Annotated in this window: 57 protein-coding genes, 5 pseudogenes and 1 other annotated feature (2 of these 63 running past the window's edge); of the genes and pseudogenes, 19 read left to right on the forward strand and 43 right to left on the reverse strand. The window is 39.1% G+C overall.

The window, feature by feature from the left end; translation table 11 throughout:
* Positions 1 to 49 carry the start of a GNAT family N-acetyltransferase gene (locus tag UP17_RS19270; protein ID WP_061464550.1) on the reverse strand. The gene continues 464 nt to the left of window position 1, outside the view, so the window shows 49 of its 513 coding nt (coding positions 1-49); it begins with the start codon at positions 47 to 49; its stop codon lies beyond the left edge, outside the window.
* Between the two features lie 340 nt (positions 50 to 389).
* Here UP17_RS19270 and UP17_RS19275 point away from each other — a divergent pair, with 340 nt between their 5' ends.
* The 3 genes from UP17_RS19275 to UP17_RS19285 all read left to right on the forward strand — a co-directional run bounded on the left by UP17_RS19275 (position 390) and on the right by UP17_RS19285 (position 3716).
* Positions 390 to 956, forward strand: coding sequence for a sigma-70 family RNA polymerase sigma factor (locus tag UP17_RS19275; protein WP_061464551.1), 567 nt, complete (start codon positions 390 to 392; stop codon positions 954 to 956).
* Positions 953 to 2092: a DUF4179 domain-containing protein gene (locus tag UP17_RS19280; RefSeq protein WP_061464552.1), complete on the forward strand. Its 1140-nt coding sequence runs from the start codon at positions 953 to 955 to the stop codon at positions 2090 to 2092. The genes UP17_RS19275 and UP17_RS19280 overlap by 4 nt, the downstream gene beginning before the upstream one ends.
* Positions 2093 to 2327: 235 nt before the next feature.
* Positions 2328 to 3716: an L-cystine transporter gene (locus tag UP17_RS19285; protein WP_061464553.1), complete on the forward strand. Its 1389-nt coding sequence runs from the start codon at positions 2328 to 2330 to the stop codon at positions 3714 to 3716.
* Positions 3717 to 3797: 81 nt separating this feature from the next.
* Here the strand turns inward: UP17_RS19285 and UP17_RS19290 are convergent, their stop codons facing one another.
* The 5 genes from UP17_RS19290 to UP17_RS19310 form a co-directional block, all read right to left on the reverse strand.
* A complete protein-coding gene (locus UP17_RS19290; RefSeq protein WP_061464554.1) occupies positions 3798 to 4559 on the reverse strand; it encodes an HAAS domain-containing protein in 762 nt (253 codons plus the stop codon).
* Positions 4560 to 4561: 2 nt separating this feature from the next.
* On the reverse strand, positions 4562 to 4891 hold the full coding sequence (locus UP17_RS19295) for a PadR family transcriptional regulator (protein WP_061464555.1): 330 nt from the start codon (positions 4889 to 4891) through the stop codon (positions 4562 to 4564).
* Positions 4892 to 5141: 250 nt separating this feature from the next.
* Complete coding sequence (locus tag UP17_RS19300; RefSeq protein WP_061464556.1) at positions 5142 to 6347, reverse strand: hypothetical protein; 1206 nt, start codon at positions 6345 to 6347, stop codon at positions 5142 to 5144.
* 247 nt (positions 6348 to 6594) lie between these two features.
* Positions 6595 to 7251, reverse strand: a complete 657-nt coding sequence (locus tag UP17_RS19305) for a phosphatase PAP2 family protein (protein WP_061466176.1) — start codon at positions 7249 to 7251, stop codon at positions 6595 to 6597.
* 229 nt (positions 7252 to 7480) lie between these two features.
* Positions 7481 to 8830: an amino acid permease gene (locus tag UP17_RS19310; protein WP_061464557.1), complete on the reverse strand. Its 1350-nt coding sequence runs from the start codon at positions 8828 to 8830 to the stop codon at positions 7481 to 7483.
* A gap of 59 nt (positions 8831 to 8889) precedes the next feature.
* Positions 8890 to 9127 (reverse strand) — a binding site (T-box leader).
* Positions 9128 to 9935: 808 nt separating this feature from the next.
* On the opposite strand from UP17_RS19310, the gene UP17_RS19315 reads away from it, so the two are divergent.
* Entirely contained in the window at positions 9936 to 10343 is a 408-nt protein-coding gene (locus tag UP17_RS19315) for an HTH domain-containing protein (protein WP_061464558.1), read from the forward strand.
* Between the two features lie 303 nt (positions 10344 to 10646).
* On the opposite strand, the gene UP17_RS19320 is transcribed toward UP17_RS19315, so the two are convergent.
* The 13 genes from UP17_RS19320 to UP17_RS27865 all read right to left on the reverse strand — a co-directional run bounded on the left by UP17_RS19320 (position 10647) and on the right by UP17_RS27865 (position 19957).
* Positions 10647 to 11342: a cupin-like domain-containing protein gene (locus tag UP17_RS19320; protein ID WP_061464559.1), complete on the reverse strand. Its 696-nt coding sequence runs from the start codon at positions 11340 to 11342 to the stop codon at positions 10647 to 10649.
* A 13-nt stretch (positions 11343 to 11355) separates the two neighbouring features.
* The gene (locus UP17_RS19325; RefSeq protein ID WP_061464560.1) at positions 11356 to 12429 is read right to left on the reverse strand and encodes a TldD/PmbA family protein; all 1074 of its coding nucleotides are present in this window, start codon (positions 12427 to 12429) and stop codon (positions 11356 to 11358) included.
* The gene (locus UP17_RS19330; protein ID WP_061464561.1) at positions 12426 to 13664 is read right to left on the reverse strand and encodes a peptide arginase family protein; all 1239 of its coding nucleotides are present in this window, start codon (positions 13662 to 13664) and stop codon (positions 12426 to 12428) included. Before UP17_RS19330 ends, UP17_RS19325 begins: the two co-directional genes overlap by 4 nt.
* Complete coding sequence (locus UP17_RS19335) at positions 13654 to 14448, reverse strand: hypothetical protein (protein WP_061464562.1); 795 nt, start codon at positions 14446 to 14448, stop codon at positions 13654 to 13656. The genes UP17_RS19330 and UP17_RS19335 overlap by 11 nt, the downstream gene beginning before the upstream one ends.
* Positions 14433 to 15398, reverse strand: coding sequence for a multinuclear nonheme iron-dependent oxidase (locus tag UP17_RS19340; protein WP_061464563.1), 966 nt, complete (start codon positions 15396 to 15398; stop codon positions 14433 to 14435). The genes UP17_RS19335 and UP17_RS19340 overlap by 16 nt, the downstream gene beginning before the upstream one ends.
* Positions 15399 to 15423: 25 nt before the next feature.
* Positions 15424 to 17310, reverse strand: coding sequence for a B12-binding domain-containing radical SAM protein (locus UP17_RS19345; RefSeq protein WP_061464564.1), 1887 nt, complete (start codon positions 17308 to 17310; stop codon positions 15424 to 15426).
* Between the two features lie 94 nt (positions 17311 to 17404).
* Positions 17405 to 17539, reverse strand: coding sequence for a hypothetical protein (locus tag UP17_RS29330; protein WP_284149541.1), 135 nt, complete (start codon positions 17537 to 17539; stop codon positions 17405 to 17407).
* A 55-nt stretch (positions 17540 to 17594) separates the two neighbouring features.
* Positions 17595 to 17726, reverse strand: a complete 132-nt coding sequence (locus UP17_RS29335; RefSeq protein WP_284149542.1) for a hypothetical protein — start codon at positions 17724 to 17726, stop codon at positions 17595 to 17597.
* 55 nt (positions 17727 to 17781) lie between these two features.
* Positions 17782 to 17913 carry a hypothetical protein gene (locus tag UP17_RS29340; protein WP_284149542.1) on the reverse strand — a complete coding sequence of 44 codons (132 nt, stop codon included), beginning with the start codon at positions 17911 to 17913 and terminating at the stop codon, positions 17782 to 17784.
* Between the two features lie 54 nt (positions 17914 to 17967).
* Positions 17968 to 18099 carry a hypothetical protein gene (locus UP17_RS29345; protein WP_284149542.1) on the reverse strand — a complete coding sequence of 44 codons (132 nt, stop codon included), beginning with the start codon at positions 18097 to 18099 and terminating at the stop codon, positions 17968 to 17970.
* A 54-nt stretch (positions 18100 to 18153) separates the two neighbouring features.
* Positions 18154 to 18285, reverse strand: coding sequence for a hypothetical protein (locus UP17_RS29350; RefSeq protein WP_284149542.1), 132 nt, complete (start codon positions 18283 to 18285; stop codon positions 18154 to 18156).
* 72 nt (positions 18286 to 18357) lie between these two features.
* Positions 18358 to 19749 carry an MFS transporter gene (locus UP17_RS19350; RefSeq protein WP_061464565.1) on the reverse strand — a complete coding sequence of 464 codons (1392 nt, stop codon included), beginning with the start codon at positions 19747 to 19749 and terminating at the stop codon, positions 18358 to 18360.
* A 70-nt stretch (positions 19750 to 19819) separates the two neighbouring features.
* Positions 19820 to 19957, reverse strand: a complete 138-nt coding sequence (locus tag UP17_RS27865) for a hypothetical protein (RefSeq protein ID WP_155727390.1) — start codon at positions 19955 to 19957, stop codon at positions 19820 to 19822.
* Positions 19958 to 20125: 168 nt separating this feature from the next.
* Between UP17_RS27865 and UP17_RS19355 the strand changes: the two genes are divergently transcribed.
* Positions 20126 to 21016 carry a helix-turn-helix domain-containing protein gene (locus UP17_RS19355; protein ID WP_061464566.1) on the forward strand — a complete coding sequence of 297 codons (891 nt, stop codon included), beginning with the start codon at positions 20126 to 20128 and terminating at the stop codon, positions 21014 to 21016.
* Positions 21017 to 21537: 521 nt separating this feature from the next.
* Positions 21538 to 22701 carry an MFS transporter gene (locus UP17_RS19360; RefSeq protein ID WP_061464567.1) on the forward strand — a complete coding sequence of 388 codons (1164 nt, stop codon included), beginning with the start codon at positions 21538 to 21540 and terminating at the stop codon, positions 22699 to 22701.
* A 63-nt stretch (positions 22702 to 22764) separates the two neighbouring features.
* Here the strand turns inward: UP17_RS19360 and UP17_RS19365 are convergent, their stop codons facing one another.
* The 7 genes from UP17_RS19365 to UP17_RS19395 form a co-directional block, all read right to left on the reverse strand.
* A complete protein-coding gene (locus tag UP17_RS19365; RefSeq protein WP_250211697.1) occupies positions 22765 to 23082 on the reverse strand; it encodes a hypothetical protein in 318 nt (105 codons plus the stop codon).
* 118 nt (positions 23083 to 23200) lie between these two features.
* On the reverse strand, positions 23201 to 23842 hold the full coding sequence (locus UP17_RS19370) for a response regulator transcription factor (RefSeq protein ID WP_061464568.1): 642 nt from the start codon (positions 23840 to 23842) through the stop codon (positions 23201 to 23203).
* Positions 23835 to 24881 (reverse strand): sensor histidine kinase, encoded by a 1047-nt coding sequence (locus UP17_RS19375; RefSeq protein ID WP_061464569.1) that lies wholly within the window; start codon positions 24879 to 24881, stop codon positions 23835 to 23837. Before UP17_RS19375 ends, UP17_RS19370 begins: the two co-directional genes overlap by 8 nt.
* Entirely contained in the window at positions 24878 to 25624 is a 747-nt protein-coding gene (gene liaF, locus UP17_RS19380) for a cell wall-active antibiotics response protein LiaF (RefSeq protein WP_061464570.1), read from the reverse strand. Before liaF ends, UP17_RS19375 begins: the two co-directional genes overlap by 4 nt.
* Before the next feature lie 157 nt (positions 25625 to 25781).
* On the reverse strand, positions 25782 to 26417 hold the full coding sequence (locus UP17_RS19385; protein ID WP_061464571.1) for a PspA/IM30 family protein: 636 nt from the start codon (positions 26415 to 26417) through the stop codon (positions 25782 to 25784).
* Positions 26418 to 26436: 19 nt separating this feature from the next.
* Positions 26437 to 26781, reverse strand: a complete 345-nt coding sequence (locus tag UP17_RS19390; protein ID WP_061464572.1) for a lmo0954 family membrane protein — start codon at positions 26779 to 26781, stop codon at positions 26437 to 26439.
* Positions 26782 to 27187: 406 nt separating this feature from the next.
* Positions 27188 to 27802 carry a TetR/AcrR family transcriptional regulator gene (locus UP17_RS19395; protein ID WP_061464573.1) on the reverse strand — a complete coding sequence of 205 codons (615 nt, stop codon included), beginning with the start codon at positions 27800 to 27802 and terminating at the stop codon, positions 27188 to 27190.
* A 177-nt stretch (positions 27803 to 27979) separates the two neighbouring features.
* Here UP17_RS19395 and kynU point away from each other — a divergent pair, with 177 nt between their 5' ends.
* From kynU to UP17_RS19425, 8 genes and pseudogenes are all read left to right on the forward strand, one after another.
* On the forward strand, positions 27980 to 29257 hold the full coding sequence (gene kynU, locus UP17_RS19400; protein WP_412547170.1) for a kynureninase: 1278 nt from the start codon (positions 27980 to 27982) through the stop codon (positions 29255 to 29257).
* A gap of 206 nt (positions 29258 to 29463) precedes the next feature.
* Positions 29464 to 29961, forward strand: a pseudogene (locus tag UP17_RS29355) (hypothetical protein).
* Positions 29962 to 30008: 47 nt separating this feature from the next.
* Positions 30009 to 30362, forward strand: a pseudogene (locus UP17_RS29360) (amino acid permease); the annotation flags it as partial.
* Complete coding sequence (locus UP17_RS29365; RefSeq protein WP_284149590.1) at positions 30358 to 30804, forward strand: amino acid permease; 447 nt, start codon at positions 30358 to 30360, stop codon at positions 30802 to 30804. The pseudogene UP17_RS29360 and the gene UP17_RS29365, both read left to right, overlap by 5 nt.
* A 49-nt stretch (positions 30805 to 30853) precedes the next feature.
* Positions 30854 to 31708 (forward strand): tryptophan 2,3-dioxygenase, encoded by an 855-nt coding sequence (gene kynA, locus UP17_RS19410; RefSeq protein ID WP_061464575.1) that lies wholly within the window; start codon positions 30854 to 30856, stop codon positions 31706 to 31708.
* A gap of 17 nt (positions 31709 to 31725) precedes the next feature.
* A complete protein-coding gene (kynB, locus tag UP17_RS19415; RefSeq protein ID WP_061464576.1) occupies positions 31726 to 32352 on the forward strand; it encodes an arylformamidase in 627 nt (208 codons plus the stop codon).
* 201 nt (positions 32353 to 32553) lie between these two features.
* Positions 32554 to 33186, forward strand: coding sequence for a LysE family translocator (locus tag UP17_RS19420; protein WP_061464577.1), 633 nt, complete (start codon positions 32554 to 32556; stop codon positions 33184 to 33186).
* A 436-nt stretch (positions 33187 to 33622) separates the two neighbouring features.
* The gene (locus tag UP17_RS19425; protein ID WP_061464578.1) at positions 33623 to 33958 is read left to right on the forward strand and encodes a hypothetical protein; all 336 of its coding nucleotides are present in this window, start codon (positions 33623 to 33625) and stop codon (positions 33956 to 33958) included.
* Between the two features lie 137 nt (positions 33959 to 34095).
* Here the strand turns inward: UP17_RS19425 and UP17_RS19430 are convergent, their stop codons facing one another.
* Both UP17_RS19430 and UP17_RS19435 read right to left on the reverse strand, forming a co-directional pair.
* The gene (locus UP17_RS19430; protein ID WP_061464579.1) at positions 34096 to 34947 is read right to left on the reverse strand and encodes an MBL fold metallo-hydrolase; all 852 of its coding nucleotides are present in this window, start codon (positions 34945 to 34947) and stop codon (positions 34096 to 34098) included.
* Positions 34948 to 35109: 162 nt separating this feature from the next.
* A complete protein-coding gene (locus UP17_RS19435; RefSeq protein WP_061464580.1) occupies positions 35110 to 36540 on the reverse strand; it encodes a phospholipase D-like domain-containing protein in 1431 nt (476 codons plus the stop codon).
* Between the two features lie 264 nt (positions 36541 to 36804).
* Between UP17_RS19435 and UP17_RS19440 the strand changes: the two genes are divergently transcribed.
* Positions 36805 to 37251 carry a hypothetical protein gene (locus UP17_RS19440; protein WP_061464581.1) on the forward strand — a complete coding sequence of 149 codons (447 nt, stop codon included), beginning with the start codon at positions 36805 to 36807 and terminating at the stop codon, positions 37249 to 37251.
* A 613-nt stretch (positions 37252 to 37864) separates the two neighbouring features.
* Here the strand turns inward: UP17_RS19440 and UP17_RS19445 are convergent.
* Positions 37865 to 38428: a peptidoglycan-binding domain-containing protein gene (locus UP17_RS19445; RefSeq protein ID WP_061466178.1), complete on the reverse strand. Its 564-nt coding sequence runs from the start codon at positions 38426 to 38428 to the stop codon at positions 37865 to 37867.
* Between the two features lie 363 nt (positions 38429 to 38791).
* Here UP17_RS19445 and UP17_RS29770 point away from each other — a divergent pair.
* Positions 38792 to 38878: pseudogene (locus UP17_RS29770) on the forward strand (transposase); the annotation flags it as partial.
* Positions 38879 to 39001: 123 nt separating this feature from the next.
* Here UP17_RS29770 and UP17_RS27875 read toward each other — a convergent pair.
* The 5 genes from UP17_RS27875 to UP17_RS19460 form a co-directional block, all read right to left on the reverse strand.
* A complete protein-coding gene (locus UP17_RS27875) occupies positions 39002 to 39151 on the reverse strand; it encodes an FbpB family small basic protein (protein ID WP_155727392.1) in 150 nt (49 codons plus the stop codon).
* Positions 39144 to 39311 (reverse strand): Fur-regulated basic protein FbpA, encoded by a 168-nt coding sequence (locus tag UP17_RS26910; protein WP_081108896.1) that lies wholly within the window; start codon positions 39309 to 39311, stop codon positions 39144 to 39146. Before UP17_RS26910 ends, UP17_RS27875 begins: the two co-directional genes overlap by 8 nt.
* A 477-nt stretch (positions 39312 to 39788) precedes the next feature.
* The gene (locus UP17_RS19450) at positions 39789 to 40391 is read right to left on the reverse strand and encodes a nitroreductase family protein (protein ID WP_061464582.1); all 603 of its coding nucleotides are present in this window, start codon (positions 40389 to 40391) and stop codon (positions 39789 to 39791) included.
* 69 nt (positions 40392 to 40460) lie between these two features.
* On the reverse strand, positions 40461 to 41111 hold the full coding sequence (locus tag UP17_RS19455; protein WP_061464583.1) for a DsbA family oxidoreductase: 651 nt from the start codon (positions 41109 to 41111) through the stop codon (positions 40461 to 40463).
* 275 nt (positions 41112 to 41386) lie between these two features.
* A complete protein-coding gene (locus UP17_RS19460) occupies positions 41387 to 44422 on the reverse strand; it encodes an efflux RND transporter permease subunit (RefSeq protein WP_061464584.1) in 3036 nt (1011 codons plus the stop codon).
* An 808-nt stretch (positions 44423 to 45230) separates the two neighbouring features.
* On the opposite strand from UP17_RS19460, the pseudogene UP17_RS27880 reads away from it, so the two are divergent.
* A pseudogene (locus tag UP17_RS27880) lies at positions 45231 to 45617 on the forward strand (IS5/IS1182 family transposase); the annotation flags it as partial.
* 148 nt (positions 45618 to 45765) lie between these two features.
* Here the strand turns inward: UP17_RS27880 and UP17_RS19475 are convergent.
* Both UP17_RS19475 and UP17_RS19480 read right to left on the reverse strand, forming a co-directional pair.
* Positions 45766 to 46464: a polysaccharide deacetylase family protein gene (locus UP17_RS19475; protein WP_061464587.1), complete on the reverse strand. Its 699-nt coding sequence runs from the start codon at positions 46462 to 46464 to the stop codon at positions 45766 to 45768.
* Between the two features lie 68 nt (positions 46465 to 46532).
* Positions 46533 to 47015 carry an ASCH domain-containing protein gene (locus UP17_RS19480; protein ID WP_061464588.1) on the reverse strand — a complete coding sequence of 161 codons (483 nt, stop codon included), beginning with the start codon at positions 47013 to 47015 and terminating at the stop codon, positions 46533 to 46535.
* A 399-nt stretch (positions 47016 to 47414) separates the two neighbouring features.
* Here UP17_RS19480 and UP17_RS19485 point away from each other — a divergent pair.
* A pseudogene (locus tag UP17_RS19485) lies at positions 47415 to 49007 on the forward strand (serine hydrolase).
* Between the two features lie 155 nt (positions 49008 to 49162).
* On the opposite strand, the gene UP17_RS19490 reads toward UP17_RS19485, so the two are convergent.
* From UP17_RS19490 to kdgD, 7 genes are all read right to left on the reverse strand, one after another.
* A complete protein-coding gene (locus UP17_RS19490; protein WP_061464589.1) occupies positions 49163 to 49642 on the reverse strand; it encodes a VOC family protein in 480 nt (159 codons plus the stop codon).
* A 63-nt stretch (positions 49643 to 49705) separates the two neighbouring features.
* Positions 49706 to 50017, reverse strand: coding sequence for a hypothetical protein (locus UP17_RS19495; RefSeq protein ID WP_061464590.1), 312 nt, complete (start codon positions 50015 to 50017; stop codon positions 49706 to 49708).
* A gap of 149 nt (positions 50018 to 50166) precedes the next feature.
* Positions 50167 to 50619, reverse strand: coding sequence for a GNAT family N-acetyltransferase (locus UP17_RS19500; protein ID WP_061464591.1), 453 nt, complete (start codon positions 50617 to 50619; stop codon positions 50167 to 50169).
* Positions 50620 to 50815: 196 nt separating this feature from the next.
* Positions 50816 to 52149 (reverse strand): IS3 family transposase gene (locus UP17_RS26915; RefSeq protein ID WP_155727271.1). Its coding sequence is split into 2 segments (ribosomal slippage): positions 50816 to 51777 and positions 51777 to 52149, totalling 1335 coding nucleotides; the frame shifts between segments, so codons are not numbered across the junction.
* A 129-nt stretch (positions 52150 to 52278) separates the two neighbouring features.
* Positions 52279 to 53814, reverse strand: a complete 1536-nt coding sequence (gene garD / locus UP17_RS19515; protein WP_208857029.1) for a galactarate dehydratase — start codon at positions 53812 to 53814, stop codon at positions 52279 to 52281.
* Positions 53815 to 53901: 87 nt separating this feature from the next.
* A complete protein-coding gene (gene gucD, locus UP17_RS19520) occupies positions 53902 to 55365 on the reverse strand; it encodes an alpha-ketoglutaric semialdehyde dehydrogenase GucD (protein WP_061464592.1) in 1464 nt (487 codons plus the stop codon).
* Positions 55366 to 55382: 17 nt separating this feature from the next.
* Positions 55383 to 56315: a 5-dehydro-4-deoxyglucarate dehydratase gene (kdgD, locus tag UP17_RS19525; protein WP_061464593.1), complete on the reverse strand. Its 933-nt coding sequence runs from the start codon at positions 56313 to 56315 to the stop codon at positions 55383 to 55385.
* A 314-nt stretch (positions 56316 to 56629) separates the two neighbouring features.
* On the opposite strand from kdgD, the gene UP17_RS19530 reads away from it, so the two are divergent.
* Positions 56630 to 57671, forward strand: partial view of an MFS transporter gene (locus tag UP17_RS19530; protein ID WP_061464594.1) — the 5' portion only. It continues 320 nt past the right edge of the window; the window shows 1042 of its 1362 coding nt (coding positions 1-1042); it begins with the start codon at positions 56630 to 56632; its stop codon lies beyond the right edge, outside the window.

Genomic DNA, 57671 nt, shown 5'->3' on the forward strand with positions numbered 1-57671 from the left:
ACTCTTGTGCATCCTGTTCATTAAGCCTATCAATGTATATATCCTTCATTCCTTCATCCCTTTCCAAAAACGCTAAGCATTACCTATCATTCAAGAAAACCAAGGGCTTATCCTTCCTGTAAATGGATAAAGTTCATTCAATAGTTTTTAGCAGGAAGCATGTGCCTTTAGTAAAGAATCTATTTTTGATCGTTTAATGCTGTCATTTGGATAACACTGTCACATACTGACAAATCGTGATACCCTCAATACCATATCATTCCAAATACTATGAACCCATCATACCAACTAATTTCTATAAAATTCCACAAATAGTTGAGAATAAATCTTTTTACATACGTTGTATTAGGTGTAAAAGCTTTTACAAAAAAACGAGGGGAATCATGATCATGAAGTCTACTGAAGGAAATTTTATCGAGCGGCTGCAACGCCAAGAAGAGGATGCATTGGAATTTGTAGTGGATACCTATTTGCCACTAATCAAGGGGGTCACATATAAGGTTCTCTCACCACTCAAGAACGACGGTGTTCTTGAGGAATGCATCAATGATATTTTTCTCTCAATCTGGAACAATTCGAAAAAGTTCCATGGGGATAAAACAGATTTCAGAAAATGGATTTGTGCGATCGCTAAGTTTAAAGCGATTGATTACTACAGAAAAGCCATGAAGAAAATGGAGCTTACGTCAGGTTACACAGAAGTAGATTCAGAAAAATCTGTAGAAGATGAACTGATTATATTGGAAGACAGAAAAGAACTGCTTCAGTTAATCAATCTCTTAGAACCTGTTGATCGGGATATTTTTATCATGAAGTACTTTCTAGGTTTGAAAAATGAGGATATATCGATAAAACTCGGGTTGACCAAAGCATCAATAGACAATCGTATTTATAGAGGGAAAAAGAAGCTAAGTCAAAAAGCTACGAATCTTAAGTTAGGAGGCAGCGTCGTATGAAGGATATTTATGAATTATTAAATGATATGGACATAGACGAAACTGAATTTAAGGAAATGGAAGTCACCGAACTAGAAAAAGCCAAAATCAAAAGATCACTCAAAAAATCAATAAGCAAGAAGAAAAAAATGAAGCGTTGGCAGAAGAATATGCTGGCTGCTTCCATTATATTCGGATTATCCACCGCAACGATAGGATTCTCGTTTACCGCTTCTGCTAAAAGCATTCCTTTAATAGGAGATATTTTCAGCTTTTTAGGTAATGGAAAAACGGGTCTCTATGATGATATCAAGAATACTGGAAAGGGTCTTTACGGTGATTATAAGGCCTACTCCAACGAAATTGGCCTTACCGAAGAAAGCAATGGCCTTACTTTCACGATAAATGACGCCATTTATGACGGTAAAACGGTAACCATCACTTATACTATTGAAAGCGAAGAAGATTTGGGGGATGGATCATTCTATATTCCCGGCCCGAATATAAAAGAAATGAAAGCCCAAGCAGGATCGGATGGAGTTACAAAAGTAGCTGATAAAAAATATGTAGGCTTATTAACGGCTAGTAATTTAGAAGATCTTAAAGAAGATAAGGTAAATATAGACTGGGATATAAACAGCATTAGTATTACTGACGAGCATAAAGAGATAAAAGGAAATTGGAACTTTGCCTTCTCTTTAGAGGCAACCGAAAGCAACGAGAAGGTCATCAATAAAAGTGTAGATCAATATGGAGTAAAGGTTTCCGTTGAAAAAATCGCGATATCACCGATGTCATTTGTCGTTCACTACAATCAAGAAGTTTCCGACTTGGTTAAAAACAAGTGGGATGACGTCTATGTTGAATTGACCATTAAAGATGACTTAGGAAATGTTTACTCTGGTCAAGGCAACGGAGGAATGGGTTTGGGTTCTTATAATATGAGCTGGAGTAAAACCTTCCAAAAAATTGATCAGAATGCTACGAAACTCATTGCAACTCCTCATTTGTCGTTACGGAATTTCACCTCAGAGAATCATGGGGAAGTAACCATAACGGAAGATGGTAAAGAAAAGGTGTCATCCTTCCCATCAAAACCAAAAAATGCTCCCAAAGAGTTGGTATTGGACGATATCATGATTGATTTGAAGAAATAACCGTTCTATTCACGAGAGGTATACAGAAATCCTGATCCGAGAGCGGAAAGGGTTCATGTATGCCTCCTTTTTATTGTTCCTTCTAATCCAGTTCGTGAATATGGATATATACATGAATCCCTTCAAAAGTCAAAAATAAATTATTTTCTTCTGGTAAAAAATCAACGGATGATGTATCATTGTCTTCAGATATTCATTATTCTTATTTGATTAATCGGAATTAGGAGGAATAGATATGCTTGGATATGTGTTTTTAAATCTTGCCATAATGCTCGTTCTTTTAGGCGTTTTATTTTACATGAATAAGAAACATATTTCTTTTACAAAAAGGGTCTTTACTGGACTTGGTTTTGGGATCGTATTCGGACTTCTTTTGCAGTATTTCTATGAACCTCAGTCAGAAGCGATCATTAAATCGGTCGATTGGTTTAACATTGTAGGTTCCGGCTATGTCAAGTTCCTGCAAATGATCGTCATGCCGCTTGTCTTCATTTCGATCTTATCAGCATTTACAAGATTGAAACTAACTAGTAATATCGGAAAAATCAGTGTCCTGATCATCGGAATCCTGCTTGGAACGACTGCGATTGCAGCAGCCGTGGGAATCACCTCTGCAACTGTATTCAATTTGGAAGCCGTTCAAATTGAGCAGGGGGAAGCAGAGTTAAGCCGTGGTGATCAAATATCGGAAACATACGGTACGATTCAGGATAAAACGATGCCGCAGCAAATCCTTGAATTGATTCCGTCTAATCCGTTCCTTGATTTAACGGGAGCACGTCCGACTTCAACCATTTCCGTTGTAATTTTTGCTGCATTTCTCGGAATTGCCTATTTAGGAGTCAAAAGGAAGCAGCCTGATCAAGCTGAATTTTTTGCTAAAATAGTAGATACATTGCACAGCATCATCATGCGCGTAGTCACATTGATCCTGCGTTTAACACCATACGGAATCTTGGCGATCATGACGAAGACGGTAGCTACGAGTGATCTGGATGCCATCCTGAAGTTGGGGAAATTCGTGGGGGCCTCTTATGTCGCCCTGATTGTCATGTTCCTCATCCATTTGTTATTGCTGACGCTTGCAGGATTGAATCCAATGGTATACTTGAGAAAAGCTTTCCCGGTATTATCGTTTGCCTTCACGTCAAGAACAAGTGCAGGAGCACTCCCATTGAACATCCAAACACAGAAACAACTAGGGGTTTCCGAAGGAATTGCCAACTTTGCCGGATCCTTCGGCTTATCGATCGGTCAAAATGGCTGTGCCGGCATCTATCCGGCCATGTTAGCGGTCATGATCGCTCCAACGGTGGGAATCGACCCACTAACGCCTTCCTTTATAGCCATGTTGATTGCCATCGTGGCCATTAGCTCTTTCGGGGTTGCAGGTGTAGGCGGAGGAGCAACCTTCGCTGCCATTCTAGTATTATCTGCAATGAACTTGCCAATCGCCTTGGCTGGACTTTTGATTTCCGTCGAGCCATTGATCGATATGGGAAGAACGGCTGTGAATGTCAGCGGAAGCATGACTTCCGGTATTCTGACTAGTAAAATAACAGGCGACCTGGATAAGGAACAGTTCAGCGAAGAATCATCTTTGAAAATAGAAGCTGAAATGTAAAAGAAAAAAGCATCGGACTGCCTGTCATAGGAAGTCTGGTGCTTTTTTTGTATAGGCTAATGAACCTGTATAAAAATCACTTCAACTGCTTTTGGTTTTCCTGATCGTATATCCACAATAAAGAAGGATACCCAGCATCGTTATCAAACTGCTCAGTATCAAATTAACGTTCCCTTGGTAATGGGTCTGTTTCAAAAAAACCTCAGGTGCATAAAGGAGTATCGGAATGATGATGGAAACCCAGGATTTGCTCCATAAGGATATGAGGATGAATATTGAAATGGCTAGTATAACAGCAATAATATTACCTGTGTTATCAAGTTTTATAAAAGTTGTACTATAAATGCCACTAAAAATAATTAAACCTGCAAATAACGCAATCGAGATTATGCCTAGTCCATATAGGAGTACACCTTGCTTTACCTTGGATAATTTATGACTAGCCATATACCTAAAACACATCATATAAATGAATACCGAAAGTATGCCAGCAAAAGGATAACCAATGATTTCCCATATTGAAAATTCAATACCACCATTTATAGCTTTTGCAATAATCCAATAGGAAAATGCCCCGATTAAAATCATCACTATATATTTCAGCCATCCCATAAAATCAACAGACATTTCATCAGAAAGTTGCTCCATATATTCTTTTGGACTTCTGCCTACGATATGTTCCACGCTTTTTTTATTCCTTTCAGCTTCAAGAAGATGGACCTCTAACTCTTCGATGACATCCTCGATTTCAGCCGTTTTCTTTCCACTTGAAAAAAGGTATAATCTGAGGTTTTCTAAAAAGTTTTGACTTTCCTTGGATAACGCTTTGTTAACATCCAGCACCTTTACATTCCCCCTTTGTTTTTCACTATTTTATTTACATTTGAACTTAGCTTATTCCAGCGGTCAATGAAGACTTCCAGTTCGCTTTCGCCTTTTTCAGATAAAGAGTAATACTTCCGACTAGGACCTGCTGTAGATTTCTTTAAAGTCGTAATTACTAGTTTTTCCTTCTGCATGCGTATTAATAATGGATAAATGGTACCTTCACTTAAAGAATCAAATCCATATCCCCCAAGCTTTTCGGCTAATTCATACCCGTAAACCTCCCCCTCTTTAATGATTGCTAACAGACAACCTTCCAATATCCCTTTAAGCATTTGAGTTGATGTCATGGATATTAAATCACCTCCCCCTTTGTCTTGTATAACAAGGTATTAGTTTAAAAAATATTACTTAAAAAAGGAAGATATACTTTATTTTACATTTAACTACCTTGTATTGCAAGTGTTTAACCCCTTATTATTCCTTTAGTGGGATTTCTTCTTTTTTCGGCTATGTTAAAATTTTTGGCGATTTATTAGAGCCACTTTTTTTTAATGTCCATTTTATTGTTAAACTACCTGATAAAATAGAGGATACATTTTAATTAATAAGTAAATGCAAGGTATTTTCTTGTTTCTTATATCTTCCCTTTATTTCACCAAAACCATCAATTGTAAGCGAATCAATATTTTCAATGGGTTTATTCTCTAAAATCAGATGTAATCTATTTATGCTTTGAATTCCATTTCCAAAATAGGCAATAACGGGTTGTTGAATATGATAATCTTCATTGTTGATTCTTACTTCTAAAAAGCTCTTATGTAAAAGTTTATCTTCTAAAGGGATGATATTCATCGGATCATAGGTTTTGGCAGTTATTTCCCCTTCAATATATAGATGAATTCCTGCTTGTTGATAAAATTCTTCAAATTCATTTTTTCTCTTTTCTAAAGCAAAATTAACTGCTTTCTCTGTTTCAGAACTTATTTTCACATCAGCTATCGGATATTTTATATCGTCACCGGAATGCTTTTTAACTAGGTCATATAATGTTTCTTCTATACCAAAAAAACTTTCCATCCAACCTGGTGAAAGCTCCTCCAGTAATAAACACATAAACAAACCGGAACTATAACAACTCCTTCTTATACTAGAAGTAGATTCATATTTGTTTAGTAGCTGTTGACCATACTTTTTTAAAACTGAATGGTAATCATCTCGGCTTTTTTCCGAATAAGCCTTTAATTCTACATACCACGCAGGTCCCTCAACGGTTTCAATTAATTTTTCATATGTTAAATACTCTTTAATCTTGGCTGTTCTTTTTTCTCTTAAGGCTATGAAATTATTAAGATATTGTTTCTTCTTAATAATGTTGTTTTCCAACAACGCACTATAAAGATTTGTTCTTTCCTGATTTCGTAATTCCACATTATCTTTTGACAACGGATATGTGATTCCCATCATTTCATCAGGAAACCGTTTTTCACCTTTAATATACTGATAGCCGTGAAATAATTCGTGAACAAGTATTGAATACAAACCTTCATATTCCTCATAAGATTCCATATTAACAATTGCAGTGGGATATTCTTCATACAGAATGATTGTGTCTCCAGTAAACTGCACATCCCAACTTAAAATATGATATGTAGATTGTTGATTGTTACTAAATTTAGGATGATTGAATAGATAAACATTTTTCTTATCATATAATGCATATGCAACAAGTTCAAAACCCGGCCAATAATTTTCCAATTTCGCTTTAAACAAGTATTCTGCAATTCGATTAAGATAATGAGTCATTCTGTTCCTCCTCTAATTTAAATGTCCACTCTTTCAATTCTCTTTATACATTTTAACATAAATATCCAAATCCCACCTTCATCTTTCGAGTTATCTTGTCTACTTGATCAACCTTCATTATTAACATAGTCAATTTTCAATACTCTTGTTGTTTTTAAATGAACTTCACATAAAATGCCACTGTAAAATATCAGCCCATGGGAGCGAATATCTTACAGTGGCATTTTCCTTCTTTTATGGCCTGTAATCACTTTTTCATTTGCCTCGCTGCGTAATGATTGGTCTGAAAAGCCGATAACGATTGGAACATATACTGGACAGCAGCATATACCCCACATGCAAGAAGTATTCCTGCGAGTGCATCCAATACAGCATGCTGTTTCGTGAATAGCGTGGAAAGGATAATCAGTGTTCCCAATGTAGTGACACTGATGTACTCCCATTTATGCTGCTCTTTCCGCTTATGGACGACGATCATCATGATGAATGTAGTCAGTACATGAATGCTGGGAAGACAGTTAACAGGTTGATCATGACTATAAACAATTCGCATTAAATGGGCAAAGATATCGTTCCCCACCACTTCTGGACGCGGGACTGTCGATTGCCACAGGCAATATACAAGAAAACAGATAAGTTTCCCTGATACCAAACTGCCTAATGCTACAAAATAGTGCTTTCGGTCAACGAAACAGTAGTAAATCAGCAATCCATAAATATACGGGTACCAAAGTAAATAAGGAACGACAAATTCTTTAATAAAGGGAATCTCCCCATCTATTATAGTCGTAACATCGACAGCGTGACCTGTGGATTGATTGATTACCGAGTAGATGGAACTAGTAATCACTAAAAGTAATAAATAACATAATGGGTGAAAGGATAAGATAGAATTGTTTTTCATGCTCGCTCCAGCTTTCAATATATTGGTTATTTTCCAAAGATTATTATACAACATTTTTCACTAGATTAACTCTTTAATTGCTTAAGTTAATGATTCCCATGAACTAGTAAAATGGATATCTCTTACTTTTCACCAGACCCAAAATACATAACGAAAGCCATGGTATGTTACCACGGCTTGGAACTTAAAATGAACATGCGAGAAGGTAAAGGTTATAACACTGATTACTCTAGATTTTGTTATGGCGTCTTTTCCATACATACGTTAAGGTAATGAAAATGTAGATGCAAAGTGTCATGATCGTTACGACTATGGATGTCGTGAAAATGATTCCGATCAGGATCGTTATTAAAGCGATGATCGCAGCCCATGTCGTATACGGGAACCATTTAACCGAATAGGCACTGGTTTTTCCGGACTGTTGTTTACGTGATTTCAAATGGGCGAATGCAATGATCAACCAGATGAATAATACGGTATATCCCAGCGATCCCATTAGGAAATCGAAGGTCTTGCTTCCAGCAAATAAGGAAATCAGTACACCGCCGTATAAAGCGGACGTACACATTAATATTGCGAAAACAGGAACTTTTTTCTTGGATAACCGTGAAAAGATTTTCGGAATGCGACCGTCCACCGCTTGTGTATATAGAACGCGGGATGAACCATACAATCCAGAGTTCATCGATGAAATGATCGCCAGCAGAACGACGGCGTTCATAATATGGTCTGCACCTGGAATCCCGATCATTTGAAAGACCATCACAAACGGACTTTCCGGCACACCATTTACTTCATTCCAAGGGATTAAGCTAACGATGATGAAAAATGGAATGATATAGAAGGAAATGATCCTTACCAATGTACTGCGAACGGCTTTTGGAACCACTTTTTCAGGATCTTTCGTTTCAGCCAATGTGACCCCGATAATTTCCGTTCCGCCATATGAATAGATTACCACCAGCATCGCGGTTATTAAACCTTTTGATCCATTTGGAAAGAAACCGCCATGCTCAGTCAAGTTAGAGAAACCGACGGCTGTATGATCACCAAAAGTCACAAGCAATAACAATAATCCAGCCATGATGAACACAATGATGACGGTAATTTTAATTAAAGCAAGCCAGTACTCCGTTTCAGCAAAAACCTTTACCGACAGCAAATTAACCGCAGTAACTAAAACCGAAACAGCTAATGCCAGTATCCAGATTGGATATCCAGGCAGCCAATATTGAATGAAAATCGCCGCAACCACTGATTCGGCCGCGATATTCAATACCCACATTTTCCAATAGATCCAATCCAGGAAATAGGCAGGATACTTTCCTAAAATTGATTGGACCAAATCCCTGAATGTACGTGCACCGCTATTGCGGACCGCCATTTCAGCTAAACCTTGCATGATGAATAAAAGGATGATGCCTCCTATCAAGTACGCAATGATTACGGAAGGTCCTGCCATATCAATGGCTGAACTGCTTCCTTTAAATAAACCTGCCCCGATGGCACCGCCTAATGCCATCATCGTAATATGCCTTGAAGTCATTGTCCTCTGTAAATTCCGTTTGTCCGTCTCCATATCCTTACCTCCCAAAAATCAAAAAAAGCATATCGTCTCTTCCTTCATAATCAAATGAAGAAAGAGACGATATGCCTTAAGCTTACCGCGGTACCACTCTTATTGGTTCTTTTTTAGAACCCTGCTTTAAAAACCTTGTAACGAAGGTCAATCGTTAAAACAAAAGAATAGAATAATTCCTATCTTTCACTTTACCACTCCCAGGCAAGTTCAAAGTATCATTGGACTGCGTTGCACCAACCCGCAGCTCTCTTTACCGAATAATGTGCTTTTACTACTCCTGATCATTGTGTTTCAAAAATTAAATTATATCTGAATATTTTTAATAATATCCCATACTATACGGACTCGAAGTAAATTTGTCAATAATTTTCTTAGGATAATATTTTCAAAGGAACAAATCATATGAAATCGTGATGGGCCAGCTATATGAAATCAGTAAAATACTATTTATGATAAAGTATGATTGGTTATCACTGAAACCTTTATAGATTTTGTTTGCCCAAAGGATAGTATAAAAGAAGCCTACCAACCTTCTGGGGAAAACGGGATATTATTGATTTGCTCATTTGATCACTCTTTTACATATTTGCTAATTTAGTATTCTGCCTTGTAGCTTTTAGGCGTTAGACGTAACACGTTAGCAGATTTACAGATCATCAATTCCCCTAGAAACTTGAGCATTTCCACCTAAATAATAGGTAATATATCTGCAGTTGGATTGTCTCCTAGCTTAGTGTTATCCCAATGTTACTCACTTCTCATTTCTTTTTATGAACTTTCTACTAGCAAATCATCGATAAATCCTTAGGTTTCTAAAAAAGGGTATTTTTCAAAAAATAAGTAGGCAATATATAATTATATTGTCTAAGACTGTAGGCAAAAGAGATTTTAATTTTATAACAAAGTTGATTGGAGCGGGTGTGCGAGACTCCTGCGGGAAAAGCGCGTCTAGGGGAGGCCCCGCAGGCGCAATCCGAGGGCGGACTGCCCGCCCCGCGGAAAGCGAGTGCCCTACGTTCCAATCAACGTTCAAATTATACAAGCCATAAAAAAACTGTAGACAATATATAATAGAGTTAAAAGTGAAAGAGGGTTATTAAAGATGATTGGCCATGAACCTAAAGAGTTATTAAAAACTCTTCTAAATGATTATAAAATGCCTGCAGCATCATTAAGTAAAATTACCGGAATATCTGAACAAGTCATTTTAGATTTTGCGAACGGTCGAAATATTCAATCTTCTATAACTCAAACAGAAATGATGGACTTAATAGATTTGGTGGGCCTTTTAGTCATAGGTGTACCTTCAACCGATGCAGATGAAAGTGTCTCCGCTATAACTCAAGCACTGAACAATGAATTTGGTATACCAGTAGAGACGATCTCCTTATTCTCTAATCTTGAATGTGAAGATATCGAAAAATTCATGAAAGAAAAAGATTCTCTTTCAATCGAGAAAAGGTACAAGCTTGCAGTAACAGTCCTTTTTTTGCATTATATATTTAAATGATTTGTTTATAGCATTATCCGAAAAGAGGATATACCGTCGAATAAACTGTACCCTTAGAGTAGAATGGCTAAAAAGCTCTTTACGACACCCCCTGACCAAGAATTTGATAAACTTCTAAAATACTTATATTAGAACAGATTTTTCGCCAGAATGCAGGTTCCAATGGGATGTAATGGTTGTATTCTGCAACTTTGCCAAGAAGGTTCCATGCCTATACCAAGGAAAAGTGATTTTTTCCCAACTATCACAGGTCTGTCCATCGGCTCGGAACCAGCCGAGGATGCTCTGCCCTATAAAAAAGGATTATTCCTTTTCATCTTTATACCAGAAATTCTCACTAACAGAGAAAGAAGTTTTGATATTTCGAACGGTATGCCACCAATTTTTAGGTGTGTACATTAATTCTCCAGAAAACTGGTCCACAATGTAGGGCTTGGTATATTTGAAAGTTGAATCCTCCTTTAAATCCAAATCGAATAAATCATGCTTCAAATCTTTCACATACTCAGTATCATCAGGACTGAAGAAAATCCACTTTTTTTGGCCAAATACTACTGCATTCCAATTATGTGATTTCTCAAAATCCTGGTGTATTGGGGTTCCTGTTCCAACCGAACCAAGGAAAATCCATTTTAATTTCTTGTCGTTTTTTGTCTTGATTGTATTATGGTTGAATAGAGATGGACTTTCAAAATAACTCTCTAAATCCTCATTGCCCATTATGGAAAAAGGCCAGTCACAATACAATTTTTCGGGGTTATCATTTAAAATACCAATGAATTTACCAAGTTTTGATTTGTAAAATTTTTTTTCTTGATCGTATCCAGACTTCCTAATGATTATTTCCCTTTCTCCATAATTAGACTGTAGATAGTCTGTATCCCAATCCCTAGAAGGCCATGAATCTACTAATCCAGTTATTATCAGTGGCTTTTTACCCGCATAATTTTCTTCAAAGTCCATTAGTGATAATTCTTTATAGTGTATCTTTTCTATCAATTCGCTCATCCTTTCAGAGTACGGGATACAATGTTAGATTTTCAAAATGAATATGAGGTGAACCTTGGGTGACGCTAAGGTTATTTTCACCATTTTTATTACAGCCGAAAACCGGATTAAAAAAAAGCAATTCATTGCTAAGGGACTTTATAGCTTTAGCTGAATCAAGTTTGTTTCCTTTAATATCAAACCTTCTAAGTATTTCGTTGGTTAATTTCCCATTTTTAATGACCAAACCATATGCTGGCCGGATTACAAAATTCAAACCAAGTGATCCCCCACCCCAGGCACCTCTGCAATAGATCCCATTGTCAATTCCTGAAATGATCTCCTGTACTTCCATATTTCCAGAATCCAAATAGGTTGTTGACATTCTTGGCATCGAAAGTGAAGATGAGTCAACGCTTCTTGCATTACAGGAAGATTGTAAGCCTAGGAGCTTACAGGTTTTTGCATTATGCATCAAACCTACGTTTACCCCGTCCTTTATTAGGTTCGTCCTAAATGCTTCATTCTGTTCCGCATCCAATAAATAACTGCCATTTTGCCCAGGAATGGTCGGATCATCGAATACGTTAATTTTGTATTCTGACCATTTGTATCCCATCGTTATTCCATTTGGCTTTAAATACTCTAGATAATTATCTGCTTCTAACGTATGGCCAAAACATTCGTGTACATAATGGGATCCAGTCCATGGCTCAAGCACAATTTGTGTTTCAATCATGCGTTCAAGTTGCTGACCATATAAAGCTGCCTCTATTTCCGCTAAAATCACTTCAAAATGATCGATTAATTCAATACATGGTGACTTATTAGTTCTTGTTTGCCATATTACTGGAATAATAGATGTTGAAGTCTCTATTAAAATCATTATAAAGATGGAATACTTTAATTCATAACTGCTCAAACCGATACGAAGTTTAAAAGACTTCCAATGTCTTAAGTGATCATAGCTATCCCGTTCAATAAATGTTAAACATTGATTTAATTCTTCCTGAAGAAACTTATTCTTTTCATTCTCGCACTCTGGTGAAACAACCCCTTCAACAGCTGAATCATATGATATTAAATATTCATTGTTCATGGTTTCGTATCAGCTCGACTAATCATTAATTGCGAAGGATCGTTATGGATCTTTCCGTCAAAATCCGGTAATTCCATTCCAAGTTTTGATGCGAATACTTCACCCAATTTATAACCCTCTATTCTCATAGGCAATAATTCGATGCACTCTTTTGATAAATCATATCCTTTTTGATACAGCTCCAAGCGAAGGCAACAAATTAAACGTAATATTAAGCCATGTGCCTCGATGGAATCCACTATATTTCCAGTTTTGCTAAACCAATTTAGAGCCTCTTCATAATGACTATCCTTGAAAAAGTGAATGCCTAAAACATAGGCAGCCCAATATGAATCATCACCTGTTTTAATTGCTTTTTGATAGCAATTCATAGCACGTTCAATTTCACCAGATTGGGTATAGAGAATGGATTTCAATTTCCATCCTATTGCGCCTAATGGTTTCAGTTCAAAGGTTAAATCATCTATTTCAGCTAGACTCAACTTTTTATTAGATGAAATTTTCTCCATCGTTACCTTCGGGGAAATCTTATCTTCCTTGGAATATACAATTTCCCTCCCCATTTGCCCGGCTATATATTCCCCTAACCACCTGAAACTTTCAGGTAGAAAACCACTTTTAATTGAATAGGTCATTGTTTTCACTTGATTAATGATGCCTAGACTCCCCAATACATGTAAGGTTTCGTCTATATCATTGGATAAATCATTAGTCTTGGGATCATAAAAATAATCCAAATCAATATCTACAATAACCTGTTCATTAATTATGAATTCTCCCAGATAATCAATACTTGTGACATGTAACTCAATATTATTTAATTGTACAGAAGCAGAATTTTTCCCGTTTCTAAAGCTTGATATGAATTCTTTTCCATGATTCGGTATAAGGGACAAAAGTCCCCAGAGCAATTCACTAAAACCCTTTTCTCCTAACATATGAGGGTATACCCATATAATTTTCCGAAAAAGACCCTCTTGTATTGCGGCGTACAAAAAGTCATCAATCCCATAGCAATATCTTCCATCTTCCCTGCAAGGTATATCTTTTTTCAATTCATCTATACACAGACCCTCTTTAATGAACTGACTAATTCTTTTCATTTTTGAATTTTCTATCAACTTTAAATCTAAGTGCTGATCAAAATAGACCAAGGTACTTTTCCTAGGAATTTCATTGACCCAATATGAAAATACTTCACTATGTTCCTCATATACATATATTTTATCCATCATTCTTGATTAATCCTAAGTTCAGAATCCAATCTATCTGGTCTTGATTGAACTTTTGTTGGTGGCTTATTTCCCTTGAACTTCCTATTTCCACCATTTCTAATATACTTGGGTGAATGGGACCCCTGACTAAGTTTTTTTCGGTCGCTGCATATAGCCATATGACCATTTCGGAATCACCAGCTACTTTTTTTCCACTTAGTGCCTCGGATATTTCTTTAGAGTATGTTTGGTACGCGTAGTAAACATGACCATTATTTTTAACCAGGTCACTATCTATTCTGAAAAATGGGTGTTTATTGACTGTTAGTATAGATAAAATGGCATTTAAAAATTCGTGTTTTAATAATAAATGATTATTTTCAGCCGCAAGGATAAACTCCTCGTTTTCAGACAAATAATTATAAAACGCTTCCTCGATACATGTCCCTTCCCCAGCATAGGGCAATTCCATGTAACCCTCGAAATGTTTGGACGCCAGGAACTTATGCATAAGCAGCGTTATATCGGTTTTACGGAATTCCAAAGCCTGAAAAACACCGGGAAAAGAAGTTCTTAAACCACCATTATGTTCAATGTTTCCACTCATTAAATTTCTGACAATCGTTGTTGCCGTTGCTACAAGCTCTTCTTTATCTATTGTTTTTATGTGATTTAAATGATCAGCTGATAAATTCAATTCATTCAATTCATCATTTAAAAAGTTGTTTCTATATTGGTAATCATATAATAAATTGTAAAGTAACTCGTCCAGTGAATAATTCTTTGGCTTTAAATCATTTGCCATTTTTCAACTGCCTCCTTCATTCTTTGATAATTTTTCTGTGACTTCGGAATTAATATTCCTTCATCTGTATATTTAGGGTCTTCATATGTAATGGCTTTTAAATTAGGGCATAAAGGAAGCAAGTAATCTAAAAGCTGGATTTGTTCATCCATTAAAACTCCATGATGCAGATCTCTGAATTTCCCTTTAATGATTTGACAGCCTGAAAGGTGCAATTCAAAACAGTTTTCAAAAGGCAATTTTTCTAAACCATTGAACATCTTTTCATTTGTATTCCCTAATAACCATTGATAACTGAGGATATGACCAATATCTATAGTGATCGGGGAGTTTGTCTCCTCGACCAATGTTCTGAAATAATCAAATCCATTTATTTCCCCAATAAAGAAGTTAGTACCTTCAGTGAATCCAGGAAACTCAACTGAAACTGGAACAGCCAGTTCAGATTGGTATTCGTTGATGTTCTTTATACAAGCTTCCAATCCTGTTGGTGTCATATATGGCGGCAAAGGGAAAGGGACGGTTTTTCCTTTTATTGACCACAGGCCAAGATCTTCTACGATCCATCTTATGTCATATCTTTCTATAATCTTATTTGTGAATTCTATGATTTCCGATTTTTTGTAATATTCGGTAGCCCCCATATTTAAAATCGTTTGATGGAATGCTCTTGCCTTAAGATGTGGATTGGCTTCGAATAATCTATCATAAGCATCAAAGTAATCCTCGGCTTTTAACACACTTCTATTTTTCGGTTGAAAGGCAAAGAAAATATAGTTAAACTCGTCTTTATAATTTTGAAAAAAGCCTTTCATCTTAAGCGTGATGTCGTCATGGTCCCCTTTGCTTGAAAAACCTATATCTTCCCCCCAAGGTAAATCCATGCCTAAACCAAGTCCAAGTTTTTCCTTTACATCTGGAAATTTTATCTTCTGATAGACTGTGCTCATTAGTCTTTCCTCCCCATAAGTTTTATTAGTTAAGGGTAATCACACCTTTTTCGACAAAATACTCTAGGTACTTTTTATCGTCTGCCTTGCTCATTATTAATGAGTTTCCGAATACTTCTAAGGATTCTGGGACCAAGAAGATTCTTTGCCAGACAAAATCCATGATATACGTTTTATCTAACTTAATGATTTTAGTCCAAGGGTTTATCAATAAGGTATTTGAAGTGATATCCTGTCCTTCCTTTTTGTATTTATCAGGAGGCAGCTCATCATTCTTTTGGGGGTTGATATTTTTATGCAGCTGCAGGAATCTATTCAGCTTTTCTTCAAATGTTATTCCGTCAGAGTATTGAAATGTAGCGCCCATTCTACCCATCCCATAATTGAGTAATTTGTTTCCTCTTAGATTCTTGCTTGATTGAATATGGATATCAGGATTATTTGTATCTTCATAAATATAAGTGCCGGGTTCCAAAACGAGCATTTGCATGACGTCGATGCCAATTTTATCTTGATTTTTAAGTAAAAATTCCTCAGAACATTCAATTTCATCCTCGGTTTCACCAGGTAAACCACCAATTATAGACATCCGCAGCGTAATGTTAGCTTTATGTAAATTATCTATTATCTGCTGATAATTACTAGATTGCACTCCTTTATCCAAGGAGTCTAAAATCCTTTGAGAGTTAGTTTCATAGCCAACAGACATTAAAATGCAACCTAAATTACTTAGTTCAAAACAAAAACCAGCGTCTAACAACACATCCTCAAGACGGTTTCGTGTACTGAATTTAATTTCATAACCTCTTGATTTAAGTATTTTGACTGCATTGACGACAAGCCGCAAATTAGTATTCTCATCTATGAAATTAATTCTATTAACCCCATAATTGTTAATGATATCCTCGCACTCGTTTGCTACCTGCCTTGCCGTTTTCTGCTGATAACTTTTTTCTTTTCTTGATCTATTACCATATGAACAAAAAGTGCATCGTCCCCAGTAACACCCCACACATGTAATCAAAGACATATGCACTTCTTCATCTAGATAGTTTTTGTACGGTAAATCAGAAAAATCAGGTGGTAAGGCATCGGTGATCCTATATGCAGACTTGGAAGGGACATTTTCAACATTATTTTCATTAAGCCAAACAATATCCGGCACCTCCACGATTTGGCAATCGTTTTTCAAATACCTGTTTAACATGAATAATGTTTCTTCGCCAGCTGAAATTCCTAATGAATCCACAAATTGATTCAATCCATTTAGGCTTAAGAAAGATGATTGACGAATCATGATTTGTTGCCCGCCCAAAATAATGTGGGTATTGGGGGAAAGTTCTCTAATCCACTTGCATATTAAAAGGGAAGGTAATATTTGGCTATAGTAAGCAATAGAAAGCGCGAAGATTTTTGGTTTATCGTTTAGAATTTTTTCTTTGATATTTTCGTATAAGGTCTTTGTTGCTATATCACTTTTTTTCCAACTAAAATCCCTTACCGATTCAAGAATTTCTTCCAATGAGGTAATTTCCAGTTTTAAAAACGAATTGACTAGCAGTAACTCTATGCCTTGTCTCACCAACCGAACGTCATACTTCAATGAATCAGAAGATCTTTTCTCAATGAATACATTATTGTAAAGTTGCTTTTGTTCTTTTAATAAGTATTTAGCCATTTCGACTTTATATACCCATTTTAAGTCTTTACTTCCATTTTCATTGATGCTCACATATTCATTTAAACAATTTTCACTAAAGAGGGTATGGCATAATTCAATATTTAAATCAATTTGACTTACACTCATTCCTTTACTTCTCAAAAAACTAGTAATCATGGGTAAACTTAAATACGGAAAGAGCCTAGCTTCGGTTAGAGGAGGAAAAACTATCATGGCATCTGAATTTTTCATCTGAAAAAATTCTCCTTTTATTTATCCAAAGAGAGTGCTAGTTTTATAAAAGCTAACACTCTCTTTGGATCACCTTATGGATTTAGGATCTAACTTATTTTTCTGCGCCCGTCACTGTACTGAAACGGAACGCATGAAATGCACTCCCCACTTCCAGTTCTTTAGCTTCGATTACTTCCAGGTTTTCCACTAGCTTTTCCGCTTCTGTTTTTTCCACTTGCTTTGTCATATGTTTCACCTCCTTAACATGTATGATCGATGGCCTGTAACTCCCAGGCTCTCATCTATTTTTCTGTGTCCAACGTATTGAAACGGAACGCATGAAATGCACTCCCCACTTCCAGTTCTTTAGCTTCGATTACTTCCAGGTTTTCCACTAGCTTTTCCGCTTCTGTTTTTTCCACTTGCTTTGTCATATGTTTCACCTCCTTAACATGTATGATCGATGGCCTGTAACTCCCAGGCTCTCATCTATTTTTCTGTGTCCAGCGTATTGAAACGGAACGCATGAAATGCACTCCCCACTTCCAGCTCTTTAGCTTCGATTACTTCCAGGTTTTCCACTAACTTTTCCGCTTCTGTTTTTTCCACTTGCTTTGTCATATGTTTCACCTCCTTAACTTGTATGATGGAATGCCTTAACTCCCAGGCTCTCATCTATTTTTCTGTGTCTAACGTATTGAAACGGAACGCATGAAATGCACTCCCCACTTCCAGCTCTTTAGCTTCGATTACTTCCAGGTTTTCCACTAGCTTTTCCGCTTCTGTTTTTTCCACTTGCTTTGTCATATGTTTCACCTCCTTAACATGTATGATGGATGGCTGTAAATCCCAGGCTCTCATCTATTTTTCTGTGTCCAACGTATTGAAACGGAACGCATGAAATGCACTCCCCACTTCCAGCTCTTTAGCTTCGATTACTTCCAGGTTTTCCACTAGCTTTTCCGCTTCTGTTTTTTCCACTTGCTTTGTCATATGTTTCACCTCCTTAAAATCACTTCAAAGCTAACTCTTCTAAGGTATATTTCACTTTCAGATAAACGAGAATTAGACTTCTTCTTTCAAAGACAATTTTAAATTGCTTTTTAGAAGCCTTTTATCATAAACGACTGTTCCTATAGCCACCAAATATAACCCTATACAAATGATCAACACGTATGAAAATCCAACCTGGGAAAAGTCACCTTTGTCAGTCCCATAGTCCAGAAAAGTGTTGAATACCCCCGCAGCGAAAGCTCCGGTTCCAAACTGTACCATCTGGAATAACCCCATATAAACCCCTGTTTCTTCCTCGGGAACGGACAACATAGCAATTTTATTTTGTGTGGGCATGGAAATGACACCGGCCAATCCAAAAAGGAGAAAAGCAAATATAAAGAAAATTAAGCTGCCATTAAACATTGTCAATGTAAGATTTACCATTCCAATTATGGAAATCGAAATAGATAAAAGTAAAAGGTTTCTATTGTCTTTTAAATCTGCAAGTTTACCAGCATACCCAGATAATAAAACTGCCAATATCGAATCTGCCATAATGATATAGCCAACAATATCTGGTTGAATATTGTGTATATCCCGCATGTAACTTGGAATGTAAAGCACTATTACATTTGTGATCATAAATAGAACGAATATTCTCACAATTGAAGAGATAAAAATGGTGTTTTTTATTGCCTTTCTTGGAAGTAAAGAAGTGTTTCCTTGGTTTGCCCGTTCATAAAATACAAATAAAATTAAACTCACTATTGTAACAGTAATAGAAAGCGACCGTTTCACTACACCAATATCATCGTTGAATATAAATTGAAAACTGATTACCATAACTAGTAAAGCCAAACTGTTTTTTAAAGGTAAATGAAGGTTTGCCGTGATTCTTTTTTTTGATTTGGGAGTTACCATTATTACAAGAATTAAGGATATGCAGCTTATGATAATCAATATTCCAAATATCATTTGCCAAGGGTAATATTTTATTACCAAACCACCAACAGCTGGTCCAATAAGTGAGGCGGTCGCTAAAACTCCGGAAAACCATCCAAAAGCCCAGCCTAATTTATTATCCTTAAAACTTTGCCTGATCAATAATACCTGGGCAGGTACTACCATTGCATCTGCAATTGCCTGAAGTGTCTGATACAGCAAAAACAAATTCCAATTATTTGTGGTTCCACTAAGAATGGTAGATGTGATAAATAGAGACAGGCCAAATATCAACAATTTTCTTGCGCCTAAAACATCGGCCACTTTACCAAAAAGCGGAATGAGAAATGCGAAAAAAGAGAAGAAAAGAATATTTCTAATTTGAAGTGTGGAATAAGAAATATCAAAAAAGTCTACAAGATTAGGGAATGCAATCGTCAGCATGGACGTAGACATCACACTAGCTATAACACATGAAGAAATGGTTATAATCAATAATTGATCCTTATTTAATTTCATATATATAATCCTTTTTTATTTATTTTATTTAAATTCCCCTTTAGTCATCTTCCTTTTTTGATATTGATATTTAACCTTTTTCATGCTGATTCGGTAGATCATTTATTGCAGGCAGATCATCTACAGCCAATTTGACGCCTGAATCGAATTGTAAAACCAATGCTAGCACTAATAGAATGGAGAACCCAGATACTAATATTTTTTTCATATACCCTAACCTCCTGATATTGATTGATACAGCTAGTATAAACCATCCAAATATGGTACATTTTTCTTGTATAGCCACTACAGAGTATTTTTTTCGATATTTAGTTGGTGTTTCCAATGAAATACATAAAAAAATATAAAAGTATTTATATTTTTAGGAGTTGATAAAATGGATGCAAGCATTCCTTTTAAACTTGGAAATGTACTCTACAATTTAAGAAAAAGATCAGGTATAACACAAAAAGTTATGGCAGAGGGTATCATTACTCAAGCACAACTAAGCAACATAGAGAAGGGGAAGGTCATTCCATTAGCGACTACTTTATATGAACTCTCATTACGTTTAGGCATCAGCATTGAAGATATCCTTTTAGAAACTTATTCAGACCGAATGGAATATAGTGAGGAAGTGAAGTCTCAAGTCAGGGTTTCCATTAGAAATAGAGAGTATCGGCAGGTAAAACGGATTCTCGAAGCAGAACAGTACCATGCAGATTTCCAGTCACCTATCAATAAACAATTCATCCTCTGGCATTTGGGGATAGTAGCCTATTATTGTGATAATGATATATTGAAATCCCTGGATTTTTTAGATCGAGCATTAGACTTATCTACTCATTTTCATATTTTATCTGCTCAAAAAATAGAAATTTTGAATAGCAAAGCCATTATTTATAACGAAATAACTGAATATAAAAAGTCAATTTCCTCTTATATAGATGCCCTTAAGCAATTTCAACAACTTCCAAAAACTTCAACGAATTATAGAATTAAAGTCCGGATTCATTACGGATTGACAAAATCCTTACATAAGGACGCACAATATTATGAATCTATAAAAATTTGCTCTGACGCCATTCAAATTTTAACGCGGGAAGAATCTATGTACCTATTGGGAGAAGTATTATATCAACGTGCCCAATCCTTTCAGTCACTGAACAACATGGAAAGTGCCACAAAAGGGTATGAAGAGGCAAGGAATATATTCTTATTGCAGCAGAATTACGAGTTTGAAAAAGTCGTTCTGGAAAGACTGCATGAGATAAAGAAATCTCTATAATGACTGAAGAATTTACACAGCAAAACAATGCTGTACTTTTTTTGGTTAGTATAATGTTCATGTGTTCGGCTTGGAACGTAAAAAAAGAGTCCGTAACATTATTACCGATAATCAAGCACGAGAGCTAAGGAAAGCGATTAAAAAGGACTTTTATATTTTCAATCCAGAATAGCCAAGATTTATCGAGGTAGATAAAAAATCAATGACCCGAATTAAAAAATCACCAGAAACCACCTTCTTCAAACCATTCAAATAGGCCTCATGAACAAGACTAGCAGAAACCTAACTTATTCAAGCTGGAAAGCGAAGGATAGCATAGGGGGTTCCCTATCTAAATTCCTCGATGTCACGAATTTTGAAACGCATCCTACCAACATGGTTCCAGAACCTCTCAGAACTAACCCTATCTGTCTATTTCCATCCATAAAGTTGAAACTTTTTTTTCAAATTCTGTCATCAATGTTACAATAACAAGGTTGAAATCAATCAATCTATAGAACATGTGAGGTATCATACAATTTATGAAAGCATTACGATTATTAAAAAGTTTTAACTTTTTATATTTTGGACTGCTTGCCATTTTCATTCCGTTTCTCCCAGTCTACCTGGCTGATCAAGGTTTGCGTCCAGCCCAAATCGGATTCATCATCGGTACAGGAGGTTTTGTCACCCTCATCACCCAGCCCTTATGGGGAATGATCAGCGACAAAACGAGGACGATACGAAAAGTCCTGTTGTTACTCATCTTTTTCTCGAGCGTAATCGGTTACTTTCTCTATGACTCAAGCAGCTATCTTCAGCTTATCCTGTTTGCCATGCTCCTATATTTCTTTTTGATGCCGATCGATCCCCTGACGGAAAGCCTCAACTTCACGATTGCAGAGAAATCTGGGATCAGTTACGGTTCCATCCGGACATATGGTGCATTGGGCTATGCGGTCATATCGCTGATCACAGGCTACGTTATGTCCTATTTCGGAGCAAACAGCCTGGCTTTCCTTTTTGCCGGCATAGGTTTGATCAGTTTCATCGTCAGCTGGATGATGCCTGATGCACCCGTTTCGGGGAAACCTGTCACCTTAAGCAGCCTTAAGCATTTTTTCAGCAATAAAGAGACGCTTCTCTTCCTGTTATTGGTCTTTATCTGTGCTGTTCCAGCAAGGATGAACGATACTTTCCTCGGGGTGTACATCAGGGAACTTGGAGGGAGTGCCAAGCTTGTAGGCTTGACCTGGTTCTTAGCGGCAGGAAGTGAAATCGTCGTATTCGCCCTAAGCTTCTGGTGGCTGCGCAAAGGTAAAGAAATCATCATCATTTCGTTTGCAGCAGCGTTTTTCTTTATCCGTTATTTCGTCTCTGCGTGGATAACCGATCCACATCTATTAGCTTATTTGCAAGTCATGCAGCTATTGACTTTCCCGATCTTCTACTCGGCTGCCATCCAATATCTTTATCGGATCGTTCCCGTGGAGTGGCGTGCCACAGGCCAGACCGTACTGGCTCTGTTATTCTTCGGGGTTTCGGGAATCATTGCTTCTTATATAGGCGGAGCCATATATGGGGCTTTTGGGGGCAAGTCCCTTTACCTGTTCATCTCCTCCATCTCCTTTATAGGAATGGTATTTGCCTTCGTTCTTTATCGGATATATGGCAAGAGGCTCGATACTGCAGAGGAAGCTGTATAATCTTGAAAAACTGCAAAAAAAAAGAGCATGTTTTGATCAAAACATGCTCTTTTTTATATTCCGTTAGCGAAATAAGGGGGCAACCGTTAACATTAGCACCGAGAAGCAAAGCAGGATTGTCGTTGTCCTGTTTGAGAGTTTTACTTGTTTGCCATTTTTATAGAACCCTGAAAATTGAAGCCGGTTTCTATAGAGTACATAAAGTAATGGGAAAATTGCCATAGCAACAATCCATCCGCCTGCGGTATTCTCAACGGTTATACCAAAAATCGCATAGATTGAATTAATGATGAATCCCATTATCATTCCAATCACGAAAATAATAGTGATTATACGAAATAATTCTAAGATCACTCTTAACATCATTTCACCTGCTTTCATCCTGCTTTTCCGTTATCCGTAAAAAAAAGGCTGCAATAAGCAACCTTGAAAGAACTTTATAGGATAGGACACTTCCCTAAATATAACAAACTCTCATCTTTTGGTAAATAGACGCTCTTTACTCTTCTTCTTGAACGAGCGAATGCTTAAATGCGTAAATCACTGCTTGCGTGCGGTCCTGCACGGCAAGCTTGCTTAATATATTGCTGACATGCACTTTGGCTGTTTTTAGGGCTATGTATAGTTCATCGGCAATTTCCTGATTCGTTTTCCCTTGTGTCATCAGCAGCAAAATTTCCATTTCACGGTTTGTCAATTGATCATGAAGCTGGGTAATCTTTGGGCGACGTAGCTTTTCCATCATTTTCCCCGTCACTTCAGGTTCAAGTACGCTTTGCCCTTGGAACGTTGAACGGACGGCTCTGGCAATCTCGCTGGCCTTTGATGTTTTTAACATATAGCTCGTCGCTCCGGCTTCCAATGCCGGGTACACTTTTTCATCATCAAGAAAACTTGTCACAATGATGATCTTTGCTTCTGGCCAACCCTCAATAATTCGTTTCGTCGCTTCTATGCCGTCCATTTCCGGCATGACCAAATCCATCAAAATGATATCCGGGCGCAATTCCATTGCCAGTTCGACTGCTTTCAAGCCGTTGTCCGCTTCCCCGATCACTTCGATATCCGGCTGTGCGGATAAATAAGCCGATACCCCTATCCTTACCATTTCATGGTCATCGACAAATAATACTTTAATCATCATGATCACCTCCAGCATTTAATAATGGGATTTTCACTTCAAGTTTCGTCCCTTTATTCGGAACGCTTACAAGTTGCATCGTTCCGCCTAATTCCACAGCCCGTTCATGCATGTTCTGCAGACCATATGATCCCGTTTTCGACTCCTCGACGTTAAAACCGATGCCATCATCCGTTATCCGTAAAATGATCAGCCCGTCACGAACGATCAATAGCACTTCAAGCGAATTCGCTTTTGCATGTCTTAGTGTATTGGAAATCGATTCTTGTAAAATCCTAAACAGATGGTCTTCAATCCCCTTATCCAGAGTGACAGTTTCCATCTTCCAATTTATGTCCATCGTCACTTTTTGGGCCAATTCCTCCAGGAGCTCCTTCATCCCCGCCTGTAAAGATTTTCCCTTTAATGCAACGGGTCTCAAGTGAAGTAATAAAGCCCTCATCTCAAGCTGGGATTGATGGATCATCTCTTCCACTATCTTGAATTGTTTCATTTCCGTTTTTTCCATATCTGATTGTGACTCGGTAATGGCCGACATGAACATCGAAGCGGCAAACAATTGCTGGCTTACCGAATCATGCAGTTCCCGCGCCAAACGGTTTCGTTCCTGGGAAACGATTTCCTGGATCTGTTTCTCCTGATCAATGGCCTTTTCATTCGCCATTTTTTGTGATAATTTGGTCTGCTCATTGATTTGCTTATGAATCAGTTGCATCCGTTCCACCATTTTAGCCATCTCTTGGACCGGATACGCCTCCTGTTGCGAAGGTAAGCGCCCCTGTTCAAGTAAATATAGACCTTCATCCACCCTTTCCAGCTGCCTCTTCCAAAACAACCCCGAAACGACACCATAGAAAAGCCCTACCGTAATGACCAGACTTGGCAGGAATATGACGAAAGGTAACCCCATGACCACTTTCTCCCACAATACGCTCCAGTCGGATAAAGGAAAGATAAAGAAAACAGCCGCCGGCAAAGCAAGAGAAAGTACGAAAGAAACACCAAGGGCAGTCAATATCTGCCGTGTCATTATGCTCATACCCGCTTCACCTCTAAATCCCCAACTAAGATTGAAGTGATGATATGAACCTTGTGATCCGTTTCATTGAATCCTTCCGTTTGGTAGGAATAAATCTGATTAAAGACCTTGGATTCAGGCTTATTTTCAAAGATCCTCGCTCTGCCTGCAATGACCGAATGATGGACCCTGATTTCGATGCCATACGGGACAAGCACGGTAATATTGCCAATGATATTCCTGATGGAAATGACAGCATCGCCCTTCGGTAAAATCGTTTTGCTTAAATCGATAACCGTATCACCGACCCCGCCCTGAACATTCACGGAATTCCATTCATATACATGCTCGGCCGTTTGTTGATGACCGAAAAACTTATTTTTAAAAAGGTAATCGGTTTTCAGCAATTGTTCCTTATTGATCTTTTCTTCGTCCGAATCATCATTGGTTAAAATGGGACTGACCCAATCAGGATTCTTTTTGGACTGATAATATAAAAGCAAAAGATAAATGAGGATCGCCATAAGGAAAAATCTAAAGACGAACATATTCAAGACAGTGATGATAAGGGAAATCAGCCCTATAAAAAATAGGATTTTCCCGATTGACCGTTTTGTGAATTTCCTGCCTAAATAGATACATCCTATTGAAAAAGCGAGGGAAAAAAGGAGACCTCCACCCGTAAATGAAATCTCTAAAAAAAGCAGGACGACTCCGATGAGAAGTATCCATCCCATATAGTCCGTCTTCATCTTGTTCAACATCGGTTCGCCTCCCCTGTATATGATCATGATATTCTTAAAAGGCACAGGAACCCGTGCCTTTTAAGAATACCATGAAATTATCACGTTCTGACAGCCTGTTTTCCCCCGCCCTCATTTCCTGGAAGTCAGGGGATAACGGCAATGCTTTAAAATACCTTTACGCTTCTTTCTGTTCCAGTTCCTTTTCAAGCTGGACAATCCTGGCATCGATTGTGTGCCGATTATAATCTGTATGGACTTGATGCTCAATGCGATCGATATAATGCTCCATTTCTTCAAACATCGCTACCGGTTTGGCGTCGGAAATGCCTCCGTCTAAAACCCGATTGATCCGGCTGTTTGCCCGGGCAATATTCTCCCTGCCCATCAGTTCCATCCGCTTTAGATGCATATCCTTGAGCTTATGCTTCATTTCTTCATACTTCCGCTCCAGTTCAGCCAACTGAACTTCTGCACTTTTATGCGCCTCCTTCAAACTTAGCGCACGGTCTTCATAGTGCAGGCTTTCCTTGAAAGCAAATTCCATTAAATCGGTTTCTCCTGACTGCTTAGCAATTTCAGCCTGATGCTTACGTTTTTCAGCCAGATTTTGCGCTTGATTACATTCACGCGTAAACTCTTCTTTCAAAAGATATTGACGTTCAAGCAGCTTACCGACCTTTTCTGTCTCCTGCTCGCATTGACGTAAATATTGATTCAACATTCCAATTGGATTCTTTTGCTCCTTTTTATCCAACAAGTCGTGAAAATCCGCTGAAATCGTTTGTTTCATTCTTGAAAATAAATTACCCATTCCAATTCCATCCCTTCTATTAGTTCTTATTCAACTCTTTCCACTCTCTTTCAAAATTTGAGAATGGGTCCGTTTCTTTCGATACATTTTCATCATTTTCATTCCACTTTTTATAAACCAGGTAAAGAACATAAGCTGCAACCAGTCCTAATATCGCTGGGATATGGGAAATAGCAACTACAAGCACGATAAGGGAGATTGATCCCCAGGCAATCTTGGCCCCTGTGGATTCGGACTTCATGAACTGTTTGAACCCAAAGTATAGGATCGCCAAGCAAATCGCCAAGCTGATTAATGGACCAACATTCGCTAGCAACATGAATAATGCGATCAGTCCTACAATAAATAAACCAAATTTCTTCATTGTTTTCGTCCTCCTTTCCATGTTTATATCTTATCTAGTTTTACGAGTTCGTATAATGAGCCTTAGCTATATTTTCTATTAAGACTTAAGGCGTAGTTGCTATAAGCCCACACTAACGAGAGTGTTTTGTTCCTGAATTTGAGAGATTTACTCATGTTTTGGCCTTTTACTCGTGAATTTTGGCCTTTTACTCGTGAATTCAGCTAGTTTACTCGTGAGTTTTGGCCTTTTACTCGTGAATTCAGCTAGTTTACTCGTGAGTTCGGACGGCTTAAAAGTGGTGGGAAGATGAAGTTTTCCGATAGGGGGTGTGCAGCGGGCGAGCCTTTAATATAAAATTAAATCTTCCGATTGTGGTAAAACCGGAAGATTGTTTGAACTGCCAAATATAGCATCATTAATATAATTACAAATACAAACCTTCGACGTAAACTGACGTGATGGTTTGAGCAATCTCGTCGACAGAACTTTGATGTTCGTTTCGGACAATTTCCCAAAGATACATTTCATTTGTGAAAAACCATCCTCTTGCTACAAGCTCATGGTTTAGTTCAGCCCTTGCCAGCCCATTTTGCTGTGCATATGCGACGTCCTTTGAAATTCGCTGAATGAACTTCATGCGGATCGCCTTCCATTTATTTGAGATGACAGTTGAAATCCCAATGGCCTGTTCGAAAACTTGCATCATATTGCGTTCAGCCTCTGCCATTTTCAAAAAAGCATTAGCTTGTTTATTTATGATATGTTTTGCTTCGTCCTTCGATTTAGGAAAGAAAGAGGTCTCCGCAATTTCATAAAATTGCTCCATGACATTCTCCATTAATACAATTAAAAGATCCTCTTTCCCTTTAAAATGAACATAGGCAGTTCCGTACCCCACGTTTGCCTTTTTGATCATTTGGGAAATAACTGCAGCTTGAAAACCTTCTTGAAGAAATACCTCCTTTGCCGCTTCTAATAACTTTTGACGTGTCATGATTGAGCGCAAATGTCGTTTATCCCCTACATTACCATTATCCATCCCGATTCCTCCCCTTATCTTCTAGCATAATGGATTTCTTTAAAAATAAAAAATATTTGCTGGAAACTGTTTTTTTGATGATTTTAATATTTCTAATTTTCTGAATTATGTTATTGACACTGTGTCATATTCTTTGGTACGATTCTCCTAGGATCAAACTAATATAGGAGGATGATTATGAATTCAAAATACACGTTGGATTACGCAAAACAAATGGATGAGAAAGATTCCCTTAAAGGTTTTCGAGAAGAATTTTATTTAAAGCCGAATTCCATCTATATGGATGGCAACTCATTGGGGCTTCTTTCTAAAAGAGCTGAACGCACTCTTTTGGAATCTTTGGAAGATTGGAAGGAACATGGGATTGATGGATGGACACAAGGGAATCACCCCTGGTTTTTCATGGCAGAGGAATTGGGCGCCAAGATTGCCCAATTAGTGGGAGCTTCTCCTGAGGAAGTTATTGTAACCGGATCCACAACTGTTAACCTGCATCAACTTGTAGCTACTTTTTATAAGCCGGAAGGGAAACGCACAAAAATTTTAGCGGATGAACTAACCTTTCCGACTGATATTTATGCTCTTCAAAGTCAGCTGCGTACACATGGATACAATCCGGAAACCGATCTCATCCGCGTGAAAAGCCGCGATGGAAGATTCCTTGAAGAGGATGACATTATCGAAGCAATGACCGATGACATTGCTTTGATCATCTTGCCAACGGTCCTGTATCGAAGCGGTCAAATATTGGATATGAAACGATTAACTGATGAAGCTCATAAAAGAGGAATAGTAATCGGATTTGACGGCTGTCATTCCATCGGTGCCATCCCGCATTCATTCAGCGAATGGGATGTGGACTTTGCGTATTGGTGCAATTATAAACATTTAAATGGCGGTCCTGGCGGTGTTGGCGGCCTATATGTAAATCGAAAACATTTTGGAACGATGCCTGGATTGGCTGGATGGTTCGGGTCCAAAAAAGAAAAACAATTCGATATGGAACATACATTAACACCAGCTGAATCAGCAGGCGCGTATCAAATTGGAACGCCACATGTATTAAGTTGTGCACCATTGATTGGGTCTTTAGAAATGTTTATCGAAGCTGGCATTGAGAATATCCGGGAAAAATCCCTTAAAATTAATCAATATTTAATAGACTTAATTGAACACGAGCTGGAAGACATGGGATTTTTCATTGGAACCCCTAGAGAGGACATACGCCGCGGGGGTCATGTAAGCCTTGAGCATAAAGAAGCTGCACGGATTTGTAAGGCATTGAAAGAAAACGGTGTCATTCCGGATTTCCGAGCACCAAACATCATTCGTCTTGCACCAGTTGCATTATATACTTCCTACGCAGAAGTTTGGGAAGTGGTACAAATACTCAAGAAAATCATGTCGGAAAAACAATATGAAAAATTCAAGAATGAACGAGAAGTGGTTGCATAACGCTGATACCCGCTTCCCTCGAATTTGTTAGTCGGTTAATATGGGCAGTCAGTCTACGCTTAAAGAGGTGTGAACTAACTGCCCGGTAAGATCAAGTCTTTTGGGATAAAAGGGGATGAACTATGGAGAATAAACATACTCAATTGAATCTTAAAGATGATCCTGAGAAAGGATTAAAACGTAATCTGGAAACAAACCAGCTTTCCATGATCGCGATGGGCTGTGCCATCGGGACGGGACTATTCCTTGGAAGCGGGCTTGCCATTCAAGCGGCAGGGCCAAGTGTATTGCTCAGCTATGCACTCGGGCCGTTCATTGTCTTACTATTGATGGGCTGTTTTAGCCGAAATGACGGTTGCCCATCCCACTTCCGGATCTTTTGGGGCCATTGCTGAAAAGTACATGACTCCAATGGCAGGCTATCTTGTCCGCTATTCTTATTGGATTGCAATGTTTTGGCTGTTGGGGTTGAGGTAAGTGCAGTCAGCGTTTATATGAAGTATTGGTTTCCGACCGTGCCGGGAATCGTATGGATTTTATTGTTTGCAGGTATCCTGATTTATGTAAATGCTACTAGCGTGAATACATTCGCTACATTTGAGTATTGGTTCTCCTTTATTAAAATAAGTGCCATTGTTGGTTTTATCCTTCTTGGATCCTATATACTATTCGGTTCATCCGAACGGCCACATATAGGACCTTGAGAACTTTGTAAATGAAGGCGGTTTTTTTCCCATTCGGCGGGTGGGGAATGTGGGTAGCCGTATTTATTTCTTTATTCAGCTTTCTTGGAACTGAAATGATAGCGGTTACATCAGGGGAAGCAAAAGATCCGGATGCAGCTGTTCCAAAAGCATTAAAAGCGACGGTCTTCCGTTTATCGACTTTCTATGTGTTGACAATTGGGATCATGTTGATGATCGTTCCGTGGAAAACAGCTGGAATCGAGGAAAGTCCATTCGTAAAAGTAATGGAAATCCTGAACATTCCAGGTGCATCCGGGATTATGAACTTTATTATTTTAACGGCTGCTTTATCTGCCATGAATGCTCAGCTCTATGCTTCGACACGTATGATGTTTTCATTAGCGCGCGGGAAAAATGCACCTGGCTTTTTTAGGAAAGCTAAACAAAAGGGGTGTTCCTGCAAAAGCACTTGCTGTCTCTACCACTGGGATTTTCATTGCTGCAGGCGTACATTCGTTACTTCCTGGTTCTTCCTATGCCTTCATGATGGGGATTTCCATGTTCGGTGCTATGTTCACATGGCTTATGATCTTCATTTCTCATTTGTTTTTCAGGGTGAAATGGGAGAAAACAGGCGGACGCAAGTTACCGGTAAGGATGATGGGTTTTCCCTATTTAACGATACTAGGAGCCGTTCTTCTATTTAGCTTAATGATTACGACATGGTTTACAGATTTCAAAATCATGCTTCAATTCGGGATACCTTGGCTACTATTTTTAACTGTTGCTTATTTTGTTTCAAAAAGAAGAAATATTAACCATAATGTAATGGAAGAACCTCTGGAAAAGAAGATAGAATAGAATGACGGAATAAATAGTTTTTCATATGGAAAAGTGAGGAGATTGCGGAATGAAGAATACAGATAAAAATGAACAAACAATAACTGGCCTAGAGAAAGAAATTCAAACCGATTTTCAAAAATCGATGTCTTACGGAGATTATCTCCACCTTGATAAAATATTAACTAGTCAACATAGATGCTCCGATCATCATGATGAAATGCTATTCATCATTATCCATCAAGCGAGTGAGTTATGGATGAAGCTCATTTTACATGAGTTGACAGCAGCAACTGAGTCCATCCGCCAAAACAGGTTGGAACCTTCATTTAAAATGCTGTCGCGCGTTTCGAGGATCCAGCAGCAATTGATCCAGTCATGGAATGTCCTTTCAACCTTGACACCGGCTGAATACATGGAGTTCAGGGATAAACTGGGGCAATCTTCCGGATTCCAATCTTATCAGAATCGTTTGATTGAATTTGCGCTAGGAAACAAAAATGTCCATACACTATCCGTCTATCAGCACCAAACGGATTTATTCGAGCAAATGCAGCAGGCCCTTCATGAGCCAAGTATTTATGATGCGGCGATTAATGCCCTTGTGGCGCGTGGATTACCCATTGATCAAGAAGCCATCAGCAGGGATTGGTCACAAAAATACGAACCAAATGCCAGTGTAGAAGAGGCATGGCTGACAGTTTACCGCGATGTCGAACAATATTGGGACTTATATGAGCTGGGCGAGAAGTTAGTGGACATTGGCCATCAACAGCAATTATGGCGTTTTAATCATATGACCACAGTGGAAAGAATTATTGGTAATAAACAAGGTACTGGCGGATCATCAGGTGTAACGTATTTAAAAAGAGCTCTAGACCAACACTTTTTCCCAGAACTATGGAGCCTAAGAACGAAGCTATAAGAGATGGAGGTAAATGCATGGGAACATGGATTGATATTTCACAACGTCTGGATGAAAACGTTGCAGTCTGGCCTGGAGATACCCCTTTCTCATACAAAGTCAATTGGAGTAAAGAAGAGAGTGGATCTGTCAATGTAGGACAAATCAATATGAGTATCCACACTGGTACCCATATTGATGCACCTTTTCATTTTGATAACAATGGAAAAAGAGTGATTGAACTGGATCTCGATTTATATATGGGATATGCCCGAGTCATCCATTTGCCAAACAAGACAAGCATCGGTATCAATGAATTATCCAATCTGGGTCTACAAGGCGTGACGCGACTGTTAATTCGGACTGACGCTTGGAAGGATAGACGTGTGTTTCCACAAACTATTCCACATATCCAACCAGAATTAGCGGCATATCTTTCAGAACTCGGCGTTCGTCTTATTGGTCTTGATTTGCCATCCGTAGATCCATTGGATAGTAAAGAACTGTCTGCCCATCATGAGCTTGCCGGTCATGGAATTCATATTTTGGAAGGGCTTGTATTAGACGATATAGGGCAAGGGAATTATGAATTGGCAGCCCTCCCGCTTCCATTAGTTGAAGCAGATGGAAGTCCGGTGCGTGCTGTATTGAAAAAATTGCCCTAACAAAGTTTACCAAAAAACAAGCCAGATCAAAAAATGATCTGGCTTGTTTTTTTGTTTCATTAAACACCGTATTTATTAGTCAAGCCGATTTCCCTTCTCCCCCTTTATTGAGATAATCATGACTTTCTAATTTATCTCCCTAAACCAAGTTCATTTATGTTATAATTTTCAGAATTCACCGTTCAGAATGGAGGTCCGAATATGGAAAACTTTTATTGGTTCATCGTCATGTGCATTCTTCTCATCATTTTACCTGGTCCGGATACGGCGATAACCACAAGGAATACCGTTACCGTGGGGACGGCGGGAGGTTTTAAAACGATGTTCGGTACGTGCTGTGCGCTTTTTATTCATACATCAGCTGCCGTATTTGGACTATCGGCAATCATTGTGAAATCCGCTTTATTATTTTCCATCTTCAAATATGTCGGTGCCGTTTACTTGGTATATCTAGGCTTCAAGACTTTATGGGGATTAAGGAATAGGCAAGTGGCTGCAGCGGCAGAAACGTCAGTTAAAGGTAAGTACGAAAACCAGTCTTGCTTTAAGCAAGGGTTCCTTACCAATCTGTTGAACCCTAAAGTGGCCGTTTTCTTCTTAACATTTCTGCCTCAGTTCGTGAATCCTGGCAAGGATACGTTTTTACCGTTCCTGATCATGGGCATAACATATACCGTTTTAACTGCAATGTGGTTTGTATTTTATATCTATCTGCTGAACCAGATCAGTGCTTTTATGAAAAAGCCGAGAACTCAAGCGATTTTCGAGGGAATAACAGGGACGGTATTGATTGGTTTTGGGATAAAGCTAGCTCTGGAAAAAGCTCATAATTAATCTATTAAGCCCCCACAATGAACTGTACCCTAATTGTTAGACACCATCTAACTGTTGGAGGTGCGGTTTTTATTTTAGGCTGTTTTCACATACTTTGTTGCTATTTACCAGGTAGTGAGTTGTGGTTGATTTCCCCTCCAGATGCTCGCTTTCCTTGGTGCGGGCGGTGAGCCTCCTCGGCGTAAACGCCTATGGGGTCTCACCTGTCCCGCTGCTCCCGCAGGAGTCTCGCACTTCCGCTCCAATCAACCTTAAATAGTTTCGTTTTAAAAACAACAATCTTTACGAAAAGAGCCTTATTTTAAAAAGTAGAAAAAGGCTGGCTCTTGATTCTGGTGAAGATGCAGGGATTGTACCTTTAAGTTATGGTACAATTACAAAAACCATAATTTGGTGTTTTTAAATTCTTGATATTCCTGTAAGCAAGGAGATACACATGAAAACTATTGAGGTTAAGAAAACAAAAGAGCTCGGAGTGGGTTCAATTTCTTTCGCCCTATGTTTAATCGGAATATTATTTACCTTTCGATTTGGAAATAAATTTTGTATTGGAGATAGTATTCTAAATAATATCGGAATGACCGCATGGACAAATGGAGAAACAGGCATTCATTATACAATGATCTATTCAGCTATATTTTTCATCCCTTCTTTTATTATTGGTCATATTCATCCCGATAATAGAGGAGCAAAAGCCGGGGGGATTATATCAGGGTTCCTATCAGTTCTTATCATACTATTACTCATAACAACTATTATCTCTTTTTTGTAAAATCAGCTTATTGAGGACTGTTTATTCCACATAGGAATAAGGTCAAATTAAAGGGTATGAGCCCAGTTGAACACCGAACCCATACCCTACACGCGGAACTTTTTGTTTACACTTCAATTGGCCTTTCATTTCATTGGTCAATCAACATATCCATTTACAAAAAATCCAATCGTTTCGAGCTCCTCTTCAGTTAAATCCCGTTTTAGCCCTTTAGACAATTCCTGCTCCATTAACGCTCGATTTCCCCGATGGTCGACCACGGTTCTGGCACATTCCTTCATTAGCTTAAGCTCCGCCTCCATTTTCAGTCTCGTGCAGGGCAGATCATGATGGGAGAGTATATATGTATCGGCATCATAGGCTTCAATTTTCTTAACGAGCAGCGAGGCCTGTTCAGCCGTATAATTCCATTTTTCAGCATAAAGATTGGCATAAAAGCAGTCGCCCAGAAATAATGTTTTTTCCTCTGGAACATAAATGATGCAGGAGTCTTTGGCATGATCGCCGCCAATATGTTCGATTACACAGGTTACATTGCCAAGATCGATTGTCACCTTTTTTTCAAAGATAATATCGGGCAGGGGCAGGGAAATCTTTCTATTTGTCCCATGTTCCAATTTGATCGCGTCGGCACAAAAGGCAATCTCCGTCCCTTCTTCGACCCGTTGATCAAGGGCCTGATCTTCCCATGAAAGCTGCTGCATATCTTTAATATTGTTGTATGTTTTTTCATGACAAATGACCGGAATCCCGATATTCTCCAGTCCGAATACATGGTCCCAATGAGAATGGGTAAGTACAAGGAAATTCCCGTTTAGATCATTCCGTAGCAATTCGTCCTTAAAGAGCTGTGCATGCTGGACGGAGTTACCGGCATCGATGATGAGCGTTTTCTTGGTTCCGGAAACGGCAGCAAGTACCGGCCGATCCGTTTCCTGGACTGGAGGCAGGTAAACGATATGTTTCGATAGATGCTGTAAGGTTTGCATATTTCTGTTCTCCTTCGGATAATGGATGGTATCTCCAAGATTGATTAGATTTCCTCAAGTATAGCAAATTACACATTTGTTAATTAGTCAATGATCCATTTTAAACGGATTTCCTCCGTAAAAAGACAACAATCGCTGAGATTGCTGTCTATTAGTCATCATTCAAATGAACCTCTTCCAATATACCGTTATTTTCGAAAGGGCATTTAAAAAGGTCGCTTTAAAGAAAGATTTTTCCTTTTTCTGATCTTCAGGTGGTTCTATATATCTTTTATTATCCGCGACGAGTGTACTACCCGAGATTTTTGACTCGATGGCCCCTATCAATTGCGCTGCAAAATTCTCACTATCAATTATCACCATCGATTCTGTATTTAAAAAGGCAGATCGCGAATCCAGATTGAAGGAACCGACTGCACTTAATCGCCGATCATATACAGCCGATTTACCATGCAATGAATAAAGCTTTGAATATTCATATAGCTTTGCCCCTGTCTCGACGATACTATTCCTAAGTGCCAAGTAACCGGAAAAAGCGATCACATTCGGGGTTGATGTCACCGAGTTGGTAAGTATGGTCCAATCAGCTTTTGAATTCATATTCTTTGGTACATATTCCTTCATGGGACCCGTAGGAACAATATAGGGACTCTGGATAAATACCGATTTTTTGGCGTTCGCAGCAATATCCACTAGAGATCTCCACACAAAAGGGTGTTTATTGAAACGTTCAATTGGATTATAAATGAAGGACACTTTTTTTGTTGGTGTTGTAGACTTGCTCCAATCGATGGCCGGATTAACGAAATCGGCATTATTTTGCATAGCTTTGCTGTATTGATTTAATAATGTATCTCTGACGCGTTTCCCTTGTGCCTTTTGCCTTTTCGAAAGGTCCGCAAAGACTTTGCTCGTATACGGATGAGTCCATAATTCATGTATATAGTCCTTCATTTCAACGATTACACTATCTTTCTCCTGTTCAGCATTGAAAATGAGTACATCCCGGTCATAGACATAATTCTTGGGCGGGTTTTTTGCTAAATACTTATCGGCGATATTCCTGCCTCCGATGATGCCTAACTTTCCATCTGTAGTGATTATCTTGTCATGGAGGCGGTTATGCCAGGTCCAGGGCTTAAATGGCTTAAAGGTTTCGTAGTACCTTAATTCAATGTTTTCATGCGATGCCAGTGCATAACGGACACCGCTTAATTGACCCCTGAGTCCATGAGAAATTCCATCCAGAAGGATTCTAACCTTGACACCGCGGTCAGCAGCTTCGAACAAGGCTCCAAGAATAAGTTCACATGATTTTCCTTTTCCAAAAGCATAGTAGGCAATATCGATTGAATGCTCTGCTTCCTGGATCATTCGCATGCGGGCGAGTCCCGATTCATAACCATCTTCGAGAAGCAGGACACGATCCACGGTGGAATCCTTCTCTCCCAAATATGCACTTATATGTTTAATCGGCCTATCTTCTTCTTTTTCCTTGAGGAAGTAGAAAAGGACCACTGCCGTCACCACTACATACAGGAAATATAATAGAAGAACGAGCAGAAATCCTTTAATCATCGTTTGTGCAGTCATGTCCCTCTCCCCCTTTACCCGATATTTTATTACTATTCGTAATAAGCACGGACTCTATTCAACATCTACAAGCTTAAATAAATCCTCCTAAGAATAAACCCTCTGTAGTTAGCCAGAGGGTTTATTTCATTTCCTATAGTGAACCATTTTCCTGTCTTAGGAAGGATGATCCTGGGTGGAAAGGAGCATTTATTTTTCTTTTAAATGTGACAAAGTGGTGAACATGTTAGCAGCTGCATACTATTATATAGAAGGAGGGATTTTATGCTTAAACAACCTGATGGAATAAGCATCTTCAATTACTGTTTTGCCTTAGGTGTGTCAGAGGTGTTCTTTTTATCCAGCTTTTATCTTTCCATTCTTGACGTTTCATTATTTGCTATTGCCTTACCATTTTCCGCTTTATTTCTGATATTCTCCTTGTACCTGTTCCTCCGAACGCACAAATCCGTAAAGAATTTACCCAATCAAGAAGAACGAAGAAGGGAAATTCATGCGTTCTATCATCAGTCTTTCGGGATTTTCACGATCATTTTTTCCGTCCTACTTTTTACTGCTTTAGCCTATATTCCCTTACTGGAAAACGGAGGGCATTTCTATCTTCTTTATTGTTTACCGATGGCATTACTTTGTTTAATTCCTTCGATTATATCTTATAAAGGAATGAAATTATTCAAACTGGAAACTGACAGGAATTTAACGAAAATCTAAACTGATTATACATGGCCCCAAAGTGGATTTGCTTGGAATCCGTAAGCTTTAGGGTTTTTTTTATAAAAATGTAGTGTCAGCTTTTTTTATATGTATAAATCATCACCTTGATAAAACATCAAGAAATGAATGCTCCATCATTGAAACTTCGTTATGCTCTTTCCATGTTTTTTAGTTGAATGTATAGGTAAAATGAGGATATAATAAAGATAACTAACATATAAAAAAAAGACACTGGTTAAACCAGCGTCTTAATGAACAGCAAACTGCATAAAGAGCAGCGGCTTTCTGTGGTAAGTCAGTAGCTACTCAATCATGAAAGTAACCCTTTTCCTACATACATCTGGCCGGATGGTATGGAGGGGGTTACTTTTTTAATGTAACCGCGATTACTGCGACGATTAAAGAGGCGAATGAAATCATTAGCATCAGTCCGTCCATAATAGAAATCACCAGCGACACCCCCTTTCGTTAAAGGAGTGACCGCTGCCCACTATACCAAATTGCTGTTCATTTCTTATTATATCTGTATTTACTTGTTATTTATAGCAAAATATAGATGCATGAAAATTCTCCCACTTAAAGTGAGAGAATTTTTTGCATGTATATCCCTTTATTCTTCCACTACACGGCCATCTTTATAAATGTGGAACCAGCCAATCGTTCCTGAGCCGCCTTGATCCATCCAATCTTTATTTGCTGCTTTATATTTGTAATATGATTTTCTTTTGCCATCTTTCAGCAACCTGCCATCACCACTGAAAACGATATTGTTACCCAGCTTTTTTTTACCTAACGCGATCGCGTCTTTCTCTGTAAACTGTTTTCTTTCTACTTTATTTTCGTCTAAAGCTGCCCATGTCAACGGGCCAACGATACCATCTGAGGCCAAATTATGATCCACCTGAAACTCTCTTACGACATTTTGTGTTTGGGTACCAAAAATCCCATCAACGCCTACAATATATTTAACATCTTTAAGGCTTTGCTGTAGATCTCTTACATAACTAGAACGGGAGCCTTTCCGGAGGGTCGGGCGCGTTTCCGCTTTCGTTTCGATTTTCTGGATTTGATTGTCTTTTGATGCTGCGTGGGTAATTGAAGTTTCCGTTCCTAGAGGGGCCATCATCAATGCAACGGCTGGAAAAATGACCAATAATTTTTTCTTCAACGTCATATAACCTCCATTCAAATATACACTCCTGCAGAATCTGACTTTCTTTCCTTTGGAGCCCATTCATTATAACGTAAGAGGTCATTCAATTGACGTTTTATTACTTTAATTATAAAAAATGGTAAATATTATCCACGGTGTGCATTTCAAAAAGTCAGCATATGATGGAAACCCCGATTCTTGAATAAAACCGAAATAATCCCCTAAAGGGGATTGTTTTGGTCAGACTGTAGAACTCGATGAAAATTGAGTTTGTCAATTTTTATGGCTTGTACAATTTGGACGTTGATTGGAACGTAGGGCACTCGCTTTCCGCGGGGTGTCGGGGAGCCTCCTCAGCTTTCGCCTGCGGGGTCTCCCCTAGACGCGCTACGTCAAACAATTGAAGAAGTTGAAACGAATATGGCTTACCTTTGGTTTTTAGGTTACGGTTTCCATGATAAAGTGCCTCACAGCTAGCCAGTTATTCAGCAGGAGTGTCGCAAATTCAAAACAGTAAAACCTTTACAATTGGCCAGTATTTCCAAGTTTGTGAGTGAAATCAAAAAATAGGTTTCGTTTTTCATTTTTACCTAGTCATGATTGTACTTGCTTACTTCCCTTTTTTTCACTGATGGCTTTTTGATCGATTTTTGTATAGATGCGTTCCACTTCAATTTTGTCATGCAGCAGAAGTTCCCGGTTTTCTTTTAGCAGTTCATCATAAGATTTCTTTCTCCTAGACATTTTTTAATTCACCTCTCAAGTGATTGAATTCCTTTTGCAGGACAACAACCGGAAGCTCGTATAGTTGTTTATTATATTTTTTAAAAATCCCGAATTTCAGAAGTTCTTGTATAAGTTCTTCTTTTTTTGTTTCTCCCTTTGTACTTAATTGGGTAATCATCAAGGACCCTCCTTAACAAAAATGCTGACTTTTGGTATTTGGGATTGCCTAGCATCCCACTTGAAGAATCTCCTCTTCTACCTATTGCTTTCCCATTAAGGGCATGCTCTGCAAAGTCTTCACATTTCCTTAATTGTTCGTATGTAGGACCTTCCTGGTGCATTTTCAATACTCCAATCAAATACACCAAATCCACATTGCTATTACCTAATTCACTATAGTTGAAAACGATTCTCATTGTCAATTATATACCTCTGCTAATTATATGAAGGATGATCATCAGGAACGGATATTTTCATAAAAAGGTAAGACCTTCCCTATATCTGTAATGCGCCTGGAACTTTAACATTTATCCTTAAAAAAAAGCCCGTTTTTACTCATTAAGAGCAAACAGGCTTTTTGTAAGTCTACTATCCCAAACATGTACTATCTTGAACTGCTTTTCCAGGTTCTTTATGAATAGCTTAAATCTTTGTATTAATAAAATTTCACAATATCTTCAAATGGCAGGAACGTCTTTTCTCCTGGTTGTTCATTGGGCTCACCAAATGGCATTTGAGCTATCAATGACCATTCCCCAGGAATATCCCAAGTTTTCTTCACTTCTTCATCAATGATCGGATTATAGTGTTGTATTGATGACCCAATGCCTTCCGCTGATAAAGTCATCCATATTGCATACTGCAACATAGCATTTCCTTGATGGGACCAATATGGAAACTGTTCTTTATATGATGGTGCTTTTTCTTGCATTTGCTTTATCGTTTCTTGATTTTCAAAGAATAGGATTGTGCCCACTCCATCACGAAATCCTTGTAATCGTTCGACAGTTGCCGCAAAGCTCTCTTCTGGAACGCGCGAACGAAGTGTTTCTTTTACGATATCCCAAAACTTTTCATGTTCGTCATTCATCACTACCACCACTCGTCCACTTTGCATATTAAATGAAGTTGGTGCATGTAAAGCGGTTTTTAAAACTTCATTAATTCTTTCTTTCGTAATATTTTCATTCTTTTTCACCTTACGGATCGAACGGCGATTGATGATTGCTTCTTTTAAATTTGTTGTAGTTGCTGACATTTTGATTCCTCCAAATTATGTTTAATTTAATAGGATAGATTGATATTTATTTAATAGCTCAGAACGTTATTAGCAATTCCCCTTACTATCGCATTGCAAGCCATCAAATTCATTCAGTTTATTTTTTGCTGCTTCCTTCTCTATGACTTGCGCTAACCTTTCTTTGCTAGCGAGTCCCTGGATCACTTCATCACCAATGATAAATGTTGGAACAGCCCTAATATCCGCTTCTTCATAGGCATGTTTTAGTGCTTCTTGATGTACTTCACGATACTTACGTGACACTAAAGCTTCTCTAAAAGCATCCTCGGGAAGTTCAACTTCACCTGCTAATTTTGTTAATACTTCAATATCCTCAATATTTTGTTCCTCTTGAAAAAATGCTGTAAAAACTCTGTCATGGAACTCATTTCCTTTTCCGTGCTCCTTTGCAAACTGGCACCCTTCGAACGCCAAATGTGTATATGGGTGCGGAGAAACACGGGGTAGACGCATCTCAATTCCTAGTTTTTTCGCAACAGGAAGAATATAAGAATCCCATGAGCTCAACTTATCAGGTTCTTTCCATGGATCAATTTTCGAATATGGACTAGGACGCAGTTCAAATGGCATCCACTCCACTTCTACATCTTTTTCCTTCACGATTTCATCTAAAGGACCTTTGCCCAAAAAACAAAATGGACATATAAAATCAGAATACGCTTTAATTTTCACTGTCATATTATTCCCTCACCTTTTATCATTAGCTCCCATTTGTAACCAAGTCAGTTACAACAGAGAGTAAAAAAATATAAATATAGAATGCATTGGATCTAGTAGTACGTATCGATTGCTGCTTGCAATTGTACTGTTATGTGTTCCGCCCTGCTGTAATCATTTTAGTTACAGGTTGTATATAAGTCAAGCATTATTTTAAAAAAACTTTAAATCGAAATGCAAAAAAAAGTTTGCAGAGGAAGTGAATCTTTCTCTACAAACTTTTTTATTAAGCACCCTTACATCTCAATGTGTTCATTAACGGGTTCTCTCTTTTTCCTTCTCTGTTTTTTCGACTTTTTAAAGTATAGCAATTCGTATATACATGGAATGACGATGAGTGTGAGCAGTGTTGATACAGCTAGCCCGCCAATGACAACGATGGCTAAGCTTTGTGAAACAAGACTTCCCGTTTCCGCCTTTTTATATAAAAGAGGCAGCATGGCGCAAATGGTTGCTACAGCCGTCATAATGATCGGACGGAATCTCGTAGCTGTCGCTTCAACGATCGCATCTCGGATAATCATTTTTTCTTCGTTTTGCTTGACTCGATCGAGAAGCACAATAGCGTTTGTCACTACAATTCCAATTAACATGAGCGCACCCAACAGTGCTGTAATATCCACTGGAATTCGACTGATCACCAATCCTAACACCGCTCCGATAGCAGCGAACGGCAATGAAAATAAAATGGCGATCGGTGCTTTAATTGATTTAAAGGTTAAAACCATGATCAGAAAGACGATGCCTATCGAAATTAACATCGTAAGGAACAAATCGGTAAAATCATCTGCTTGCTGGGCACTGGCCCCTCCAACATAAATGTCTACATCCTTCGGAATATCAAGGCCCTTGGTCTCCTTGTCTCCAAATATCTCAAGATTTATTTTGCTGGCAATATCAGACAGTTTGGGAGGATCGACCGTTGCCGTTAATTGAAGATACGTTTCTCCGTCTTTATGGAACTGTGTTGTGGCACTCTCCTCGCTCTTTAAAGAAGCAACTTTTGATACCGGGACTAAACCGCCGTCTGTCATTATAGGTATATTCTTTAAATCCTTTGGTTTTTTAGGATCTAAGATTGGTTCAAGGACTACAGGTGTCTGCTTATCCGCAAGCGTGATATTGCCGATTGGGGTTTTATTGAGCATGATACCAAGTTGTTGACCTATTTGTTCTGTGTTGCCTTTAGCCGGATCTACCTTGAATGAATAAATGGTTTTCTTTTCGTCCTGGTTCGTTGTAACATCTTCAATCCCTTTAATATCTTGAATATTTCCTTTGATCTTATTAGCTGTCAGCTCCAAGTCTTCCGCACTGCTGCCAATTACATCAATCGTAATGTTCGTCTTTGAAGCCCCCATCATAAATGAAGAGGCGGTGGTCGTAAGCTTCGCACCAGGATAGTTTTCTTTTTGCTTTTCGATTTCCTCCAAGATGGTATCTATGTTTGCTTTATCCTTCACTAAGAGACCGAATGTAGCTTCTGTAGGTGATGTGACTGCGCCGTATTGAGCACTTTCGGCGGAGTTTCCTAATTGCATGAACACATTATCCACATCACTCATATCCTGCATTTTCTCTTCGAGTTCTATCGCCTTTTCTTTTACTTTATCAAAGGGCTGATCATTTGGATAAGTCAACGTCACTGAGACATAATCAGCTGAAGAATTGTCAATCGCCCCTTTTGGCATGGCAAAATATGTACCAATGGAACCGACAAACAACAGCAACGCAACAATCAGAACAACCCATTTATGGTTTAATGACCAGGTAACCAGCTTGGTAAAACGCTTAGCTGGTCGATGTTTTGGCAGCTTCGCTCTTTTCAGCAATCCCGCACTCATTAAAGGAACAACCGTTAATGCGACAATTAAAGATGCCAGCAATGAATAAGTGACCGTTAAAGCGAAAGGAAGCAGAAACTCTTGAAGCCCTCCGTTCAATAAGGCTACAGGCAAGAAAACGGCTACAGTAGTAAGGGTTGAAGCTGTTATCGCCACTCCCACCTCTTTTATTGCCTCCATCACCAATTGGATGGAAATCTTCTCCTGCTGCATTTTCCGGAAAATATTTTCAATAACAACAATACTATCGTCCACTAAGCGCCCAATGGCTACAGCGACACCGCCTAGCGTTAAAATATTCAGCGTCACTCCCGACAATGACAGCAAGAATAACGTAAAGCCAAGAGATAGCGGTATGGACACGATTGTAATAAATGTAGACCGTATATTTCGTAAAAAGACCATGATCACAATGGTGGCGAATAGGGCACCAAGCAGCACTTCTTTTACCATCGTCTGAACGGAAGTCTCCACCATATCAGCTGTAGATAAATAGATGGTCGATTTCTGGTCACTATATTTTTCATTGATTTCTTTTGTTGTTTTTTCAACCTCTTTACTGATTGTGACAGCATTTGATTGGCTGTCCTTGATAATGCTAATATCAATGCTTTCTTTTCCATTGAAACGACTGATGAGATTACCATCCTTCGCTTCATCAACTTTCGCTATCTCTCCAAGTGTGACATTTGGAGTGACCTTTAACGCTTTTAATTTTTCAATACTTGTTAAATCCCCGATAACCTTTATGTTACTAGCCTTCCCATCGATCACTTTTTCGCCTACGGCTAGAGCTGTATTCTGACCGTTAAGGACACTCATGACATCTTGGATCGAAACTTTCTTTTTAGCCAATTGTTCATTATCCACTTTGACTGAAAGAACAGATTGGGAAATTCCAAATGTCTGTACATCCGAAACTCCTTTAATATCTTTATACAGAGGCTCTAATTCCTTCTTCGTCAAGTCTATATTTTCAGCTGTTAATCCGTCCTTAAAAGTAACAGCTATAAATGAAATGGGAATCATTGATGTATTTAGCTGTGTAACAGTCGGTTTTGCCATGCTTTGTGGCAATGCTACATTGTCTAAAGCCTCTTTAACATCAAGTTTTGCTTGTTTCATATCCGATCCGGATTCAAAGAATAGATCTACTTTTGAAAACCCATCTCCAGTGGTCGAATATACTGAACTCTTTCCTTTTACTCCTGTAACAGCTCTTTCAATCGGATCTGTAACTTGTGTTTCCATCGTTTTCGAATCAGTGCCCTGTCCCATCGTGATAATCGTAACTTGTGGATTATCAGCAGATGGTAAAAATTCCATCGGCAATTTAAAATAACTAACAACACCTATCAACAAAATAAATATGGTTACCAACGAAACGGCAGCCTTGTTCTTAAACGACCACTTAGTAAAAAATTCCACACACACATCTCCCTTGATTGTAAATTAAAGAAAATAATTCCATTTTAATATTACCATATATTACTAATGATGGTGTATGAAAATTATAACTTTTTACCCAGAATTTACGTGGTATGGCAGGGCCTTTCGCTCCACATAAAAAAGGGCTGCCGCAGCAACCTCATTTATCAAAACTTTATTACTTGTAACCTTTTAAAAAAAGCATAATGATCGCCAATATGATAAGACAGATAAATAATAAAGGTCCGATGCCTGAACTATACACGAAGTATACAGTGATATTGCGGAAAGCCATCACAACAAGGAATAGGAGTAACAGGATCCCTAAAATAATGATCAGAGCGGTATTTTTATTCCGATACAACGTAACCAGCCCCATTTTTAAAGCTTTATTTGTACGAAAGCATGCCCCACAACATCATTCCGTTAAGAAACAATATGCCGCCAACATTTTGTACTATTCAGTATTTCGTTAAATACCTTTTTAGTAGCGGGAAAATAAAAAAGGGTTGTACAATTTGAACGTTGATTGGAACGTAGGGCACTCGCTTTCCGCGGGCGGTCCGCCCTCGGCTTGCGACTGCGGGGTCTCCCCTAGACACGCTTTTCCCGCAGGAGTCTCGTACACCCGCTCCAATCACTTTGTTTTAACATTTAGATGGAGCCCCTTTTGCTAGAAGGATTAAAACTTGAGGACATAAGGATGCTTTTTAAACATGATTCTATTAAGCGAGATCAACTTGAAATGATTACTTTAGATCAACTGATCCAGCGAACCATTTGGTTCGTAAAATGGAGGCCGCCATTGGTGTTGGGGACAATTGTAACACTTGGAAATACGCATGATAGTCACATCTTAGAGCCACTTGTTGGACAAGTAATTGAAAAAGTTGGGAAACCAGAAGCTGCTGCTGCAGATGCAGCTTATAAAACACCGGCGATTACAAGCTATCTATTTGGTCATAAAATAACACCGGCTTTACCGTATTCACGTCCTCGAACAAAAGAAGGATTCTTCTGCAAACATGACTATGTTTACGATGAACATTTTGATTGTTACCCTTGCCCATCGTACGAGATTTTAAAGTACTCAACAACGAATAAAGAGGGCTATCTCGAGTACAAATCACTAAAACACATTTGTGTGACCTGTCCATTTTTATCAAAGTGTACCGAAAGTAAAGACCATCAAGAACCTTGTCATGTCCAATTGGCCATCTTCTTTATATTCATGGCAGGGAATTTCAAAAGGGGTTCGGAATGTTTTAATTCCGAACCCCTTTTGTCTACAAACTGAAAGGGTTGCCGCAGCAACCCTTTTTCCCGAAACTGTAAAAATGAGCCTACAACTCTTGAAGTTCATTGACCGTTAAAAACGTATACCCTTCGTTCGTTAACTCTTGTATTATCCCTTCAATCGCTTGAAGTTCTTTACCCGTATCATCATACATCGGATGCATCAGGATGATCGAACCTGGTTTTATATTTTCCTTCACATACTTCACTTTATCAGAAGCTGAAGTGTAATAGCTATCTGGTTCCAGATTCCAGGTAATGGTTTCTCTATCATTTTTATTTAAGTAATATGGCAAGCCAACGATCTTTTTCCCATTTGGTGGCCGAACGTCAATTTCACCCTTATATCCGGAGTTTTGAATTAATTTATCCGTTTTCTCGATTTCCGCTTTGATATAGGACGGCGATTTAAAAACCATTCGCCTGTGGGAATACGTGTGATTCCCAATCTGGTGTCCGGCTTCCGCAATTTTCCCAGCTTCCTCTGGGTACTTTTCGATTTCGTTACCAATCAGGAAGAATGTAGCTTTTACATCGTATTTATTCAATAACGGCAGGATCTGATTTACATTCTTCGATGGACCATCATCAAAAGTCAAAGCGACCACTTTTTGATCCGTCTCTACCTTATCGGTTAATCCTCCGAATACCTGATATGTTCTCGAATTCATCAATTTATACGTACCCAGCAATAGGAGGAAAACAACCAGGATTCCCAACCCACTGAATCTCAGTTTCTTTTTCATGACTATGGCCTATCTTTCTAAAAGTTTTTAAATTCATGACTATTATAGCAAATCACTGAATGAAAACTTTATTGTACTCTCCCGAACGAATCGTCCACATTCACTTTTACATGGATCAATTCAAAACGCTCACACACCAGCAGCATATCTCCTTTAAAGGTTTGGCCTATTTTTTCCAATGCTTCTTTCAACCATTTTTCATGTGCATCCCACCAGTATGTATATGTTCGATCTCCTTCCCCTTCTGCAATCGCAAACTCTGCACTCACTTCGTTCATCGGCAATACTTCGACCTTCACTGTTTGGATGATGGCTAAGGGCTTATCTTCGCTACTTAAAACAATGCTGTAATCACCCACGGATGGTAATGGTTCATTTTCCTTTTCATAAAAAACATAACCAGAGCAAGTAGCCGTTTTTATCCCATCCATCACTAATTGAGCCAAATGATCGGGATCAGCCCCGAATTGCCACGCACTGACTGACTGAGGTTTTTCTTCACCTTTCCCTTGCCAAAATTCATTCCAATATAATTCCGCTTTAACATTCATTCTATGATCTCTCCATTCTATTTTGTCCTATTTAAAGGCTGACCCGCTGCTTTTAAGAGAAATGCATAAATGATCAAGTCACGCATGATTCGCCTTTTCATGTTCTCAACTAAGTCCCCATTCTAAATCGCCTAATATCGGAATCACCAGTTTCATAATGTCAAATGACACTTCAAAACCCTTGGAGTAACTGGATCAAAACAAAAATCCCCGCTAAAAAACTTAGCCGTTATTACTAATGTTGTAACAACTTTTGATAAAAGAGTGACAAAAGGTAACTTGTGTATATGACAAGCGATTTGCGATATTCAGTTAGACCATTCATGATGCAGCCTTAAGGTCAATCAGGAATGGGAGAAGACTAAGTCTATTAAATCGATTTATAAGGGAGAAGAAAACATGAAAACGAAAACACGTAATTTAGGGCTTGCCTGTCTATTATTATCTGCCACCACTTTTACCGCTTGCACTGCAATTAACAATGTCCCAACCGAATCAGTAGAATCTCAAAAACCAGCAAAAAAGATAAGTAAGAACGGCCCCCAAGATGCTAAAGAAGTAGAAAGCGTTCATGAATTCGGTGCTTGTCGATAAGATGGGGAAATACAATGTGAATGGCTCCAATTTTGTAGTGGTCAAGGATGGGAAGGTCCTGTTGAACAAAGGCTATGGTTATGCTGATAAGGATAAGAAAATACCAGTAGATAAAGATACCGTCTTTCAAATAGCTTCCGTTTCAAAGACCTTTACAGGCTTGGCAGCGATGCAGCTTGCTGATAAAGGCGCGATTGATCTGAACCATGATATTCATGAATATTTAGATGGCTTGAAAGTACCTAATAAAACAGGAACTCCACTGACCATGTTTAATTTGCTTACCTATACAAGTGGTGTAGACCTGCCTGACATTACTACGTATACCTCACCTGATTATATAAACCAGGAAATTCCGATGAAAGAGTTTCTTAAAGAGCATATGCCGACTGTAGTTCGAACACCTGGAGAATCGTATACCTATGATAATTTTGCCTTTTTATTGGCTGGCTATGCGATAGAAAACGTAAGCGGCCTTAGATTCGATCAATATATGGAAAAGAATATATTCAAGCCATTGGAAATGAGCTCGCCAAGTACCCGTTTCACCCCTGAACTACTCGATAGGATGGCTGTACACTATGATGATAAAGGCACGCCACATCCAACTTCCGGTCATGCACCGACAGATGGGCCACAGAGCAGCATTCTTTCTACGGGAGATGATATGGCTAAGTATTTAACCATGTTTCAAAGAACGGTAGCTTGTTGCTGGAGGCAGGGCCCTCAGGCAAGCACACCTTGAAGATGGTTCATCCCCTGTTGTTTGAAGATGAAGCTGGAAATAAATTAGCGTTCAAGAAAGATCATCAAAATCGGATTAAATACTTCTATTACACAAGTTCAACAGGTCTGGATTTTATTGCCGATGCACAAAAAATGCCTACAAAGAAGCCTTTCTCAGATGTACCGCATGACAGTTTGTATAAGACAAACATTGACAATCTGTATGCATTCGACATATTCAAGACTCAACCAGACAACCGCTTCCATCCGGAAGGTATCATGACACAGGGAGAGTTTGCAGATTTACTTCTTCGTGCACATGGTTGGTTTGGTTTTCCCGATGATATTGAGAAGAATAAAGCGAAAATAATTTCCGGCATTCCTAATTTTAACCGCAATACTGTCATTACAAGACAAACAGCAGCAGTCATGATTCAAAATCTAAAGCAAATCCAACCCGCTCCAAAGGTCAAAATAACTGGAAAAACCGATAAATGGGCGATTGAAGCTACTCAAGCGCTTGTATCACAAGGAATTATTGATCCCGATATTAAACCCAAGGCAGATGTTTCTATAGATTTCCGTTCAAAGCAGCCTTTACTTCGTCAAGAAGCTAGTGCATTGCTTGATAAGGCATTTGGTTACTATACACTGGCCCTCAAAATCAAGTAACCAAATGGCCCCACAGAAATACTGCCAGCACCTAGTCATGAATGGACTCTCAATTAAATAATCTGCCAAAAGCCATGAATATCAAAAAGGTAAGCATGGCTTTTGATTTACCTTAACGATAACAAGAAAAACATGTAGCTCTCACAACCGTCAATTCAGCTGTCATTCGCTTTTTTCGCTTCTGTATTCATTTGTTCCCATTCACTTAAATACATACGTTTCATGATTTTTTTAGGATTTTCCAGTTTACTAATAAATTCCAAACTGTTGCCGTCTGGATCATTAAAGTGAATTTTAGCGTGCGCATATTCCCCATGAGGCATGACGAAAGGTTCAATTGGTGCAAATCCAAAAGCCTCTCTTGGCGAATAGCCTCTATCTTCAAGCCATACGACTGAGCTCTTTAAATCTTCCAATGATACTTCAAAAGCTATATGCCTGATGGAAGGATGATACTCAACCTCCACTTTTTCCGTTTCCCAAAGCCCCAACCAACTTTTATCCTTTTCAATCCATAGAAAAGCCAGGTTGTCTTCAACCTTATGATCCAACTGCAAACCAAGCCCTTCATAGAATTCAATGGAACGATTCAAATCACGAACCGGTAAATGTGCTTCATATAAACCTCTTATCATTCAATACACCCCTTTTTTCGTCAGATCGAAACCATCCTGATTCAATCCCTTTATCCTATTGTTCTACGGGGCAAATTCAATTTCACCCGTTACTAACAAAGTGATGACGATAACCCAAAATATAAAGAAAGACGAAGAAAAAACCAAAGAAATAATAGGAATCACTCTTTTCTCCGTTTTCTTCAAAATACCTATGATAGAAAGGACGATACCGGTAATCGTAAGGAAAAATGTTATATAATCATCAGCCAGGCTCCCGATATTTGCAACTCTAATAGGTGTAACAAAAACTATAAAAAAGCAAATAATTCCAATAACGAATGAAATAAAACTAATTACACCGTACCTCTTCTGAATAAATGCATCGTTTTCCATCAATCCACCCTTTCATGATCGCCATTTAAATAGTTTTTCTCCATAAAAATTATCTCACAAATAATTTTAACATATAATACCAATCGGTAGTTGTGCACAAAAAAGGTTGCCGCAGCAACCTTCCCGATGACAGGATAAAAAACGTTGAATTAAAGCTTCATTTTCATACCCTCATGAGTAGCTTTGAATCCTAAACGTTCATAAAAACGCAGCGTTTCTTCCCGCTTTTTATCTGTCGTCAGCTGAATGATATGGCACCCCCGCTCCTTTGCACGCTCAATCGCATATAGAATCAACTTGCTTCCTATTCCTTTCCCCCGCTCTGAAGATGCAGTCCGAACCCCTTCTATCGTAGCTCTCCAACCTCCTTGATGGGTAATATAAGGAGTGAACGTGATTTGCTGCACCCCAACGATGTCCTCACCAAGACATGCTACGATCAATTCATTATTCTCATCTGCATCAATGGATGCAAATGCTTTTAGATAGCTTTCAGGAAGGGGATTTTCATAGCGTTCCCTTTCCCTCCCCAATACATCATCCGCCAGCATCCGTACTATTTCACTTAAGTCTTTTCCTGTCGCATTCCTGAATGTGACCATAATATCCCTCCTGTTCAGTATCGCCCTTTTTTTCATCATGATGGAAACCAATCTTTCATTAATAACTTCAACTAAAAGTTAGGCGGTCCTCTTTTCTGGAGGAAAAATAATGGCGGCTTTAAAAATTGGACCAACAAAAAAAAGGCCCCCTTTAATGTGAACTGTGCCCCATTTTACGGACAGTATAAAAAAGTGCCTAAGCAGCTAATAAATGGTCCCGGTATTGTACTGGGGCCATTTTCCTTAGCCCCCATTGATAACGATGTTCATTATATTCTTCAATAACTCGATCAATTTCTTCCTTCACATCCGTTAAATTAGTACATGTTTTATATTCTGCCAAATCCTTAAAGTGGCCAAAGAAACTTTCCATTGGCGCATTATCCCAACAGTTTCCCTTGCGGGACATGGATTGGGTTATCCCAAGTTCCTTCACTTTGCGTTGAAATAGCGGATGGGTGTAATGGAACCCCTGGTCAGAATGAAGGATTGCACTCGGATGGAACTCGTGACACACAGCCTGCTTTAGCTTATTTAAAGTCTCGTAAACGATATCCATTTCTAATGAAGTAGATAAATGGTACGTAACGATTTCTTTTGTGGCGGCATCTTTTACGCAGGATAAATACGCTTTTTGGCCTTTCCCATAATAAAGATAGGTAATGTCAGTAAGCAGGACCTTCCCTGGCACCTCCTGATTGAATTCACGATTAAGGAGGTTTGGACAAGTAAGGTGCTCCTTGGTTGCCTTGGCCATCTTCCGATACGGGTTGGCCCTTCTGATTTTCGCTAGGAGATTATATTTTGTCATCAACCGTCTGATTTTCTTATGATTCATGACGGCCGAGTAGTCATTCTCCATAATCATTTTGATTTGGAGGGCGCCTACTTTTTCCTTTTTACTGATGAAAATATTTCTGATCAATTCTATGTCCAATTCATCCTGTTCTTCACGAAGCTCACGGTAAGGAGCTGCCTTTAACCAATCATAGTAGCCACTTCGACTTACACCAGCCAATTTGCATAGATAAGAAACAGCCTTCTTTAATTGGTGTATTCTGATCGTCCTTTCAATCAGATAGAACTTCTCAGCAGCAGTTAGAATCATTTCTTTTTCAGAGCCTGCCTTTCTAGCTCTTCCAGCTTTTTTAGGAAGTCATTTTCTGCTTCAAGGAATTTGATTCTCGCCTCGGCCTTCCTAAGTTGATCTTCTACAGACTGTGGCTTGGAAGTGGGGCGTCCTGTACTTCCTTTTCCACGGCGTTCCGTAAGGAAGCCTTCCTCACCAAACCTTTCAAAGGTACTACGCCAGCGCTGTAGACAACGTTTGGGTTGTTTCTTTCCAATTATTTCGAGATTAATTCCCTGGTCAATGAAAATTTGAGAGGGGGCTTTCCCCTTTTTATATTCCTTAACAGCTTTTGTTTTAAATTCCGGACTATAGGAAATAGATCGCTCGGAAGCACTAATGATATTTGGATTCTTTTCAAGTTCTTTAATCTGAAATTCAGTATATATATTCTTACTCATAGAAACCCTCCGTCCATACTCATTACATCTATTGAAACATAAAAAAACCCGGATAAGGGACACTTTTTTATGTGTGTCCGTTATCCGGGGTATAGTTCATAAAAGGAAGTCCTTCTTAGTAAATCATTATTAGGTAATTGGCGCAGGATTGAAAAGTACCAAATCATTATGGAGGCCCCAATGCTCTGCCCAGGTTTTCTTTTTACCGCTGGCCACTTCCAAAATGAGGTGAAATATTTCCCACCCGACATCCTCTATGGTTGCCTCACCTGTAGCGATAGTTCCTGCATTTATATCAATGAGATCTTTCCATTGCTCGGTCAATGTATTTCGTGTAGATACTTTGATGACGGAAGCCATTGCCAGATTATAAGGTGTGCCCCTTCCAGTTGTAAAAACTTGAAGGTGCATGCCGGAAGCGAGCTGCAGCGTTCCGCAAACAAAGTCACTAGCTGGTGTAGCTGCAAAAATCAGCCCTTTTTCTGTTGCTTTTTCACCCGGAGCCAGTACGCCTGAAATGGGGCTGCCTCCGGATTTGGCAATGGAGCCTAATGATTTTTCCACTACATTGGCCAATCCGCCTTTTTTGTTTCCTGGTGACGGATTGGCACTTCGATCGGCATCACCTAAAGCAAGGTAGTTATCATACCAGTCCATTTCCTTTATTAACGCTCTCCCTACTTCTTCATTCACTGCACGGGGCGTCAATAGATGAATCGCATCCCGTACTTCTGTGACTTCAGAAAATAAAACGGTTGCCCCTGCCCTGACTAACAGATCTGTAGCATATCCTACTGCAGGGTTAGCTGTCACACCAGAAAATGCATCACTTCCTCCACACTGCGTACCGATGACCAATTCGGAAACCGGAAACGTCTCCCGTTGCTTGCGGTTCAACTTGATTAAACGTTCCTCGGCCATTTCCATAATGGATTGGACCATTCCCGCAAATCCCTGCTGATCCTGAAGTGAAATGATATCTGAATCGTCCCCGCTTGGATTTATTCTCATCGGAGACAGTTTTTCACACCCCAATCCAACTACCAAGGCTTCCCCGCCGAAATTCGGGTGTTTCGCAAGGTTCTGTATCGTGCGAATGGGAATAACCGCTTCAGGTGCATTGATTGCGACTCCGCACCCATAGTTGTGATTGATGGCGACAACATCATCAACATTGGGATACTTCGGGAGAAGCTCTTTTTTTATCCGGTTCACGACGAAATTCAGAACGCCCACTACACATTGAACGCTTGTTGTAATGCCTAATATATTCTTGGTTCCAACACTGCCATCTTCATTGCGGAATCCTTGGAATGTATATCCTTCAAGCGGGGGTAAAGTTTCGGGTATATCATTTGCTACCGGCAATTCCTTTAAATCCGGAGAAACCGGAAGCATCACCAGTGTCTCGTCAATCCAGCAGCCCTTACTGATTGATTCAGCCGCATAACCGATAACTTCCCCATAGCGGATGATGGCTTCATTCTCGACTATATCCATTAAAGCCACTTTGTGGCCTTGTGGCACTCTTTCTTTCAATTCAAGCCCACAAGGGAAAACGGTTCCTTGATCCAAGCCCCCCGTATTAACCACGATGGCGACATTGTCCATCCTATTTACCTTAATATAAAGCGGTACCTCCGTCAGCTGCGTTTTTGTATCCACTTTACCACTCCTTCATTCTAAAAAAGCTAACAACATCACTAAAAATACACGAGATGGTTCTTCAGCTAAAATATCTGTTTCAGACATTTATTTTACAAACACCGTTTTAATGGATGTAAAAAACTCTTTTGCTGCTTCTCCTTGTTCCCTGGAGTGGGAGCTGGAGTTTTTCATGCCGCCAAATGGCGCCTGCAATTCAACGCCTGCGCTCTCAGCGTTGACCCTGATCAATCCGGCTTCCATATCGTTAACAAACGAAAGCAAATGTTGGATATTGGCAGTAAAAATCGAAGCACTCAGGCCGTATTCGACGCTGTTCGCAAGTTGCAGGGCTTCTTCGACTGATTCAGCTTTCAATAAAGCAATCACCGGACCAAAAATTTCTTCCTGTACGATTGCCATATCTGACGTGCAGTTATCAAAGATCGTAGGCTCTACATAAAAGCCATTAGCCTGAGTGCCTTCTTCAGCACGCTTTCCGCCAGTTAGAAGTGTAGCGCCTTCCTCGACTCCTTTTTCGATATAGGAAAGAACCGTTTTTAATTGATTTTCGCTAGCGCATGGTCCCATCCAAGTCCCGCTGTCCAATCCATCCCCGATGGAAATGCCTTTCGTTTCTTTCACCAGCAACTGCTTGAACTCTTCATAAACTTCAGCTGCAACGATGACACGGCTTGTCGCGGTACATTTTTGCCCCGTCGAACGAAACGCGCCTGTAATGACTGCTTCTACAGCCAGATTAAGATCCGCATCCGCTGCAACGATTACCGGGTTTTTCCCGCCCATTTCAAGCTGGTATTTCGCTCCTCGTGCTAACGCCGCTTGTCCAATCCTTTTTCCAACGCCGTTTGAGCCGGTAAAGGTAATTCCGTTTACATCTTCGTGATCGGCGATGCCCTGCCCGATGACACTGCCCGGCCCTGTGACCATATTGATAACACCCTCCGGTAAACCAGCTTCTTCAAAACACTCCATGATCTTCGCACAGGTGATGGCCGTCTCTGTGGCTGGCTTCACCACAATCGTATTCCCATAAACGAGAGCAGGAGCCATCTTCCAGATCGGGATGGCGATTGGGAAATTCCAAGGTGTAATGACGCCCACTACACCAAGCGGGACGCGCGTCGTGAACATAAGCGCTGAACTTTCGGTGGATGGAATGACATCCCCCACTTTACGCATTCCTTCTCCTGCATAGTATTTCAGGATCGCAATACCGCGTGCCGTTTCCCCTTTTGTTTCTGCAAAAGTCTTACCCATTTCACGTGTTGCACATTCTGCGATTTCATCAATCCGCTTTTCAAGAATATGGGCTACTTTATATAGATACTCCCCGCGCTCTGATCCTGCTAGTTTGCGCCATTTGTCTTTCGCCTTTTTCGCAGCTTCTACTGCACGATTCAAGTCATCCACGTTAGATTTTTGTACATATCCGACAATGGCCTGTTTATCGGCTGGGTTTAAACTTTTTTCAACTTCTTTTGAAATGGAAGCAACCCATTCACCGTTAATATAGTTAAGATACGTTTTTGTTTGAACTGTAGTTATCATATATAATCCCACCCTTATTAGATTGATTGAATTGGTGTTTCTTTTGGAAAACGATCTAAAGCATTCTCTAATATCGTTTGCATTGCTGCATAATGTTCTTTTTCCACCGGAAGAATCGGTAATCTGACTGTTTGGCCAACCGGCATTCCCATAATCTCCATACCTGCTTTAATGAGAGAAACGGCATACCCTTTTCGCTGACGGCGAATATTGTTGATTGGCATGATGACCTGTTGATAAATTTCTTTGACCGTTTCTTGATCTCCGCTCAGAATGCCATTATAGAATTTCCGTGAGATGTGCGGGATGTAATTGGATATCGCCGATGAGTATGAGTCAAAGCCAAGTGGAACGTAGGACGACATGGTAACTTCCGCAAGCGGCATTCCGTTCAGCCAGCCAAAACGGTTTCCGAAGGTTTGTGTAAGGAGTCCATTCAACTCCATATTGCCTAGACCGTCTTTGACACCGACCACCTGCGGGACCTCCGCAAGTGCTTCCAAAGTTGGTATTGAAAGTGAAACGTTATCACGCTGATATACTATGGAATTTAAGTCTGTGCTCTCTGCGATAGCTTTGAAATAAGCCGCCAGACCTGCCTGTTCTCCAGTAACAAGATATGGAGGTAATATTAAATATCCGTCTGCCCCTCTATCCGCTGATATTCTTGCAAGTTCCAGGGACGTTTGAATATTTCCTCCTACACCTGTGTATACAGGGACTTTTCCACCCGTTACGGATACGGCCACCTCTACCATCACTTCATATTCCTCTTTACTTAACGATGGATACTCTGCTGCCGCACATGCCACGAAAATAGCCTCGAGTCCCTCATCTATTAGAAATTGGATATTTTGTGCGAGTGCTTGTTCATCAAGCTTATTACTTGTTGTGAATGGTGCCACGGGAAATCCGAGAATCCCTTTAGGTGCCTTGCGAATTTTATTCATTATCTATTCCTCCTTGCTTATTATTGTTTTATTGTAAGACAAATACACCGTCTGGTCAATCGTATATTTTTTATTTTCTGAAAAGTCAATCATCAATTCATCCCTCAATAATTTCGCTTCTAATATATACAAAAAAAACAAGATAATTAAGGAGCTAAAAATGAAAAATGATATGTAAAAAAGACATTGACAAACAATTTTATTTGTCTTACCATTGGACAAAACTAAATATTAAGAATTTTCACAAAGGAGGAAACAGCTAACATTGTAAGCGGTATCAATAAAAAATAAAATACTTTTAAGGGAGTGAGTATATGAACGCTGGAGAAAAAGTTTTTCAAGAATCTCCTATATTGCCGAATGCTCAGAAAAAAACACGGACACGATGGTTTATTGTATTTATGCTCTTTCTGGTTACCGCTCTGAATTATGCAGATCGTGCGACGCTATCAATCGCAGGTACGGACATGTCTGGTCAGCTTGGTCTCGATTCAGTCATGATGGGCTATGTTTTCTCCGCTTTCGCTTGGTCCTACGTAGCTGGACAAATTCCGGGTGGATGGCTTTTGGACCGTTTTGGCTCAAAAAAAGTTTACTTTTGGAGTATCACGCTATGGTCTACCTTTACGCTTTTACAAGGATTTATCGGATTTTTCGGTTCTGCCGGAACGGCTGTCATGGTATTGTTCGGACTGCGTTTTTTAGTTGGATTGGCAGAGGCTCCTTCCTTCCCGGCCAACAGCCGCATCGTTGCTACCTGGTTCCCAAGCCATGAACGCGGAACCGCGGCTGCCACTTTCAATTCAGCCCAGTATTTTGCAACCGTTCTCTTTGCACCGATCATGGGTTACATTACGTATAAATTTGGTTGGGAATACGTCTTCTTCTTTATGGGCGCATTGGGAATCATCGTCGCTTTCTTCTGGATGAAAACGATATATGGCCCAAAGGAACATCCGCGCATCAACAAAGCTGAGCTTGAATATATCGAAGCAGGCGGCGCTTTGATCAATATGGATCAAACCACTGCAAATAAAGAGGAAAAGAAAGGCGTCAACTGGAATCATATTAAGCAGCTTTTATCAAACCGTATGCTGTTAGGTGTTTATCTCGGACAATATTGCATTACAACATTAACGTACTTTTTCCTTACATGGTTTCCTGTGTACCTTGTACAAGAAAGAGGCATGACCATTCTTCAAGTTGGGCTCGTCGCTTCCCTTCCAGCCATTTGCGGATTTTTTGGCGGCATTCTCGGAGGGACATTCTCGGATTTCTTGTTACGGAAGGGATTCTCATTGACTGTCGCCCGAAAATTGCCAATCGTTGTTGGGATGCTTCTATCGATGAGCTTGG

The sequence above is a fragment of the Peribacillus simplex genome, assembly GCF_001578185.1.
GTDB classification, from domain to species: domain Bacteria; phylum Bacillota; class Bacilli; order Bacillales; family DSM-1321; genus Peribacillus; species Peribacillus simplex_A.

Excerpts from the sequence above, each read along its gene's own strand:
- UP17_RS19275 (WP_061464551.1), top strand. The coding sequence starts at position 390 with ATGAAGTCTACTGAAGGAAATTTTATCGAGCGGCTGCAACGCCAAGAA.
- UP17_RS19280 (WP_061464552.1), top strand. The coding sequence starts at position 953 with ATGAAGGATATTTATGAATTATTAAATGATATGGACATAGACGAAACT.
- UP17_RS19285 (WP_061464553.1), top strand. The coding sequence starts at position 2,328 with ATGCTTGGATATGTGTTTTTAAATCTTGCCATAATGCTCGTTCTTTTA.
- UP17_RS19295 (WP_061464555.1), bottom strand. The coding sequence starts at position 4,891 with ATGACATCAACTCAAATGCTTAAAGGGATATTGGAAGGTTGTCTGTTA.
- UP17_RS19300 (WP_061464556.1), bottom strand. The coding sequence starts at position 6,347 with ATGACTCATTATCTTAATCGAATTGCAGAATACTTGTTTAAAGCGAAA.
- UP17_RS19305 (WP_061466176.1), bottom strand. The coding sequence starts at position 7,251 with ATGAAAAACAATTCTATCTTATCCTTTCACCCATTATGTTATTTATTA.
- UP17_RS19310 (WP_061464557.1), bottom strand. The coding sequence starts at position 8,830 with ATGGAGACGGACAAACGGAATTTACAGAGGACAATGACTTCAAGGCAT.
- UP17_RS19315 (WP_061464558.1), top strand. The coding sequence starts at position 9,936 with ATGATTGGCCATGAACCTAAAGAGTTATTAAAAACTCTTCTAAATGAT.
- UP17_RS19325 (WP_061464560.1), bottom strand. The coding sequence starts at position 12,429 with ATGAACAATGAATATTTAATATCATATGATTCAGCTGTTGAAGGGGTT.
- UP17_RS19330 (WP_061464561.1), bottom strand. The coding sequence starts at position 13,664 with ATGATGGATAAAATATATGTATATGAGGAACATAGTGAAGTATTTTCA.
- UP17_RS19335 (WP_061464562.1), bottom strand. The coding sequence starts at position 14,448 with ATGGCAAATGATTTAAAGCCAAAGAATTATTCACTGGACGAGTTACTT.
- UP17_RS19340 (WP_061464563.1), bottom strand. The coding sequence starts at position 15,398 with ATGAGCACAGTCTATCAGAAGATAAAATTTCCAGATGTAAAGGAAAAA.
- UP17_RS19345 (WP_061464564.1), bottom strand. The coding sequence starts at position 17,310 with ATGAAAAATTCAGATGCCATGATAGTTTTTCCTCCTCTAACCGAAGCT.
- UP17_RS29330 (WP_284149541.1), bottom strand. The coding sequence starts at position 17,539 with ATGACAAAGCAAGTGGAAAAAACAGAAGCGGAAAAGCTAGTGGAAAAC.
- UP17_RS29335 (WP_284149542.1), bottom strand. The coding sequence starts at position 17,726 with ATGACAAAGCAAGTGGAAAAAACAGAAGCGGAAAAGCTAGTGGAAAAC.
- UP17_RS29340 (WP_284149542.1), bottom strand. The coding sequence starts at position 17,913 with ATGACAAAGCAAGTGGAAAAAACAGAAGCGGAAAAGTTAGTGGAAAAC.
- UP17_RS29345 (WP_284149542.1), bottom strand. The coding sequence starts at position 18,099 with ATGACAAAGCAAGTGGAAAAAACAGAAGCGGAAAAGCTAGTGGAAAAC.
- UP17_RS29350 (WP_284149542.1), bottom strand. The coding sequence starts at position 18,285 with ATGACAAAGCAAGTGGAAAAAACAGAAGCGGAAAAGCTAGTGGAAAAC.
- UP17_RS19350 (WP_061464565.1), bottom strand. The coding sequence starts at position 19,749 with ATGAAATTAAATAAGGATCAATTATTGATTATAACCATTTCTTCATGT.
- UP17_RS27865 (WP_155727390.1), bottom strand. The coding sequence starts at position 19,957 with ATGAAAAAAATATTAGTATCTGGGTTCTCCATTCTATTAGTGCTAGCA.
- UP17_RS19355 (WP_061464566.1), top strand. The coding sequence starts at position 20,126 with ATGGATGCAAGCATTCCTTTTAAACTTGGAAATGTACTCTACAATTTA.
- UP17_RS19360 (WP_061464567.1), top strand. The coding sequence starts at position 21,538 with ATGAAAGCATTACGATTATTAAAAAGTTTTAACTTTTTATATTTTGGA.
- UP17_RS19365 (WP_250211697.1), bottom strand. The coding sequence starts at position 23,082 with ATGAAAGCAGGTGAAATGATGTTAAGAGTGATCTTAGAATTATTTCGT.
- UP17_RS19370 (WP_061464568.1), bottom strand. The coding sequence starts at position 23,842 with ATGATTAAAGTATTATTTGTCGATGACCATGAAATGGTAAGGATAGGG.
- UP17_RS19375 (WP_061464569.1), bottom strand. The coding sequence starts at position 24,881 with ATGAGCATAATGACACGGCAGATATTGACTGCCCTTGGTGTTTCTTTC.
- liaF (WP_061464570.1), bottom strand. The coding sequence starts at position 25,624 with ATGTTGAACAAGATGAAGACGGACTATATGGGATGGATACTTCTCATC.
- UP17_RS19385 (WP_061464571.1), bottom strand. The coding sequence starts at position 26,417 with ATGGGTAATTTATTTTCAAGAATGAAACAAACGATTTCAGCGGATTTT.
- UP17_RS19390 (WP_061464572.1), bottom strand. The coding sequence starts at position 26,781 with ATGAAGAAATTTGGTTTATTTATTGTAGGACTGATCGCATTATTCATG.
- UP17_RS19395 (WP_061464573.1), bottom strand. The coding sequence starts at position 27,802 with ATGGATAATGGTAATGTAGGGGATAAACGACATTTGCGCTCAATCATG.
- kynU (WP_412547170.1), top strand. The coding sequence starts at position 27,980 with ATGAATTCAAAATACACGTTGGATTACGCAAAACAAATGGATGAGAAA.
- UP17_RS29365 (WP_284149590.1), top strand. The coding sequence starts at position 30,358 with ATGCACCTGGCTTTTTTAGGAAAGCTAAACAAAAGGGGTGTTCCTGCA.
- kynA (WP_061464575.1), top strand. The coding sequence starts at position 30,854 with ATGAAGAATACAGATAAAAATGAACAAACAATAACTGGCCTAGAGAAA.
- kynB (WP_061464576.1), top strand. The coding sequence starts at position 31,726 with ATGGGAACATGGATTGATATTTCACAACGTCTGGATGAAAACGTTGCA.
- UP17_RS19420 (WP_061464577.1), top strand. The coding sequence starts at position 32,554 with ATGGAAAACTTTTATTGGTTCATCGTCATGTGCATTCTTCTCATCATT.
- UP17_RS19425 (WP_061464578.1), top strand. The coding sequence starts at position 33,623 with ATGAAAACTATTGAGGTTAAGAAAACAAAAGAGCTCGGAGTGGGTTCA.
- UP17_RS19430 (WP_061464579.1), bottom strand. The coding sequence starts at position 34,947 with ATGCAAACCTTACAGCATCTATCGAAACATATCGTTTACCTGCCTCCA.
- UP17_RS19435 (WP_061464580.1), bottom strand. The coding sequence starts at position 36,540 with ATGACTGCACAAACGATGATTAAAGGATTTCTGCTCGTTCTTCTATTA.
- UP17_RS19440 (WP_061464581.1), top strand. The coding sequence starts at position 36,805 with ATGCTTAAACAACCTGATGGAATAAGCATCTTCAATTACTGTTTTGCC.
- UP17_RS19445 (WP_061466178.1), bottom strand. The coding sequence starts at position 38,428 with ATGACGTTGAAGAAAAAATTATTGGTCATTTTTCCAGCCGTTGCATTG.
- UP17_RS27875 (WP_155727392.1), bottom strand. The coding sequence starts at position 39,151 with ATGTCTAGGAGAAAGAAATCTTATGATGAACTGCTAAAAGAAAACCGG.
- UP17_RS26910 (WP_081108896.1), bottom strand. The coding sequence starts at position 39,311 with ATGATTACCCAATTAAGTACAAAGGGAGAAACAAAAAAAGAAGAACTT.
- UP17_RS19450 (WP_061464582.1), bottom strand. The coding sequence starts at position 40,391 with ATGTCAGCAACTACAACAAATTTAAAAGAAGCAATCATCAATCGCCGT.
- UP17_RS19455 (WP_061464583.1), bottom strand. The coding sequence starts at position 41,111 with ATGACAGTGAAAATTAAAGCGTATTCTGATTTTATATGTCCATTTTGT.
- UP17_RS19475 (WP_061464587.1), bottom strand. The coding sequence starts at position 46,464 with ATGAAAAAGAAACTGAGATTCAGTGGGTTGGGAATCCTGGTTGTTTTC.
- UP17_RS19480 (WP_061464588.1), bottom strand. The coding sequence starts at position 47,015 with ATGAATGTTAAAGCGGAATTATATTGGAATGAATTTTGGCAAGGGAAA.
- UP17_RS19490 (WP_061464589.1), bottom strand. The coding sequence starts at position 49,642 with ATGATAAGAGGTTTATATGAAGCACATTTACCGGTTCGTGATTTGAAT.
- UP17_RS19495 (WP_061464590.1), bottom strand. The coding sequence starts at position 50,017 with ATGGAAAACGATGCATTTATTCAGAAGAGGTACGGTGTAATTAGTTTT.
- UP17_RS19500 (WP_061464591.1), bottom strand. The coding sequence starts at position 50,619 with ATGGTCACATTCAGGAATGCGACAGGAAAAGACTTAAGTGAAATAGTA.
- gucD (WP_061464592.1), bottom strand. The coding sequence starts at position 55,365 with ATGATAACTACAGTTCAAACAAAAACGTATCTTAACTATATTAACGGT.
- kdgD (WP_061464593.1), bottom strand. The coding sequence starts at position 56,315 with ATGAATAAAATTCGCAAGGCACCTAAAGGGATTCTCGGATTTCCCGTG.